The organism is Paraliobacillus sp. JSM ZJ581 (genome assembly GCF_044383835.1).
Lineage (GTDB): Bacteria > Bacillota > Bacilli > Bacillales > Amphibacillaceae > Paraliobacillus.
In genome coordinates, this window is record NZ_JBISEP010000004.1 from 1 (window position 1) to 57,671 (window position 57,671).

Annotated in this window: 58 protein-coding genes, 1 pseudogene and 1 other annotated feature (1 of these 60 running past the window's edge); of the genes and pseudogenes, 35 read left to right on the forward strand and 24 right to left on the reverse strand. The window is 34.1% G+C overall.

Features of this window, described 5'->3' with window-relative positions:
- Positions 1-114 precede the first annotated feature (114 nt).
- Both ACH6CY_RS03670 and lplA read left to right on the forward strand, forming a co-directional pair.
- Positions 115-855, forward strand: coding sequence for an MBL fold metallo-hydrolase (locus tag ACH6CY_RS03670; RefSeq protein WP_374065910.1), 741 nt, complete (start codon positions 115-117; stop codon positions 853-855).
- 96 nt (positions 856-951) lie between these two features.
- The gene (gene lplA, locus ACH6CY_RS03675; protein WP_374065911.1) at positions 952-1,947 is read left to right on the forward strand and encodes a lipoate--protein ligase; all 996 of its coding nucleotides are present in this window, start codon (positions 952-954) and stop codon (positions 1,945-1,947) included.
- A gap of 258 nt (positions 1,948-2,205) precedes the next feature.
- Here the strand turns inward: lplA and ACH6CY_RS03680 are convergent, their stop codons facing one another.
- On the reverse strand, positions 2,206-2,676 hold the full coding sequence (locus ACH6CY_RS03680; protein WP_374065912.1) for a DUF3939 domain-containing protein: 471 nt from the start codon (positions 2,674-2,676) through the stop codon (positions 2,206-2,208).
- Positions 2,677-2,867: 191 nt separating this feature from the next.
- Between ACH6CY_RS03680 and ACH6CY_RS03685 the strand changes: the two genes are divergently transcribed.
- Positions 2,868-3,410, forward strand: a complete 543-nt coding sequence (locus ACH6CY_RS03685; RefSeq protein ID WP_374065913.1) for a competence protein ComK — start codon at positions 2,868-2,870, stop codon at positions 3,408-3,410.
- 62 nt (positions 3,411-3,472) lie between these two features.
- On the opposite strand, the gene ACH6CY_RS03690 is transcribed toward ACH6CY_RS03685, so the two are convergent.
- Complete coding sequence (locus tag ACH6CY_RS03690) at positions 3,473-3,856, reverse strand: YhjD family protein (protein ID WP_374065914.1); 384 nt, start codon at positions 3,854-3,856, stop codon at positions 3,473-3,475.
- 636 nt (positions 3,857-4,492) lie between these two features.
- Here ACH6CY_RS03690 and ACH6CY_RS03695 point away from each other — a divergent pair.
- The 4 genes and pseudogenes from ACH6CY_RS03695 (at position 4,493) to addA (ending at position 13,125) form a co-directional block, all read left to right on the forward strand.
- Complete coding sequence (locus tag ACH6CY_RS03695) at positions 4,493-5,152, forward strand: TVP38/TMEM64 family protein (protein ID WP_374065915.1); 660 nt, start codon at positions 4,493-4,495, stop codon at positions 5,150-5,152.
- 333 nt (positions 5,153-5,485) lie between these two features.
- A pseudogene (locus tag ACH6CY_RS15685) lies at positions 5,486-5,612 on the forward strand (DNA/RNA non-specific endonuclease); the annotation flags it as partial.
- Positions 5,613-5,929: 317 nt separating this feature from the next.
- A complete protein-coding gene (gene addB, locus ACH6CY_RS03705; RefSeq protein ID WP_374065916.1) occupies positions 5,930-9,415 on the forward strand; it encodes a helicase-exonuclease AddAB subunit AddB in 3,486 nt (1,161 codons plus the stop codon).
- Positions 9,415-13,125 (forward strand): helicase-exonuclease AddAB subunit AddA, encoded by a 3,711-nt coding sequence (gene addA / locus ACH6CY_RS03710; RefSeq protein WP_374065917.1) that lies wholly within the window; start codon positions 9,415-9,417, stop codon positions 13,123-13,125. Before addB ends, addA begins: the two co-directional genes overlap by 1 nt.
- Before the next feature lie 243 nt (positions 13,126-13,368).
- On the opposite strand, the gene ACH6CY_RS03715 is transcribed toward addA, so the two are convergent.
- The 6 genes from ACH6CY_RS03715 to ACH6CY_RS03740 are packed head-to-tail and all read right to left on the reverse strand — an operon-like array spanning position 13,369 to position 15,271.
- Positions 13,369-13,587: a spore germination protein gene (locus tag ACH6CY_RS03715; RefSeq protein ID WP_374065918.1), complete on the reverse strand. Its 219-nt coding sequence runs from the start codon at positions 13,585-13,587 to the stop codon at positions 13,369-13,371.
- 41 nt (positions 13,588-13,628) lie between these two features.
- Positions 13,629-14,009 (reverse strand): spore germination protein GerPE, encoded by a 381-nt coding sequence (locus tag ACH6CY_RS03720; protein ID WP_374065919.1) that lies wholly within the window; start codon positions 14,007-14,009, stop codon positions 13,629-13,631.
- Entirely contained in the window at positions 13,987-14,202 is a 216-nt protein-coding gene (locus ACH6CY_RS03725) for a spore gernimation protein GerPD (protein WP_374065920.1), read from the reverse strand. The genes ACH6CY_RS03720 and ACH6CY_RS03725 overlap by 23 nt, the downstream gene beginning before the upstream one ends.
- Before the next feature lie 11 nt (positions 14,203-14,213).
- Positions 14,214-14,771 carry a spore germination protein GerPC gene (gene gerPC / locus ACH6CY_RS03730; RefSeq protein WP_374065921.1) on the reverse strand — a complete coding sequence of 186 codons (558 nt, stop codon included), beginning with the start codon at positions 14,769-14,771 and terminating at the stop codon, positions 14,214-14,216.
- 45 nt (positions 14,772-14,816) lie between these two features.
- Positions 14,817-15,029 (reverse strand): spore germination protein GerPB, encoded by a 213-nt coding sequence (locus tag ACH6CY_RS03735; RefSeq protein ID WP_374065922.1) that lies wholly within the window; start codon positions 15,027-15,029, stop codon positions 14,817-14,819.
- 23 nt (positions 15,030-15,052) lie between these two features.
- Positions 15,053-15,271, reverse strand: a complete 219-nt coding sequence (locus ACH6CY_RS03740) for a spore germination protein (RefSeq protein ID WP_374065923.1) — start codon at positions 15,269-15,271, stop codon at positions 15,053-15,055.
- A 451-nt stretch (positions 15,272-15,722) separates the two neighbouring features.
- Here ACH6CY_RS03740 and ACH6CY_RS03745 point away from each other — a divergent pair, with 451 nt between their 5' ends.
- Positions 15,723-16,100 carry a YisL family protein gene (locus tag ACH6CY_RS03745; protein WP_374065924.1) on the forward strand — a complete coding sequence of 126 codons (378 nt, stop codon included), beginning with the start codon at positions 15,723-15,725 and terminating at the stop codon, positions 16,098-16,100.
- A gap of 284 nt (positions 16,101-16,384) precedes the next feature.
- On the opposite strand, the gene ACH6CY_RS03750 is transcribed toward ACH6CY_RS03745, so the two are convergent.
- Together ACH6CY_RS03750 and ACH6CY_RS03755 are read right to left on the reverse strand one after the other, a co-directional pair.
- A complete protein-coding gene (locus tag ACH6CY_RS03750) occupies positions 16,385-17,770 on the reverse strand; it encodes an MATE family efflux transporter (RefSeq protein WP_374065925.1) in 1,386 nt (461 codons plus the stop codon).
- Positions 17,771-18,106: 336 nt separating this feature from the next.
- Positions 18,107-18,967, reverse strand: coding sequence for a DegV family protein (locus ACH6CY_RS03755; protein WP_374065926.1), 861 nt, complete (start codon positions 18,965-18,967; stop codon positions 18,107-18,109).
- A gap of 203 nt (positions 18,968-19,170) precedes the next feature.
- On the opposite strand from ACH6CY_RS03755, the gene ACH6CY_RS03760 reads away from it, so the two are divergent.
- Positions 19,171-20,019 carry a YitT family protein gene (locus ACH6CY_RS03760; protein WP_374065927.1) on the forward strand — a complete coding sequence of 283 codons (849 nt, stop codon included), beginning with the start codon at positions 19,171-19,173 and terminating at the stop codon, positions 20,017-20,019.
- A gap of 48 nt (positions 20,020-20,067) precedes the next feature.
- Here the strand turns inward: ACH6CY_RS03760 and ACH6CY_RS03765 are convergent, their stop codons facing one another.
- Entirely contained in the window at positions 20,068-20,331 is a 264-nt protein-coding gene (locus ACH6CY_RS03765) for a NifU N-terminal domain-containing protein (protein ID WP_374065928.1), read from the reverse strand.
- Positions 20,332-20,510: 179 nt separating this feature from the next.
- Here ACH6CY_RS03765 and ACH6CY_RS03770 point away from each other — a divergent pair, with 179 nt between their 5' ends.
- Positions 20,511-22,100 carry a GGDEF domain-containing response regulator gene (locus ACH6CY_RS03770; protein ID WP_374065929.1) on the forward strand — a complete coding sequence of 530 codons (1,590 nt, stop codon included), beginning with the start codon at positions 20,511-20,513 and terminating at the stop codon, positions 22,098-22,100.
- A gap of 81 nt (positions 22,101-22,181) precedes the next feature.
- Here the strand turns inward: ACH6CY_RS03770 and ACH6CY_RS03775 are convergent, their stop codons facing one another.
- From ACH6CY_RS03775 to ACH6CY_RS03785, 3 genes are all read right to left on the reverse strand, one after another.
- Positions 22,182-22,361 (reverse strand): DUF3813 family protein, encoded by a 180-nt coding sequence (locus ACH6CY_RS03775; RefSeq protein WP_374065931.1) that lies wholly within the window; start codon positions 22,359-22,361, stop codon positions 22,182-22,184.
- Between the two features lie 12 nt (positions 22,362-22,373).
- The gene (locus ACH6CY_RS03780) at positions 22,374-22,499 is read right to left on the reverse strand and encodes a competence protein (protein ID WP_374065932.1); all 126 of its coding nucleotides are present in this window, start codon (positions 22,497-22,499) and stop codon (positions 22,374-22,376) included.
- A 115-nt stretch (positions 22,500-22,614) separates the two neighbouring features.
- Positions 22,615-23,448 carry a Cof-type HAD-IIB family hydrolase gene (locus ACH6CY_RS03785; RefSeq protein ID WP_374065933.1) on the reverse strand — a complete coding sequence of 278 codons (834 nt, stop codon included), beginning with the start codon at positions 23,446-23,448 and terminating at the stop codon, positions 22,615-22,617.
- A gap of 156 nt (positions 23,449-23,604) precedes the next feature.
- Here ACH6CY_RS03785 and ACH6CY_RS03790 point away from each other — a divergent pair, with 156 nt between their 5' ends.
- Both ACH6CY_RS03790 and ACH6CY_RS03795 read left to right on the forward strand, forming a co-directional pair.
- Positions 23,605-24,369, forward strand: a complete 765-nt coding sequence (locus ACH6CY_RS03790) for an alpha/beta fold hydrolase (protein WP_374065934.1) — start codon at positions 23,605-23,607, stop codon at positions 24,367-24,369.
- Between the two features lie 80 nt (positions 24,370-24,449).
- Positions 24,450-24,761, forward strand: a complete 312-nt coding sequence (locus ACH6CY_RS03795; RefSeq protein WP_374065935.1) for a metal-sulfur cluster assembly factor — start codon at positions 24,450-24,452, stop codon at positions 24,759-24,761.
- Between the two features lie 99 nt (positions 24,762-24,860).
- On the opposite strand, the gene ACH6CY_RS03800 is transcribed toward ACH6CY_RS03795, so the two are convergent.
- Positions 24,861-25,562, reverse strand: a complete 702-nt coding sequence (locus tag ACH6CY_RS03800) for a Crp/Fnr family transcriptional regulator (RefSeq protein ID WP_374065936.1) — start codon at positions 25,560-25,562, stop codon at positions 24,861-24,863.
- A 50-nt stretch (positions 25,563-25,612) separates the two neighbouring features.
- A complete protein-coding gene (locus tag ACH6CY_RS03805) occupies positions 25,613-26,431 on the reverse strand; it encodes an undecaprenyl-diphosphate phosphatase (protein WP_374065937.1) in 819 nt (272 codons plus the stop codon).
- A gap of 125 nt (positions 26,432-26,556) precedes the next feature.
- Between ACH6CY_RS03805 and ACH6CY_RS03810 the strand changes: the two genes are divergently transcribed.
- Positions 26,557-26,877, forward strand: a complete 321-nt coding sequence (locus tag ACH6CY_RS03810; protein ID WP_374065938.1) for a hypothetical protein — start codon at positions 26,557-26,559, stop codon at positions 26,875-26,877.
- Between the two features lie 51 nt (positions 26,878-26,928).
- On the opposite strand, the gene ACH6CY_RS03815 is transcribed toward ACH6CY_RS03810, so the two are convergent.
- Positions 26,929-27,120, reverse strand: coding sequence for a DUF2929 family protein (locus ACH6CY_RS03815; RefSeq protein ID WP_374065940.1), 192 nt, complete (start codon positions 27,118-27,120; stop codon positions 26,929-26,931).
- 220 nt (positions 27,121-27,340) lie between these two features.
- On the opposite strand from ACH6CY_RS03815, the gene ACH6CY_RS03820 reads away from it, so the two are divergent.
- The 6 genes from ACH6CY_RS03820 to ACH6CY_RS03845 all read left to right on the forward strand — a co-directional run bounded on the left by ACH6CY_RS03820 (position 27,341) and on the right by ACH6CY_RS03845 (position 32,657).
- Positions 27,341-27,970: a Rossmann-fold NAD(P)-binding domain-containing protein gene (locus ACH6CY_RS03820; protein ID WP_374065941.1), complete on the forward strand. Its 630-nt coding sequence runs from the start codon at positions 27,341-27,343 to the stop codon at positions 27,968-27,970.
- Positions 27,971-28,067: 97 nt separating this feature from the next.
- A complete protein-coding gene (locus ACH6CY_RS03825) occupies positions 28,068-29,027 on the forward strand; it encodes a BMP family ABC transporter substrate-binding protein (RefSeq protein WP_374065942.1) in 960 nt (319 codons plus the stop codon).
- Between the two features lie 163 nt (positions 29,028-29,190).
- Entirely contained in the window at positions 29,191-30,126 is a 936-nt protein-coding gene (locus ACH6CY_RS03830) for a beta-ketoacyl-ACP synthase III (protein ID WP_374065943.1), read from the forward strand.
- A 68-nt stretch (positions 30,127-30,194) separates the two neighbouring features.
- Entirely contained in the window at positions 30,195-31,430 is a 1,236-nt protein-coding gene (gene fabF, locus ACH6CY_RS03835) for a beta-ketoacyl-ACP synthase II (RefSeq protein ID WP_374065944.1), read from the forward strand.
- 142 nt (positions 31,431-31,572) lie between these two features.
- Positions 31,573-31,782, forward strand: a complete 210-nt coding sequence (locus ACH6CY_RS03840) for a YuzI family membrane protein (protein ID WP_374065945.1) — start codon at positions 31,573-31,575, stop codon at positions 31,780-31,782.
- A 107-nt stretch (positions 31,783-31,889) separates the two neighbouring features.
- Positions 31,890-32,657, forward strand: coding sequence for a DUF3603 family protein (locus ACH6CY_RS03845; RefSeq protein ID WP_374065946.1), 768 nt, complete (start codon positions 31,890-31,892; stop codon positions 32,655-32,657).
- 42 nt (positions 32,658-32,699) lie between these two features.
- Here the strand turns inward: ACH6CY_RS03845 and trpS are convergent, their stop codons facing one another.
- Complete coding sequence (gene trpS / locus ACH6CY_RS03850; protein ID WP_374065947.1) at positions 32,700-33,695, reverse strand: tryptophan--tRNA ligase; 996 nt, start codon at positions 33,693-33,695, stop codon at positions 32,700-32,702.
- A gap of 91 nt (positions 33,696-33,786) precedes the next feature.
- Positions 33,787-33,992 (reverse strand) — a binding site (T-box leader).
- 46 nt (positions 33,993-34,038) lie between these two features.
- Entirely contained in the window at positions 34,039-34,413 is a 375-nt protein-coding gene (locus ACH6CY_RS03855) for a DUF3899 domain-containing protein (protein ID WP_374065948.1), read from the reverse strand.
- Positions 34,414-34,702: 289 nt separating this feature from the next.
- Here ACH6CY_RS03855 and ACH6CY_RS03860 point away from each other — a divergent pair, with 289 nt between their 5' ends.
- From ACH6CY_RS03860 to pepF, 11 genes are all read left to right on the forward strand, one after another.
- Complete coding sequence (locus ACH6CY_RS03860) at positions 34,703-36,370, forward strand: peptide ABC transporter substrate-binding protein (RefSeq protein WP_374065949.1); 1,668 nt, start codon at positions 34,703-34,705, stop codon at positions 36,368-36,370.
- Positions 36,371-36,523: 153 nt separating this feature from the next.
- A complete protein-coding gene (opp3b, locus tag ACH6CY_RS03865; RefSeq protein ID WP_374065950.1) occupies positions 36,524-37,453 on the forward strand; it encodes an oligopeptide ABC transporter permease in 930 nt (309 codons plus the stop codon).
- Complete coding sequence (gene opp3C, locus ACH6CY_RS03870) at positions 37,453-38,598, forward strand: oligopeptide ABC transporter permease (RefSeq protein ID WP_374065951.1); 1,146 nt, start codon at positions 37,453-37,455, stop codon at positions 38,596-38,598. Before opp3b ends, opp3C begins: the two co-directional genes overlap by 1 nt.
- A gap of 13 nt (positions 38,599-38,611) precedes the next feature.
- Positions 38,612-39,676 carry an ABC transporter ATP-binding protein gene (locus ACH6CY_RS03875; RefSeq protein WP_374065952.1) on the forward strand — a complete coding sequence of 355 codons (1,065 nt, stop codon included), beginning with the start codon at positions 38,612-38,614 and terminating at the stop codon, positions 39,674-39,676.
- Positions 39,673-40,605 (forward strand): ABC transporter ATP-binding protein, encoded by a 933-nt coding sequence (locus tag ACH6CY_RS03880; RefSeq protein ID WP_374065953.1) that lies wholly within the window; start codon positions 39,673-39,675, stop codon positions 40,603-40,605. Before ACH6CY_RS03875 ends, ACH6CY_RS03880 begins: the two co-directional genes overlap by 4 nt.
- 430 nt (positions 40,606-41,035) lie before the next feature.
- Positions 41,036-42,253: a putative glycoside hydrolase gene (locus ACH6CY_RS03885; protein ID WP_374065954.1), complete on the forward strand. Its 1,218-nt coding sequence runs from the start codon at positions 41,036-41,038 to the stop codon at positions 42,251-42,253.
- 196 nt (positions 42,254-42,449) lie between these two features.
- On the forward strand, positions 42,450-43,037 hold the full coding sequence (locus ACH6CY_RS03890) for a GNAT family N-acetyltransferase (RefSeq protein WP_374065955.1): 588 nt from the start codon (positions 42,450-42,452) through the stop codon (positions 43,035-43,037).
- A gap of 304 nt (positions 43,038-43,341) precedes the next feature.
- Positions 43,342-43,737, forward strand: coding sequence for a transcriptional regulator SpxA (spxA, locus tag ACH6CY_RS03895; protein WP_182200031.1), 396 nt, complete (start codon positions 43,342-43,344; stop codon positions 43,735-43,737).
- A gap of 249 nt (positions 43,738-43,986) precedes the next feature.
- Positions 43,987-44,679 carry an adaptor protein MecA gene (gene mecA, locus ACH6CY_RS03900; RefSeq protein ID WP_374065956.1) on the forward strand — a complete coding sequence of 231 codons (693 nt, stop codon included), beginning with the start codon at positions 43,987-43,989 and terminating at the stop codon, positions 44,677-44,679.
- A 118-nt stretch (positions 44,680-44,797) separates the two neighbouring features.
- Positions 44,798-45,955 (forward strand): competence protein CoiA, encoded by a 1,158-nt coding sequence (locus ACH6CY_RS03905; RefSeq protein WP_374065957.1) that lies wholly within the window; start codon positions 44,798-44,800, stop codon positions 45,953-45,955.
- A gap of 104 nt (positions 45,956-46,059) precedes the next feature.
- Positions 46,060-47,877 carry an oligoendopeptidase F gene (gene pepF / locus ACH6CY_RS03910; RefSeq protein ID WP_374065958.1) on the forward strand — a complete coding sequence of 606 codons (1,818 nt, stop codon included), beginning with the start codon at positions 46,060-46,062 and terminating at the stop codon, positions 47,875-47,877.
- Positions 47,878-47,916: 39 nt separating this feature from the next.
- On the opposite strand, the gene ACH6CY_RS03915 is transcribed toward pepF, so the two are convergent.
- The 3 genes from ACH6CY_RS03915 to ACH6CY_RS03925 form a co-directional block, all read right to left on the reverse strand.
- Complete coding sequence (locus ACH6CY_RS03915) at positions 47,917-48,090, reverse strand: hypothetical protein (protein WP_374065959.1); 174 nt, start codon at positions 48,088-48,090, stop codon at positions 47,917-47,919.
- A 301-nt stretch (positions 48,091-48,391) separates the two neighbouring features.
- A complete protein-coding gene (locus ACH6CY_RS03920) occupies positions 48,392-49,270 on the reverse strand; it encodes a ClpXP adapter SpxH family protein (RefSeq protein WP_374065960.1) in 879 nt (292 codons plus the stop codon).
- 217 nt (positions 49,271-49,487) lie between these two features.
- Positions 49,488-50,060 (reverse strand): CYTH domain-containing protein, encoded by a 573-nt coding sequence (locus tag ACH6CY_RS03925; protein WP_374065961.1) that lies wholly within the window; start codon positions 50,058-50,060, stop codon positions 49,488-49,490.
- A 181-nt stretch (positions 50,061-50,241) separates the two neighbouring features.
- Between ACH6CY_RS03925 and yjbM the strand changes: the two genes are divergently transcribed.
- From yjbM to ACH6CY_RS03940, 3 genes are read left to right on the forward strand one after another with little or no spacing between them, the layout of a single operon-like run.
- Positions 50,242-50,886 (forward strand): GTP diphosphokinase, encoded by a 645-nt coding sequence (yjbM, locus tag ACH6CY_RS03930; RefSeq protein ID WP_374065962.1) that lies wholly within the window; start codon positions 50,242-50,244, stop codon positions 50,884-50,886.
- 3 nt (positions 50,887-50,889) lie between these two features.
- Positions 50,890-51,690 (forward strand): NAD kinase, encoded by an 801-nt coding sequence (locus ACH6CY_RS03935; protein WP_374065963.1) that lies wholly within the window; start codon positions 50,890-50,892, stop codon positions 51,688-51,690.
- A 24-nt stretch (positions 51,691-51,714) separates the two neighbouring features.
- Positions 51,715-52,596, forward strand: coding sequence for an RluA family pseudouridine synthase (locus ACH6CY_RS03940; protein WP_374065964.1), 882 nt, complete (start codon positions 51,715-51,717; stop codon positions 52,594-52,596).
- A gap of 71 nt (positions 52,597-52,667) precedes the next feature.
- On the opposite strand, the gene prpE is transcribed toward ACH6CY_RS03940, so the two are convergent.
- Both prpE and ACH6CY_RS03950 read right to left on the reverse strand, forming a co-directional pair.
- Entirely contained in the window at positions 52,668-53,408 is a 741-nt protein-coding gene (prpE, locus tag ACH6CY_RS03945; protein ID WP_374065965.1) for a bis(5'-nucleosyl)-tetraphosphatase PrpE, read from the reverse strand.
- A gap of 24 nt (positions 53,409-53,432) precedes the next feature.
- Positions 53,433-54,596, reverse strand: a complete 1,164-nt coding sequence (locus tag ACH6CY_RS03950; protein WP_374065966.1) for an FtsW/RodA/SpoVE family cell cycle protein — start codon at positions 54,594-54,596, stop codon at positions 53,433-53,435.
- 226 nt (positions 54,597-54,822) lie between these two features.
- Between ACH6CY_RS03950 and mgtE the strand changes: the two genes are divergently transcribed.
- Positions 54,823-56,187, forward strand: coding sequence for a magnesium transporter (gene mgtE / locus ACH6CY_RS03955; protein WP_374065967.1), 1,365 nt, complete (start codon positions 54,823-54,825; stop codon positions 56,185-56,187).
- A 28-nt stretch (positions 56,188-56,215) separates the two neighbouring features.
- Positions 56,216-57,671 carry the 5' portion of a cation:proton antiporter domain-containing protein gene (locus ACH6CY_RS03960; protein WP_374065968.1) on the forward strand. Its footprint extends 395 nt past the window's final position, so 1,456 of the gene's 1,851 nt are visible here — the first part of the coding sequence; the start codon lies at positions 56,216-56,218; its stop codon lies off the right edge, out of view.

Genomic DNA, 57,671 nt, shown 5'->3' on the forward strand with positions numbered 1-57,671 from the left:
AAAACAGTAGAAAAGTGTTACATTAAAATTAGCGATAATGGTGTTTTATATGTGTCTCATATGGCTAGGTCAGTTCATTAATCGAGTAATTTTTTATTTGAATGGGGTGAAGTGGTGAAACTTACTGTTGTTGGTTTCTGGGGAGCATATCCTGAGATGAATAGTGCAACATCCTGTTATTTACTTGAAAAGGATGGGTATAAAATATTATTAGACTGTGGTAGTGGCGCATTAGCACAATTGCCGAAGTATACAGAAGTTATCGATTTACAGGCTGTGCTTGTTTCTCATTATCATCAAGATCATATTGCAGATATTGGTATGCTACAATATTATTTTCTTGTCCAAAATGCGATTCATCATACAAAAAAAATTTTACCGATATATGGGCATCGTGAAGATGAGCAGGCATTTGCTAAACTTAGCCACCAAGCAACACAAGGAAGGGCTTATGTTCCTGATGAACCAATGGAGATTGGTCCGTTTACTATTACTTTCTTAAAAACTAAACACCCTGTACCGTGCTATGGAATGCGTATTACGGATGGAGAATCTACTTTAGTTTATACTGCTGATTCAAGTTTCCAAAATGCTTTTATTCCTTTTGCAAAGGATGCTGATTTATTAATTACAGATTGTAGTTTTTATGAAGAGCAGAATGGCTCAGAATCTGGTCATATGACTAGTGTGGAATCTGCTATAATAGCAGAGAATGCAAACGTTAGTCATTTATTATTAAGTCATCACCCTCATTTTGGTGATAGAAAACAATTAAAAAAAGAAGCAGAGAAAGTGTATCGTGGCAAAATAGACTTAGCTGAATCAGGGTTTCAATGGTACACTTCCCCCTCTTAAAGTGTTGTTAACTAACCAAATTATTTAGAAATTGCCTTTCTTCGGTGTTTGTTTTACACTGGTATTAATATAATCTAAAGGAGGTTTATCGGATTAATGAAGTTTATTGATAATCAAGGGATAACCGATCCGCAAATCAATTTAGCGTTTGAGGAATATGTGCTAAAAAATTTTGGTGAAGAAGATACATATCTACTGTTTTATATTAATCAGCCTTGCATTATTGTTGGGAAAAACCAAAACACAATTGAAGAGATTAATACAAAATATGTAGAAGATCAAGGCATTAAAGTTGTGCGTCGTCTCTCTGGTGGTGGTGCTGTTTACCAAGATGAAGGAAATTTAAATTTTAGTTTTATTACTAAAGATGATGGTGATAGTTTTCATAATTTTGCAAAATTCACGCAACCAGTTGTTGAGGCACTTCAACAATTGGGAGTTCCTGCAGAACTGAAAGGACGTAACGATTTAGTAGCAAACGGAAGGAAAATTTCTGGAAATGCGCAGTTCACGACAAAAGGTCGCATGTTTAGTCATGGTACGTTAATGTATGATTCAGAAATTGAACATGTTGTCTCTGCACTAAATGTGAATGCGGAAAAAATTAAATCAAAAGGAATTAAGTCCATTCGCAGTCGTGTTGCTAATATCTCCGAATTTATGGAGCAAGAATTATCAATGGATGCGTTTAAAGAACATATGTTAAAGTATATTTTTAATGTAAAAGATGTAAATGATGTTCCTCAATATAAACTAACCAAAGAAGATTGGGAGAATATCCGACAATTATCTAAAGAGCGCTATCAACAATGGGACTGGAATTATGGAAAATCACCAGCTTTTGATATTCAGAAATCTCATAAATTTGATTCTGGCTTAGTGGATGTTCGATTAGATGTTTCAAAAGGTTTAATTAAAAACTGTAAAATTTATGGTGATTTTTTCGGCATTGGAGATGTTACTGTTATAGAAGAAAGCTTGATTGGAACAAAATATCAGCGTCAAGCGCTAGAAGAAGCATTAGCGAATATTGATGTACCACATTATTTAGGTAAAATTACAGAGGAACAATTAATCGATTTAATTTATTAATTGAAATCTTCACAAAAGAATAATTGATATTACTATTAGGAGTTGTCTTTTAGGCAACTCCGTTTTTATTAGATTTTAACTTGATTAAATTTTATGAAATGAATGGGGTACAGTAATCTACCAATGTTTTAGTGGATAGACTATCGATGAATAGACATTATACTTGTAAAAAATTTAAACATTCAAGCGTCTTTCCTGTTATATTTTTGGTTTGATCTCATAGGAGAAAGACGCTTATAAATTTACTTGAGCGATAAATTAAGTTCGTTGATTGGTAATTAGATATTCATCATTTGTAATATAAAATTCTTGATGAGGTCGATAATTTAATAAGCTTAGCTTTTCCAGCTTATGATAACTAACTCGCTTATAGGGATCACCATGTATAACGGGGAGTTCCTTTGTTTGTTGGATGTAGCTATCTACTGCACGTTGGACATTATCAAAGTCAATAGCCAGTTGTTTATCTTTCTCTTCAAAAATTTCATATGTCTCTTTTGACATATAATATGTTTTATTAGGTATACCTTTTAAGATAGGAGCGAGTAATTTATAATCAATCGTTAAATCATCTGTCACAATTACACTCAATGGAATTTCATTGGGCAGTTGCATACCATATTCATGAATTGCGCTTTTTAAGTCATCTAGGGAAACATCAATAGTAGGATATTCTTTTTTCTTCATTTCCTTTTTTGTTTTGCTTGTTTTTTTAAAAGGATTCCACATACATAGCGCCCCCTTTGCTTACTATAGTATATTCTATTCACAGTGTATCATAAAAATATTGACAAGATATAATTGTGACAATTTTAGGTACATTTCTTCATTTTAGTGCCATATTTTACAATTATATAGTATATTATATACATGTTTTGAATTTATTATAATTCAAAAAAATAAAATAAGGAGATGATGTTTTGGAAAAAGGAAAATTTAGAAAGGATTATGAGGTTAATCCTGTAACTGTAGCTATTATTGCGGAAAAAGTGGATGGTTACTACTTATCATATGTCCTTGAAAGTAATGGAACCACTGATTACGTAAAACAATCCCCTATCAGTCTAATTGATCTCGCCTGTAAATATTTTGGGAGTAGTTTAAAAGGAAGGCAAGAAGGCACTCGTATGATTTTGAATGTAAAGCATAAAGTGCCGATATCAATTGATCCATCAAGTGGTATGTATTTTTTTCCAACAACGTCCCCTCAACAGCCATTTTGTTCTTGGATTTCACACTCTTATGTATATACGATACGACGAACGCCTGGAAATGGAACAGAATTTGTGTTTAGAAATGGAAAATCGATTTTCTTAGATGTCTCTTATGGCTCTATGCTTAATCAACTTCAACGAACTGCTCAATTCCGTTATCTCCTAGAAGAAAGAATACACTTCAAAAAAACAAAAACACCTACTAACCACCCCAAAGAAAGCGAAGATGATTTGTTAAACCTTCATTAACGCAAGGATCCGACTTAGTATAATGAGATATGAATAGAGTCCTTGCATATAAGGGACTCTATTCATCTATATGGTTCTTTTACATGTGGTAAAGCTTGAGTCATTAACTCATAAATAATTTTCGTTACTTTTGTTCGAATCGCAGGGTTAAAATAATTTCTCTTTTCCTCTCTACCTTGGCAGATATACAAATATGAAGAGAAAGTATCTGTTTTCTCTAAACGAACTACTTGTAATTTTTGTTTAGTCATATATTTTTTTAATTGTTGTCGTTCAGCGATTGCACGTTCTTCCATTGTTTTTAATAAATTTGTATAGGGTTCCTTAATCTTTATATCTATTCCTTGCTCTAAAGATACTAAGTCGTTTTGGATAACGGTAATTGCCATTGATAAAAAGAGGAAGCGGGATCCGAGCGTATATTCAGAATTTGTTAAGTAACACATGTAATCCCCTCCTTGATAGTAAGACGCAGTTTTGAACGAACATTTGTTCTATTATACTGCATGATATGCTATTTGAAAATAATATATACTGAAATAGGTATAAAATATTTAAATTGATTAAAATACATAGGAAAAGATAGGCAAACAGAAAGGTTTACATTAAAATATAAAGTGTAATACTATTAATAAAAGCGAAAACACCCGTCTAACAACGTATGAACTGGACAACGCCGTAAGAGATAAAGGAAACACGACGAAAGAAAAGAGTCGATGTTGACTTATCGTACAGAGGTGAAGGAAGTTCACTAGTTGTTGGGTGTTTGAGCTAGATAATAAAAGCGAAAACACCCGTCTAACAACGTATGAACTGGACAATGCCGTAGGAGATAAAGGAAACACGACGAAAGAAAAGAGTCGATGTTGACTTATCGTACAGAGGTGAAGGAAGTTCACTAGTTGTTGGGTGTTTGAGCTAGATAATAAAAGCGAAAACACCCGTCTAACAACGTATGAACTGGACAATGCCGTAAGAGATAAAGGAAACACGACGAAAGAAAAGAGTCGATGTTGACTTATCGTATGTAGTTTAAGCATGTATAGAAGAAGTAGCTGATAAGGTGGAGGAGAAAATGCCGTATGTATGTATTAAGCAACAGTGTAATAACAATTAATGAAATACAACAATTGATTGAAGCAGATCAATACGACATGGTTTTAAAACAATTATTAAAAACGTACGAGAGCTTTGGGCCATTACCCGGATTATTACTTCCTTTCATTGAAGCATTCCTACCATTTTTACCGCTAGTTGTTTTTGTACTTACAAATGCCGCCGCGTATGGTTTGTGGAAAGGGTTTTTGTTGTCTTGGGCAGGAGCTAGTATTGGTGCGATAGCTGTATTTTCACTTATTAGAAAGCTTGGAAATAAGCGTTTTTTCCTTTGGATACGTCGCAATAAACAGGTAGAACGGGTAACAAATTGGTTGGAGCGCCATGGGTTTGGGCCGTTATTTATTCTAATGTGTTTTCCATTTTCACCGTCTGCGATTATTAATACAGTTGCCGGTCTATCTAAAGTCAATATCTATCAGTTCGGATTGGCTGTATTGTTAGGAAAGACAGTAATGATATTTTCCATTGCATATGTAGGAAGTAGTATTGCTTCTTTTGCCCAAAATCCAGTCAAAACAATTGTAGTAGGAATCAGTATTTCTCTATTTTGGATATTAGGTAAGATAATTGAAAAGTGGCTACGTAAAAGAGATAAAATAACACAAATAAAAGAAAAGAATTAATCAATTGATATGCTCTCCTTAAGGTAGACAGATTAAAAAGTGAAAATCTGTTTCTATATTAAGGGGAGTATTTTGTGTTTATAACATTTCTTGATACCAAAAAAACCTGATGCTATACCTGATCAATATAAGATACAAGAAGGAGGTGCGTTTTGGGGAATTGCAAATAATTTAGCTAGTATAAGCGTCAATGATTTAATTGTTGCTAATCCAGACGTAGATCCTAAAAAACTAAAAATAGGGCAAATGATTAATTTAGCAAAGACAAAGCATTCTTATAAAAAACCAAATCAATCGAAGAAACGACAGTCATCTTATAAATATCCACTTCCTAATGGTAATGGACAAGTAACAATTAAAAAAAGCGAAAGAAGCAGATTTCAGTATGCCGATAAGCGGTGATCCTTGGTTATACCCCTATATGCGAGATAATGATGGTGATGGGATGGTAGGTGAGTAAGCCTCTAGAACTTTGAGAAAAAATAACTGAACGTTGAATCGCTAGTCAGTTCAACGTTCAGTTTATACTACATTTTTATTGTTTGTACTCCAAAACTGAACTACTAACTGAAAGTAGGTGCTATTTCTCATGATACTATAAATGATACACTTTTAATCAAAATATCGTTTTATTCATTTTTTATCAAATGGCTAAAACGTTGTATTATGGGTGTTTTGTTGTATTTTCAATAGAGAAAATGTGTTGTTATAGCGTAATCATGTTAAAATGAAAGAAGCGAACAGACAATCGATTGAAGTATGTGAGGAGAGAAAAAAATGACTGTCCGTTTTTTAATAGGTAATGCAACCGTATCGAAAAGCAATCAATGTCTTACAGAAATAAAAGAAGAATTAAAACAAAATCCAAGAGGAAATGCAATTATTTATTTAGTACCGGATCAAATGACTTTCCAACAAGAATATGCATTATTACAAGACGATATACACGGAAGTATCCGAGCACAAGTACTTAGTTTTTCACGATTAGCATGGCGAGTTTTACAAGAGACTGGTGGTGCGACGAGACAATTTATCAGCTCAACTGGTGTACAAATGATGCTTCGTAAAATTATTGAAGAACGAGCAAGCGATTGGCAAATCTTCCAAAAATCTATTGAAAAACACGGTTTTATTGAGCAAATCGAATCGATAATTACTGAATTTAAACGTTATCGAGTCACACCCGAACTTCTTGCCATGCAATTAGAGGAGATGGAACGGTTTAAACATTTAACATCTAATGAAAAAGGGTTAAAACAGAAGTTGGAAGATTTATATTATATGTATAAAAGGCTAGTAAGTTTGTTAGAAGGTAAGTATATGGACCAGGAAGATCAACTTAATTTATTAATGGATAACATGTCACAAGCATCATTTTTACAAAATGCAATTATTTATGTTGACGGCTTCCATCGATTTACACCACAAGAACAAGAAGTAATTGGCGCGTTAATGAAACGAGCAAGACAGACTACGATTACACTTACTTTAGATCAAATACCACCAGAGCCAACAGAATCGTTTGATATTTTTTCCCAAACGAAAGAAACTTATCATACTTTGATCGGTTTAGCACACGAATTAGGATGTGAAACAAAAACAGAAGTTCTAGCTGAAAAGGAAGATAGTTTACACCCGGCGTTTAATCATTTGGAAAAATTCTTTGATACTAGACCAGCTCCAAGCTTTCAACATGATGCTCCAATTCAACTTGTACAAGCAGTGCATCCTCGAGCAGAAGTAGAGGGTGCAGCACAAGAAATTTTACGACTAGTAAGAGAAGAGGGGTATCGCTACCAAGATATTGCTGTACTAGTAAGAGAAACAGATGTCTACCATGACTTAATCGCAACGATTTTTAAAGATTATCGTATCCCTGTATTTATTGATGAGGAACGAACGATGCTACATCATCCATTAATTGAATTAATCCGTTCAGCTATCGATGTTGTTGGTGGCAATTGGCGTTATGACACCATTTTTCGCGTCTTAAAAACAGGACTAATACCAACAAGCAGCCAAACAGATCCTCTAGATATGGATGCTATTGATACATTGGAGAATTATGTACTTGAATATGGTATTCGCGGCAGAAAGCAATGGCTGAGTGATAATCCGTGGGTTTTTCAGCGTTTTAAAGGATTCGAACAAGCAGGACAAACAGATTATGAAAAAGAAAAACAAGAAAGAATCAATTGTTATCGAGATCAAGTTGTACAAGCACTTGCTCCGTTAGATACAAAATTGCGATCAGCAGAAACGATCGAGGAAAAAGCTACTGCATTATATGAATGGTTGGAACAGTTAGAAGTACCTGATCAATTAGAATATCTTCGTAATCAATTTGAACAGGAGGGTGCGTTGGAGGTTGCTAGAGAACAAGAACAAGTTTGGGATGCGGTGTTACAACTTTTAGATGAAATGGTTGAAATCACTGGTTCTGAAACGATTTCATTACAATTGTTTCAACAAAGTTTAGAAACGGGTTTAGATACATTAACCTTTGCACATGTTCCGCCAAGTATGGATCATGTAGTAGTAGGAACAATTGATCGATCTAGAATGACCGGAATAAAGGCTTCTTTATTATTAGGAGTCAATGAGGGAACCTGGCCAATGAAGCCGAAGATAGATAGTGTGTTATCCGAAGAAGATCGAATATTACTAGGGGCACATGGATTACAGTTAGCTGACGGAGAAAAACAACAACTGATTGATGATTGGTTTTATGTCTACTTAGCATTTACACTTGCGACTAATAAACTGTGGATAAGCTATCCGCTTAGTGATTCAGAAGGTAAAGCAAAAATAGCTTCACCATTAATTAAGCGTATATACGATTTATTTCCGAAAACAAAAGAAGAAATTATTTTATTGCAAGATCCAGAGGAGATGGAAGAGGCAGAGCGTTTTGTAACGACACCAAACAAAACGCGATCTGCTTTAACAGCACAGTTAGCGAAGTACCAAAGAAACTATCCAATTGATCCGATCTGGTGGAGTGTGTTTAATTGGTTTGTTCGTCATCAAGAAAAACATGGGAAAACATACGCTGTTTTACAAAGCTTGCTATATCAAAATAAACCAGTTAATTTAGAAAAAGATACAGTCAATAAGTTATATCCAAAACAAATAAAAGCAAGTATATCAAGGCTAGAAACGTATTATCGTTGTTCTTATCAACATTTTGCTCAATACAGTTTGGGGCTAACAGAACGACAAACGTATAAATTGGATGCACCTGATATTGGGCAATTATTTCACGAAGCCTTGAAGAAAATCACAGAATGGATTCAGTCAGAAGACAAAAGCTTTCACCATGTCTATCAAGAAGAAGCAGCTCATTATGCTAAACGAGCCGTCGAAAAATTAGCGCCAATTTTGCAACATCAAATTTTGCACAGTTCAAATCGATTTTACTATATGAAAACAAAGCTGGAGAGAATTATTGCAAGAGCAACATTTGTATTAAGTGAACAATCAAGAAAAAGTATTTTTTCTCCAGTTGGCTTAGAATTAGGATTCGGGTTATCTAACAGTCAATTAGCTCCATTACGCTTACCATTGCCAAATGGTTATGAGTTGCTATTAAGAGGGAGAATCGACCGAGTAGACCAAGCGAATGAAGCAGATGACTTGTATTTACGTATTGTTGATTATAAGTCAAGTGCAAAAGGTTTAAATCTAGTGGAAGTGTACTATGGCTTATCATTACAGATGTTAGCTTATTTAGATGTCATTCTAACAAATGCAGAAAAATGGTTAGGGCTCCAAGCTACGCCTGCCGGTGTACTTTACTTTCATGTGCATAATCCAATGCTATCAGAAAATAATGCGCTAAATGAACAAATCATTGATGAGAAAATATTTAAAAAATTTAAAATGCAAGGGTTATTATTAGAGGATGAATCCATTGTGAAAATGATGGATACGAGCTTGGATAGCGGGATGAGTGCAATGATTCCAGCTGGTCTTAAAAAAGATGGGAATTTCAGAAGTGGTTCCAATACGGCAACTTCTGAAACATTTGAATCATTGCAAGGTTATGTGCGCCAATTGATGATTGAGGCTGGTGTGGATATTAGTAATGGTGGCGTATCATTAAATCCATACCAACAAAAACAACAAGTAGCTTGTACGTATTGTCCGTTTCGATCTGTCTGTCAATTTGATACAACGTTACCAGAAAACGATTATCGTCGCTTAAAAGAATGGAAAGATGAAGAAATAATAGAAAAAATAAAGCGGAAGGAGGACCAATAATGCCGCAGTGGACGAAAGAGCAAGAACAAGCAATATATACAAGTGGTACAGATACGTTAGTAGCGGCTGCGGCTGGATCTGGTAAAACAGCAGTGTTAGTTGAAAGGATTATTCAGAAATTAATTGATAAGAAAAATCCAGTAGCTATCGATACTTTATTAGTTGTAACATTTACGAATGCTGCAGCACAAGAAATGCGTAATAGAGTTGCAGAAGCACTAGAATCAGCTTTAGAAGTTTCACCTCAATCAGTTCATTTAAAAAAACAATTAGCATTATTACAACAAGCATCCATTTCTACATTACATGCTTTTTGTATGGATTTAATTCGTCGAAATGCTTATCTGTTAGATATTGATCCTGGCTTTAGGATTGCTGATACAATCGAAGCGGATATGCTTAGACAAGAAGTAATAGACGATTTATTTGAATTATGGTATGGGAAAGAAACAAATGAACAGCAAGCTTTTTTCTCAGTGGTAGATAGTTTTTCTAGTGATCGTAGTGATGTAGAAGTAGAAGAATTAATCTTAAAACTGTATGATTTCGCTATGCAGAACCCATGGCCAGAAGAGTGGTTGGATCAAATTGTAGACATGTATGCAATCACATCAGAAACAGATGAAACGGCTATTCCATGGTTAACTATTTTAAAAGAAGATGTGCATAGACAGCTTAACGCCATGCAAAATGAGGCAATACAAGCTTTAGAAAAAACCAAAGAGAATGATGGACCTTACCATTATGCAGAAGCTATTGATAATGATTTAGTCATGATTCAAGAGGCAAAAGCAAAGTTAGAAATAAGTTGGGAAGATACCCGCGTTCATTTTGTTGAAGCTAAATTTAAAGCTTTATCAAGAAAAAAAGTGGAATGTAATGAGGAGACAAAAGAACAAGTTAAGTCAATACGAAATAAATATAAAAAACGTTGGAACGAGCTATCTGACAATTGGTTCTCTAGAAAATTAGCTGATTATTTAACAGATATGCAAGCACTATACCCATTGATGAAAGAATTGGTCACATTAGTAAAGGCTTTTAAAGCAAGCTATATAGCAGTAAAGAAAGAAAAAGCACTTGTTGATTTTTCAGACTTAGAGCATTATTGTTTGCAACTTTTACTAGCAGATGAAGCAACGTCAGATCAGATCATTCCTTCTAATGTCGCTAAAGCCATGCAAGCTAAATTTACAGAGGTTTTAGTGGATGAATATCAGGATACAAACCTGGTACAAGAGACGATTCTATCATTAGTAACAAAAAAAGATCCAGGTAACTTATTTATGGTAGGAGATGTAAAGCAAAGCATTTATCGTTTCCGTCATGCGGAACCATCGCTGTTTATTAATAAATACAAACAATTTGCTGATCCTACAAATGATGAAAAACGAATTGATTTAGCACGGAATTTCAGAAGTCGAAAAGAAGTATTAGCAGCTGCGAATTACATCTTTCGTCAACTACTAGACGAAGAAGTTGGTGAGATCGCTTATGATCAAGATGCGGAATTAATCTATGGTAATGTATCCTATGATCAAGTACCGCTAGAAAATCCAAATACGGAAGTAGTTATTATTAACCGTGATACAAAAGAAGTGGAATCAGAAACGGAAGAAGAGACACTTGAAGATTTAGAAAAAGCACAAATCGAAGCAAGAGCCTATGCGAAACGTATCCAAAGCTGGATCGGAAATAAAGGTCAACCTGCATTGCAAGTAATGGATAAGGCTACAGGCCAAAAACGATCGATACAATATCGGGATATCGTTATTTTAATGCGTTCGATGACATGGGCTCCCATGATTATGGAAGAATTGAAAAAACAAGGGATACCAGTTTATGCGGAGATTGCCAGTGGTTATTTAGAAGCAATTGAGATTAAAGTGATGATCAATTTATTAAGAGTGATTGATAACCCACAGCAAGACATTCCACTTGCAAGTGTATTACGTTCACCAATTGTAGGTTTAGATGAAAATGATTTAGCAGAAATCCGTTTAGCTAAAAAACGAGTAAGCTATTATGAGGCATTACTTGCTTATCAAGATATGGTATCCAATCCAATGAAACAAAACCAGCTTACTACTTTTTTAACACAATTGGAGGCATGGCGAACGCAAGCAAGACAAGGCCCACTTGCAGAGCTTATTTGGCAAGTTTATCGTGATACAGGATATTATGATTTTGTTGGTGGAATCCCTGGTGGTAGACAAAGACAAGCAAATCTTCGTGCTTTATATGATCGAGCCCGTGCTTATGAATCTACTTCATTTAGAGGACTATTTCGTTTCTTACGTTTAATTGATCGAATGGAGGAGAAAGGGGATGACCTTGGTGCAGCACGAGCATTAGGTGAATCAGAAGATGTGGTTCGAATCATGACTATTCACAAAAGTAAAGGACTTGAGTTCCCCGTAGTTATTTTGGGCGCCATGGATAAACAATTTAATCAACAAGATTTAAAGAAAAAGTATTTATTACACAAAGATCTCGGTTTTGGTAGTAAATATATTGACGCAGAAAAAAGAATTATGTACCCAACTCTTGTCTATCATGCGTTGAAGCAACAAATGAAACAAGAAAACTGGGCAGAGGAGATGCGAGTGTTATATGTTGCCCTTACCCGTGCAAAAGAGAAATTAGTCATGATTGGATCCGTTGCATCTTTAGAAAAAAAATTAGCAAAATGGCGAGAAGTTACCGATCATTTAGACTGGGTGTTACCTGCGCATTATCGTTTAGAAACAAATACTTATTTGGATTGGGTTGCTTCTAGTCTTATTCGTCATAAACATGCAACAGTATTGCGTGAGCAAGAATCAAGTCAAGTAGCTTCGGCTATTGTAGAAGATAGTTCTAAATGGAATATCCAACTAGAACATGCCAATGTATATCGTGTACAAACAATGGGATTAGAGCAAGAAAAAATGAGTATAGAACAAAAAATAAGTCAGTGGGACCCTATATCAAACACCGATCAAACATTAGATAAGAAAGTGCACGAACGCTTAACCTTTTCTTATCCATATAAACAAGCAGCAAGTTTCCGAGCGAAGCAGACAGTTACTGAATTGAAAAGACAGAGAGAAATAAAAGATATCTACAGCGATACACAGTTGATCAAAAATTTTAAAGCTCCTATCAAAAAACGACCCGCTTTTATGCAAAAAGAAAAAAAATTACGAGCGACGGAAATCGGTACAGCAATGCATACAGTTATGCAGCACCTTCCTTTTGTGAAAGAATGGAAGGAAAAAGAGGTCCTAGAAGCTGTTCAAGAGATGGTGACTAGAGAGATATTAACGCAAAATCAAGCAGATGCAATTGACCCACAAGCAATTGCTGCTTTCTTTAAAACAGATATAGCAGCACACATTTTACAAAGTGAAGAAATTTATCGAGAAGTTCCGTTTAGTCTAACCTTAAACGCAAAAGAAGTTTATTCTAACTGGACTTCAGATGAAGCGGAGCGCGTGTTTATCCAAGGGGTGATTGATTTAATTGTACCAGTATCAGATGGGTGGATAATAATCGATTATAAAACCGATCGAGTACAGGAAGGTACAGAAGAGAGTCTCTTAGCTGAGCGGTATCGTATACAATTAAATTTATATGCAAAAGCGTTAGCAGAGATATGGAAGAAACCAGTTGTCAAAAAATTTTTATATTTCTTTTCAAATAGTATGTTAATAGAAATAAATGAATAATATAAAAAGAGCTTAGGGCACAACTAGATAGTGGGCAGTAGAAAGCGGATAATAATACCTTGTTCAAGGATTATTATCCGTCTTTTTTTCTTTTAGGAGTTAGCTGAAGCCGTACCTGCGGAAAGCAAGTATATTTCCACAGCGGTGTTTAATCTGTTGCAATGAATTAATAGTTTGGATTTTCAAATGAGAAATAGTGTTATGTTTCAGCCTCTTTTTATGTAAAAGTGGGGGTAGCCCACTTTATGCATTGGCGCTCATTACTTGATCAACTGCATCTGGATCAAGTGTGTTTGTTGCATTTAAACCACTATTTGTATTAATAAAATCCCCCGTGTTGAAAGCACCTGAACCTGCTGATGTTTTTGATGAACTTTTTGGTGATAAATAAAAACTGTCTCCAAAATTAATTACTCCGCCACCAACTGAAACAATTTTAATCGGTCCGACTATCGCTGGCATATCATCCACCTTCTTTAATTCTTCTTCTTAGTTATCGTATGTTACTGTTCATTTAACTGTTCATCTGATTGCAAAATTCGAATATGCTTAAGTCTTGATTCAGCTTCGATTGTATTTACATTTCCAAGCTGAACAACTGAAGCGGCTGTTACCCCTGTTATATCAATTGCATTGACATGTACCATGTTATCATGATTAATTGTAATCTTTTGTATCGGTACTTTCGGTAAAGGAGGGAGTTTTTTGCTAAAAAGAGGATAGTTACTAAAAGCATATCCTTTGTCAGATTTTACGCCACCTTCTTTTTGAATTGCAATGACATTTACTTTCGGCTTTAAAATGGAAGCATCACCAATTTCAAAGATGCAAGAGTTAATCATATTATTCACTCGAGCTAATTTAATGGTCGATGTTCGAGACATGTGCTATACTTTCACCATCCTCACGGCTTAATGGAACAAGGGAACCAACTACATAGGATTCTGGAGGAGTATCGTAGTATGATTGTAATTGCATACAATCGTTATCTCCTACAAGGAAAATGGATGAAGAAGATATTGCTGTTATATCGATCCCTCCCACATGTAGCCCCCAATTATGCACTTCAAAATACATATGTTTCACTCCTACTGTTTAAAATATTCTCTCAATCCATAATCTATTTCTTCTTTAATTTTGTTAAAAATAAATTTTTCTCTGTTGTTTTTTTGTTGAATTTGTTGTTTATCTGCTTCTTTGTTATAAAAGGCTATACGTTCAGATAGCTGTTTACATATATCTTGAATAATAAGATTTTTCTTCGTTTCATCAATTGGTCGGTTTACATCTTTCGACATTTGATCAAGCAAAGTAGGTCCAACTTGATAAATATACTCCTCTAATTGAGAGAGTAAAGGGTGAGGTTGATTTAATCGCCTCTCTTGTTGCTTTAATGGAACAGAAAAATCTTCTACATTTGCAAGATCTTCAGGAGTAAAACCGATATGAAGTGTACCATCCATACGTTCAATTTTTAATTGATCAAAATGATATTCTAATTTTTCAATCGTAGTGTGGGAAGGGACGTTTTTTTGTTGTGATTCTAGTTCATTTATTCGAATTGATAAATCACGAATTAATTTATCTTGTTTTTTTATGTGTGCATGTAACTGTTCCATATAATGATGCCAAGTATCATTATTCATTTTATCCCTCCTGTAATACACATCACTCTTAATCGTAGTATCAACTTAACTAAAAGCTGCTAATGGAACTAATGGTGCTTCGGGTTTACCTTGTTGTAATTCAGCAGGAATAGCTAGTTCTTCATACTCTCCTGTATTATATAAGTCTGCTGAAGATTGGATAGAACCGGCACTTCCAATTTGTAAAACGGAAGAATTAGAAATGCTACCTATCTTTAGCATTTGAATCGTAATCGTTTGATGAACGGTCCATTGCATCGTTATCACTCCACCTCTAATTCCTAAAAACTTGTTACAATTTGATCAATGTTATCCTGATCGTTTATTTCCGTATTTGATTCATTTATATGAATGGAAAGCCCTTTACCTGTATTAAAAGAGCCCCCACCAGCGAATGTTTTCAAATCAGAATAAGGTTGCATGATATATACATCTCCAATATGAAAGATGCTCGAAGCCCCAATAGAATTAACTTTCACGGCTCCAACAATAGCAGGCATATTGCTTCCTCCTTTATTTTAGTTTATGAGTAAACATCCCATTTGTGCTTTTTTGGAGTAAAGTCAATTGTATTATTTCTTACTATTTATAGTTGGAAAGTTTCTAGCCTTTTTATCTCTGAGAAGTTATTCATGGCTATAATATATTAGTGTATAGAAAATGTTAACAAGAAAAGAAGCGAGTCATGTAATAAATCCTTTTTTCATTGTGTGATTAAACGTTTTATTTGCGAGGATTTAGGATATATAGTAGTAAATGATTTTAGAAATGATAGATAGGGATTTTTTCTGTAACATGCGTTATTTGAATGAACAATACATGGGTCGAGTGATAAAAATGGAAAAATACTCGATTTAGCGTTAAAATATATTGTGGTATGATAAGTAAATAAATTAAGAGATATACTTAGAAATGTGAAAAATGCTATAAAAACGATATAGGAGGAATAATATGATTCACTTACACATCACATCATGGGTATTAGCACTTATTTTGTTTATCATTTCTTATTACTATTATAAGGTGAATAAACAAAAAACAGCTAAAATAACACATATGGTTATTAGGTTATTGTACGTATTAATTCTTTACTCTGGTGGCGATTTATTAGTAGGCTATATTCAATCAGGTACATTCAATGCATTTGCAGCTGAGACAATAATTAAAGTTGTTGCAGGATTATGGGTGATTGTATGTATGGAATTATTACTTGTTCGCTTTGCTAAATCCAAACCGATAAAAGGATTTTTCGTTCAATTAACGGTAGCATTAGTTATCGTAATTGCATTAGGTTTTGGGCGTCTACCATGGGGTGTCCTCCCATTATAATAATTGTTTTGTCCATTTAATGAAAAACAACTCTTAATAAAAAAGCATATTGCTCATTATCGAGTGATATGCTTTTTTAGGTTTTAAAGCTATCTTTTATTTGTTCGTGTAGTGTACGAGTAAATTATTAAAACTAATGTATTTTTACAAAAATATACATCTGCTCATTATGATGAAACGACAATCCAAGATAGTGAGAGCATTTGTCTAATTAATGAATGGAGTCTCAACTACTAACATACTTAGATAGATGAATCATTAGTTAAAATAGAGCAAACAGCAGGTTAGTCTACTGTTTGCTCTTTATTGACATATACTTTTCGAACCCATACTTTTGACCGCCAACGCTTGAGCATAAATATTCCTCGAAGCCATTCATCAGCAATAAATCCAATCCATATACCGATAAGACCAAGCCCTAAAAAGATTCCAAAAAACCAAGCAAAAGTAACACTAACTCCCCACATGGATAAAATACCAACAAATACAGGGAATTTCACATCACCAGTTGCACGCAATGCATTAATGACTACTAAGTTAAACGCTCGACCGGGTTCTAAAATAATAGTGACAAGTAACAATAAAGCTCCTTCTTCAAGAATGGTTTGATTACTAGTGAAAATACCTAATAAAAAATCACTTAAAAAGTACACGATAATAGCAGCTAACGCACTTATAATAATTGCGATTTTTAGACTTTTTAATCCGCGTTTATAAGCGGAGTCGATATCACCAGCACCAATCATATGTCCGATTAAAATTTGAGAACCTTGGCCAATAGCGATTGAAAATAATAAAATAAACATCATAATATTTTGCACATATACTTTTGTAGTAATTGCTATCGTTCCTAATTGCGCAATAAAGTAAGTAATGACCATTTGGCTAGCATTATAAGATAATTGCTCACCAGCAGAAGGAACCCCTATGTTGAGTAAATCTAAAACATTTTGTTTATCATACCGATAAAATGATCGAAATGGGAGTGTTCCTTTGTTCCGTTTGATTAGTATAATCAATAAAGTGATAAATCCTAAAAATCGACTAAACATTGTAGAATATGCAACACCAATTACTCCTAACACAGGAAAACCAAATGGACCAAAGATAACAAAGAAATTACCAATAATATTCATAATATTCATAGCTATGGTGACGTACATCGTATCTTTCGTAAACCCGTAGCTCCGTAAAATAGCAGAAACAGTCATAATGAGTGCCTGAACAAAAATAAATCCACCTACAATATTCATATATGCGTCTGCTTCATTCATTAGTTCCTTAGGTAAGTCCATTAGACGTAATAGTGAGGTGCTGAAAAAAACAAGAAATATACTTAATAGTAGTGAAAATAATAAGTTGAGGCTAATGGATGTAACGGCTATCCTTCCAGCAATCAATGGACGATTAGCACCAAGATTTTGTGCAACTAGAATGGAGGCTCCAGCTGCTACGAAACCAAACATTACAACAACAACAGATAGAATCTGATTGGAAACCCCTACTGCTGCAACGGCATTATCTGAGTATTGACTAAGCATAAGTGTATCTGCATTTCCCATGAGCATATGAAGTAATATTTCAATAAAGATTGGCCAAGTTAGAGCAAATAATGTCATTTTTTTTGTTCTATTTACATCTGTCAATAAAGCTACTCCTTCCTTACTCATTTAGAGACTTGCTAACATGTTCACTTTTTTACAAGTTTAAAAAAAGTGAAGATATGGGTATTACTTTACGACTATTTTATTTAGATAGCAACATCTTTTTAGTAACTTTGACATGCAACTTATATTATGTAGCATAAATACAGTAAATTATAATCTTAAGATAACTAGGATGCAATTATTTTAATGAAAAAAGAACTATAAACCTTAAAATGCGGTTAATAGTTCGATTTTTATTATCTGTTACTTATTTTGTTTGTATCCCATAGTTATATGATAAAAGATTAAAAATAAGTTGTTTTGTAAAATGTAAGTATTTGTATATTATTAAAATAGTGATTATTCGTATGTGTCATTTAAGAAGAATAACGCAATTGTACCTGGCCCTGCATGTGCGCCAATACTTGAACCGATCATATTAATCTTAATGTCCTTAACTTCAAACTTTTCTCTGATCATCTCAGCTAATTGAGTTGCCGTCTCATATACGTCTCCATGACTAATGCCAATTCGCTGATTTTTCAAATCCTCTCCACGTTCTTCCATGATGTCTAACATGCGTTTCCAAACTTTTTTAGAACCGCGAATTTTTTCGAGTGGAATAAGCTTTCCGTCCTCTACATGAAGTAGTGGTTTGATTTTAAGTAATGTACCTACAAAAGCTGCGGACTTACTAACCCTGCCACCTCGATATAGATACTCTAAATCGTCAACAGTAAAAATATGCTCCATATGTGTAGCATGGTAGTTACTAACTTGTTTGATTTCTTCCATAGAGGCTCCTTGTTTAGCTAATTCAGCAGCTCGAATTACAACTAGTCCGTACCCTATTGAGGCACATTTTGTATCAATAATTGTTAATTCCCAATTAGGATAGTTTTCTTTCACCTCTTTTTCTGCGATTTTGGCTGACTGATAAGTACCTGACAATTCAGATGAAAAAGCAAGGTAAAGGCAAGGTGTATTTTTTTTTGCATAAAGTTCAAATAGAGTTTGAAAGGCAGAAGGAGAAACTTGTGAAGTCTTTGGAGATTCACCATCACGCATTGCATCATAAACTGTCTTAGCAGAAATCGTTTTTCCATCTTCATAATTGCTCTCTTTTAATTGTACAGTTAAAGGTATAGAATCGATTTGAAACGTTGTCAAATCTTCTTGTGATAAATCACATGCAGAATCTGCTAAAATTTGAATCGTCATTTTTTATCCCCCAATACATTCTTTTTATAAAAAGTTAAAGTGAAGTCATTGCATAAGTATTACTTCTAGTTTATAGTTAGCGAGGGTATTCGTCAAAGTAAAATAACTTCATCTTGTTATTTGATTAACGAACCAACAGTCTGGGTATGTTTAACATAAATGAGGAAATGTTATAGTTGTAATGCAAATTGGAGGTGTATGAAATGTTTTTATTTGAAGCAAAACGAATTGTGCTCGTTGTGATTGGAGCATTACTAAATGCGTTTGCACTGAACTTTTTTTTAATTGGTGCAAATGTATACGCTAGTGGTTTTACTGGAATGGCGCAACTATTATCAACTATATTTTCAGATTATTTAGGAATTGATTTTATTAGTACTGGGATTTGGCTATTATTATTAAATATTCCTGTTGCCATTCTAGGTTGGTTTAAAGTTGGGAAACACTTTACGATCTACAGTTTTTTGTCTGTTGCTATTACAACGATTTGTTTAGAAATATTACCAATCATTAGTTTTTCAGAAGATATTATGTTAAACGCAGTATTTGGAGGAGTTCTCGGTGGTGTTGGCATAGGTATTACTCTTAAATGGGGTGCTTCTACTGGTGGGTCTGACATTGTGGCAATGGTTTTATCACGCATGAAAGATCGCCCGATAGGTAGCTACTTGATGATTATTAATGGAATAATCATTGTATTAGCAGGTTATTTAAATAAGCCAGAGAATGCGTTGTACACTTTGCTTGCATTATACGTTTCAACACGTGTAATTGACGCATTACATACTCGTCATGAAAAAGTAACTGCAATGATTGTCACGAAAAAAGCGGATGAATTACAACAAGCGATACACGAGACGATGATCAGAGGTATTACTATATTACCTGCAAGAGGAGCATATACGAAAGAAGATAAAGCAATGCTCGTATTAGTAATTACAAGGTACGAACTATATGATTTAGAACGAATTATACATGAAGTTGATCCGAATGCTTTCACTAATGTTGTGCAAACAACAGGAATTTTTGGTTTCTTCAGAAAAAATGATTAAAAAATGTACGAGGCAATTTTACCTCGTACATTTTTTTACTTTATCAAGCTAGTATCCATATTCATTAATGATTGCTTCTACTTCAGGAATGATCTGATCCCAATCAGCATCAATTAATTTATTAACAGTAATAAAGTGTTGAAACCCAAATACATTGTCAACACCCTCTAATTTCATTAAATCATTCATGATAGCATGCTCACTTGTTTGACCAGGCATGACGGCAATACTATTATTCCCTTCAAATATCATTGAATTCGTACTGAATTTCATGGCATTTGGGTTAGGTGTAGATTCGACTAAAACACTCATGTTATTTCCTCCTAGAACTAAATTATTCTTTTGTTTAGTTTAGCAAAATTATCTTTAATATTAAAGTGTAAAAGCATTGATAAACGATCCAACTTGTTTTACGCTTATAAAAGTATACAATCAAATGGATGGAAAAGATATAAAGATCAATGCGAATGAGAATTTGGAGTGAACGCTTTATGGATACATGCAAGCAAATGTTTATTGAACGTCACAAAAAAATAATAAATGCATTGCAGCAACAAGCAACGATTTCAAGCAACGATTTATATGAAATGTTAGAAAATATAAAAAACACAGCTAGTTATGTAGACTTAGAAGTATTAACACACATGTCCTCTTACTTGTTAAATCAGTTGATCTCAAATGAGAAAACACACTGGACAAATGTAGAGTGCCATCATTTTATTCAACCGCTTATGGCTGTATTTTACGAAAAAGAAAGAAAATTAGAAAATCGAAAAAGAGTATTATTAATTGATAATAATGAGAATACATTGAATCAAATAAAAGAAGCATTAGAAGATAAAAACTATGAAGTCTTGCTAGCTACAAATAAAAATAGAGCAGTTCAATTTTTTTATGATTTCCACCCTGATATCCTTATACTTCATCTATGTAATGATGAGCAAATGGTATTTCAGATTATTCATCGCTTAAAAAAGCGTGCAAGCGAATCTGGGACAATTATGATGGTAGTTGGTAAAGGCGAAGATGAGAACTTGAAAATTAGAGCATACGATGCAGATGTTACAGATTTTATTGGGAAACCAATACAGTATAATTTGTTACAACATATTTTAGAAAATCGTATCCGTCAACAGGAGTTTTTTAGAGAAAGCGTATTAATTGACGAGTTAACACAAGCATATAATCGTACGTTTTTAAATAATATTTGGAAAGGGTTAATGAAAAAATACAAGAAATGGGATAAAGTATTTTGTATTGCAATTTTAGACTTGGATTTTTTTAAACAAATCAATGATCAATATGGTCATGGAGTAGGGGATGACGTATTAAAGCATTTTTCTTCCTTTATTTTACATAATAAACAAAAACAAGATTATTTTATCCGTTATGGTGGGGAAGAATTTATTCTTATTATTAATGAACTAGATCAATCAGCTGCAGCCACATATATGCAACAACTGTTAAATAAATTACTGAAGGCACCATATAGACTAAATGATATACATTTACCTATCAGTTTTACAGCTGGTGTTTCAGAGATGGACATGCAAATTGAACAAGTAGAAACATTAATTGAACAAGCTGATCGTGCACTATACTATGGTAAAGAAAACGGTCGTAAACAAATTGTGAAATATAATGTTTTATTAAATCAAGATCAAAAACGAGAGCAAAAAGAAACGTTGAAAATAGCAATCGTTGACGATGATCGTTTTATTCAACGAATGTTGGAGGATAAGATGGCCAAGTTAGAGATCGCCCCATATCATATAGTAGTTAAAAGCTTTTCGGATGGAGAAAGCTTTATTACCTCTGATTGGTATAAAGGAAGAGATAAAAAAATACTATTGTTGGATGGTATTTTACCAAATATGGATGGACTAGATATATTGAAGAAACTTAGAGAAATTGTAAGTGAACAGGAACTTGGGATCATTATGTTAACAGGTAGACAAAAAAATAGTGATATGGTTCGAGCACTAGAGCTTGGTGCCGATGATTATATCACTAAGCCATTTAGCTTAGAACAGTTAGAAGCACGTATCAAACGATTAGTACAGCGACTATTTAATAAATAACAAAAAGCGGTTATGTCATAGAAACCGCTTTTTATTATCGTTAAAAGGAGTAACTTACTTTTTTAAAATTTATTGTAATTCTTAATGATCTCTTAATTGTTGCTCTAACTTCTGAAGTTCTTGTTGTTCTTCAGGTGTAGCCTTTGAGTAAGCTGATTGAATTGCAGTAGTTGCCGCCTGCTTATCTTGATCGGACATCGAATGTCCGTTTGTTAAACGCTGAATGGTTTGTTTAGCTTGTTGCATAAGACGATTTTCCATGACGTGCCCCTCCTATAAATTATTTTTGTTTTGCTCTAAATCTGCCAGTCGTTCTCTGTACGGAAAACGTTCGTCATGTTTCTTCACTGCATCAGCACCTTGTGCGGTAAAACGTTTGGATTTACTTTTTTTCGTCATGCTTAACCCTCCTACAGTAATTAAACACGCAGATGTCATTACAAACAAAAAACTTGTAATTCAAAATGAATTACAAGTTTAATTTGAGCAAAATATAGCTGTTTTATACAATAATCTACACAGTTTCAATTGATAATTTTAAGTATTTTTCTAAAAATAATCCGATGCCATTCTCTTCATTACTGTCAGTAACGTGATTAGAGATTTGTTTTAACTCATCAATCGCATTACCCATTGCGACACCAACACCAGCATACTCAATCATTTCTAAATCATTATCTTCATCACCAAAGGCAATGATATTCTCTTGGGAAATATGATAATAATGCGCAATTCGTTGTAAACCTACTGCCTTATTCATTCCTTTTCTCACTATCTCAATGACGTTCCATGGTGCCCCCCATTTACGATGTTCAATAACCGTTGCGTGGTCATGATCTAATTTTTTTCTCAAAGAAGCAATGTAGGAGTCATTTGGATGAATTAACAGTGATGTAGGATCTACTTTTAGTTGATTTTTTAATGAACCGATTGTAATTGGACTTTCTTCTTTGTCTGTATGCAAAATTGCCATTAATTCTTCATCATATCGATCAAGATAAACATCATCAGAAACCTCAGCCATAATATTTTTCACATTAAGGTCATAGCATGTTTGAATAATTTCTTTAGCTGTTCGTACAGGAAGTGGGCTATGCAGTGATTTCCATTTTGTGTCAGTGGGGTGGTGAATAAGAGCACCATTAAAATTGACCATCGGTGTGTCTAATCCTAACTCATGATAGTAGTCAATACTTGCTCGATGTGGTCTTCCTGTTGCTATTACAACAATATGTCCTTCTTTTTTTGCTTGTAGGACGGTTTGTTTTGTTCGTTCACTGATGAATTTTTTATCAGTTAGTAATGTGCCATCTAAATCTAAAGCAATTAGATGCCGATTATTTGTCATATAAAATCACCTCTTATTAGTAAGTATAGTGTAATGAAGAAAAGGTTAACTGTAAAGGAATTAATCTTTTTGTGATTAATTTTTTGCATCTATTGTTTTTAGAATATATGATATTAGTATAATGTCATTCTTAAAATGAGAAAGGATCCTAATCAGATGATACATATTAATAAAATTTATTGGAATCAGATACCGATTTTAATGGTAGAGGAAGCAGCTCATATAAACAAAGCTCTACCAGTGTTAACTTTTATTCATGGCTTTACTAGTGCGAAAGAGCACAATCTACCGTTGGCATATTTATTAGCAGAGAAAGGTTATCGTGTTATTTTACCTGATTGTCATCTTCATGGCGAAAGAGAAGGAGATATTTCAAAAGAAAAAAGGCAATTGAATTTCTTTGAAATCATTAAACAGAATGTAATGGAAATTAAACAAATTAAACAAAAATTAGATGAAAAGGATCTCATTGATAATGGAAGGTTTGGACTTGCGGGGACAAGCATGGGTGGAATGACAACGGCAGCTGCTTTAACACAGTATCCTTGGATTCAATCCGCAGCTATTCTTATGGGAACACCCAAATTAACAACATATATGGAAGAGCTAATTAATGTGTTGGATAAACAAGGGGTGAAAGGATTTATTTCTAATGATGAAATAAATGCTATTATAGAAGAGGCAAGAAGAATTGATTTATCTTTACAACCTGAAGTGTTAGCTGAAAGACCGCTTTTTTTCTGGCACGGTGAAAAAGATGAGATTGTCCCTTTTGACCAGTCGTATAGCTTCCATGAATCGATCGTATCATTGTATAAAAACCCTGAAAATATTCGCTTTTTACGAGAAGTTGAAAGAGGGCATAAAGTAAGTCGCTTCGCAACACTTGAGATGGTGAATTGGTTTGAATTACAATTATAAAAATATGGTGTAGATCATTTAATTTTTAAAGATTTATGTTTATAATATATAATAAGTATGTTAGCAGGAGGTATAAAAAGATGAGTGAAGCATTGCAAGAAAATTTGATGGGTGCTTTGGAAAATGTAATTGATCCGGAACTTGGAATAGATATCGTTAATTTGGGGCTTGTCTATGGTGTTGATTTAGAAGAAGATGGAACGGCTGTTGTAACGATGACATTAACAGCAATGGGGTGCCCATTAGCTGGACATATTGAAGAAGATGTAAAACGTTGCTTAGAAGATATTCCAGAAGTAACCAGTACGCAAGTAAATATTGTTTGGAGCCCGCCTTGGAGTAAAGATCGTATGTCAAGATATGCAAAAATTGCATTAGGTATCCCTGATTAAAATATTGATCAAAGTAAAGGTAACAAAAAACGAACTGGAAAGAAATCCAGTTCGTTTTTCAATTTTTCATAACTTAATTTGTGTCCTTGTTGCATCATTTCAATCGATTGTACATAAGATAATTGGACAATTTTCGCAATTAATTTCTTTCTTTAAATAATCTAAATCAAATATTGTGATTTTTCCTTTTTCTATGTTGATTATTTTATTTCTTCTTAGCTCATTTAACAAGCGATTCACACTTTCACGTGAAGTGCCACAGAAGTTAGCTAACTCTTGATTCGTTAAGCTAATATTGATTAGGATACCATCGTTTTTTTTAATTCCATAGCTGTTAGTTAATCGTATCAGGGTAGAGTATAAAGCACCTTTTTTACCATGAAGAACAAGATCACGAAATTTTGTTTGATCTCTCCGATAATTCAAATTCATTATTTTTAAAAATTCCATTGTTAATTTTGGGTCAGCTAATAATTTTTCTTCTAGTGTCTGTTTTTTTATAACACCAACTTCGCCATCTTCCATCACTTTCGCATTGAGAATGTATTTAGCATGCTCTTCTTCCATAGCTAGTTCGCCAACAATATCATTTTTAGCACAAATACGTAAGGTAAGCTCACGTCCATCAGGTGAAATCTTTCCAATTTGTATTCTTCCAGAATAGATAATATATAACTCAGATACTTCTTCTCCTTGTTGAAATAAGAATGTGTTCTTTTTTATAGGCATGCGATGGTCAACTACTGATAAAATAGATGAAAGTTCTGTAGAGATACCTTTAAGCTGTATGTTTTCCCTCATTGATATCAGCTCCTAGCGAATTAGGTTTATTATCCTTAGTTTAAAACTGTTTATAATAAAAGCAAAGCAAAGAAACCGACGATAAAACAATAGAAGGCAAAGTATTTTAGATTTCCTTTAGCCATAATGTTCATAAACCAACGGAGTGCATAGTATGTAGCAATGATTGCTGTAATAAATGCTAACAGATAAGGAATCCACATTGTTTTGAGTTCGGGTGTAAGTAAATCATCAAGCGATAGAACCATGGTTCCTAAACTAATAGGGATATACAATAAGAATGAGAATCGTAAAGCTGTTTCTTGTTTCATACCTAATAACATAGCAGCTACAATGGTAGCACCAGAACGGCTAATACCAGGGATTAGTGCAACAGATTGTGCTAAACCAATAATGATTGCATCTTTTAATGTTAATGCACCATCATTTTTACGACCTCGAATATTTCTGATGATCCATAGAGCAATACCAGTGATAATTAAGGTGATACCAATCATCTTGTTAACACTAAAAAATGCACCAATATGGTCTTCGAAAAGTAAACCGATTACACCAGCAGGAATGGTTGCTACAACGAGATACAAGATAAAATTAAAATCATTTTTTGCTTGTTTCTCTCTACTGACTATGTATTGGAAACCATTTTGAATTAATCGAATAATATCATTTCGGTAAATAATTAGAACGGCTATTAACGATCCAAAGTTAACTAATATTTCAAACGATAAATTATCTAATTTTAAGTTAAATAAATTTTGAACAATAACTAAGTGCCCACTGGATGAGATGGGAATAGGTTCTGTAAATCCTTGAATAAATCCAAAAAAGATATATTTCAATAACAATACGAGTGAATCTGAATATTCCATAATAACTCCCCTAAACAATTATTTTAGTTAAACGTGTTTAACTACTGTTGTCTTTAGATCTGTGTGTTTGTCACACTAATTATTGAGATTGCATAAGTTAAGAATGAAGGAAAGGAGAGGGTTAAATGAAACAACCACAACACCATTCATTCCATATGTATGATTTATGTAAAAATCATATACATCATTATGTGCTAATAGAAACATCAGATGGTACAACCATCGATGGGATTATAACAGATGTTGATGAACAAAATGTGTACCTTGCAATACCGAATACGATGCCTGTATCACCGGATATGGATAATAATCGACAATATTACTCACCTTACGGCTATGGAGGTTATCCGTATGGATATGGTCCGTATCCAGGTTATGGTCGCTTTAGAAGATTAGTACTTCCGTTGGCTGCTTTAACAGCATTAAGCGTACTTCCTTGGTATTGATGTTAAAAACACCCCCTTACCAATAGATGTGGAAAGGGGGTATCTACCTAACTATTCGACTGTTTCGTTTGTATCATTTTTTGTAATAATACCATCTCCAACTATTGAGACTATAACAGTAAATCCTACTGTTAAAGCAAGGACTGGTCCTAAACTAAATGGTTCTCCAGCCATGCTTAATAATAAATAGCCTACAGCTGAGCTAATTGCAAATGACCAAATTAATAAGCCAAGGTAACGCATGGTTCTCACCTCTATTAGAACATTCTTTATATATCGTACCAAATAATAGTGTGAAAATAAAGTGAATCTTTTTTGAAACATTAATTCTATGCTTTGCATACATGAATTAATTTATGAATGTGAAAAATGAGTAACTATGTTGTTGAATCATATAACTCCTTATGTGATAGGGAAGTGGTAATGAACGAAAACCACACAAATTAAAGAAAGGGAGACTATTATGTATGTGGTCGTCAACGCATTTCATTGGATTGGTTATCATATCATTGAGCACCTTTTATCAAAAGGAGAAAAGGTTGTAGGTGTAGATACATTAGATTCTGATTTAAAAACACACTTGCTATTGTCGGTAGGTAGAAATGCAAATTTTACATTTCGGGAAGATATTGAGGATGTATTAGAAGAAGTTATACACCAGGAACAAACAAATGTTTTGCTTATCGATCATTCATACCAAACGTGTGATTATTTAGTGAAGAATTTTCCTTGTTATTTTATTCATACGAAAGAAATTACGAAAAAATCAGAGTCAATGACGTATATTCATGCACCAATGATATACGGTGAATGGATGCCAAGGGATAAAAGTTGGTTCTATTGGAATGATAAAACAATTCTATTGGGCTCAGAATTGTTTCATGAGAAAGGTGTATCTATTCAAATTTTTGTTTTAGTTGTTATGTTAATTATGAAGGCAAGATTAAAGCCAACTTCGATTCAATTAGAATCTGCTGACAAAGAAACAATGAACTGCAATAAATCAATCATATATATAATAGAAAAAAGGAATATGGATCATAAATTAGAGAAGCTAGAAGAACATTTTCAACAATATCATGAATTATATTAACAATGTAATGTTTTTTTAACTATGTTTTACGTTTACTGTTTCAAAAGGAAAAGGTAAAATAAAATAGAAATCATATATGAATAAGGGTGTGCATGTATTGAGAAACATCATTATTTTTTTTTATTTTATTAGTTTATTTTTTCTTATCGTTTCTTTAGCTGGTTGTAATACTGGTGGAAAGATCAATAAAGTAGGGATGCTTGTTGAACATTCTATTAATGATCAGACATGGGGAGAAAAAGGATATCAAGGTTTACTACAAATTAAAGACAAGTACAATGTAGATGTTTATTTTAAAGAAGAAGTAAAAAACCAGTCTGAAGTAAATAAAGCTGTAAATGAATTTACTATGCAAGGTGTTAATCTAATTTTTGGTCATAGTAGCATTTACGGTAAATATTTCAATAGTATAAAAGAAAGTTATCCTGAAATACATTTTGTTTATTTTGATGGTGCTTATGAAGGTGATAACTTAACGAGCCTACATTTCAATTCCAATGCAATGGGTTTTTTTGCGGGCATGGTAGCTGGGAAAATGACAGAAACAAATCAAGTAGGGATCATTGGTGCATATGAATGGCAACCAGAAATTGAAGGATTTTATGAAGGCGTCAATTATCAAAATCCAGATGCGAATATTTCATTGAACTTCGTTAATGACTGGGACAATACGGAACGTGCTTTGTCGATATTTTCTACTATGAACAAAAATGAAGTCGACGTATTTTATCCAGCCGGGGATTCGTTTAGTAAAGAAATTATTGATCGAGTGCGGGAATCTCAGAAGTATGCAATTGGTTTTGTAACAGACCAATCTGATTTAGGAAATGAAACGGTGCTAACTAGTACGGTTCAGTATGTGGACAAGCTATATATACAAGCAGCAGAACAATTTGATAAAGGGAAATTAGCTGGTGGAATATTCACCTATGATTTTGAGGATGATGTCATCTCACTTGGCACTTTTAGCCCTAAAGTACCCAAAGTGTTTAAACAAAAGATAGAAAATGAAATTGAGCAATATGTAAAAACAGGCTTACTACCGAACGAAAGGTAAACTGATTTTATCAGTGCTTTCGTTCTTTCTTTTGTATATTATATTTCGTATAAACAAATCGTTCAATACTTGCTAAAATATTAAAATTAAATTATATTAGTACCAAGTCTTAATATATGATGTAAAAAAATATATTGAATTCCTAGTGAGAGGGTTGAAGCATATGAGCGCAGGTATAACTGGCGTAGGTAAATATGTTCCAGAAAGAATACTAACAAATCAAGATTTAGAAAAGATAGTGGACACAAACGATGAGTGGATTCGTACAAGAACAGGGATAGAAGAACGTCGCATTGCAGATGATGACGTAGATACAGCTGATATGGCTTATCAAGCGTCCAAACAAGCTATAGAGAACGCAGAAATAAAACCAGAAGAAATTGATCTTATTTTAGTAGCAACTGTTACACCAGACAAATCATTCCCTACCGTATCTTGTATGCTGCAAGAACGTTTAGGTGCAACAAAAGCTGCTGCGATGGATATTAGTGCAGCTTGTGCTGGTTTTATGTATGGAGTAATAACAGCGAAGCAATTTATTGATACTGGTGTTTATAAACACGTGTTAGTTGTAGGTGCGGAGAAACTATCCAAAATTACTGACTGGAAAGACCGTAATACGTGTGTGTTATTTGGCGATGGAGCTGGAGCGGCTGTCATAGGTAAGGTAAGTGGTGACCGTGGCATTAAGTCATTTGAATTAGGAGCTGATGGTGCTGGAGGTAAGTACCTGCAACAAAAAGATAATTATATTCAAATGAACGGTAGAGAAGTTTTTAAATTTGCTGTGAGACAAATGCCTGAGTCATCATTAAATGTAGTCAAGCAAGCAGGATTAAGTAAAGAAGATGTTGACTACTTAGTTCCACATCAAGCGAATATTCGAATCATGGAAGCGGCAAGGAACAAACTAGATATACCGGTAGATAAAATGGCAACTTCTGTTAAAAAATACGGAAATACGTCATCGGCTTCGATTCCAATCGCATTAGCTGAAGCGGTTGAGAGTGGAGATGTGAAAGATGATGATTTTGTTGTACTAGTAGGATTTGGTGGTGGTTTGACTTGGGGTGCTGTTGGTTTAAAATGGGGTAAATAAATGATAAAATCTATCTTAATGTATTGACTAAAAATAAATTGCTAGATTATATATAGGAGGAAATAGGCATGACCAAGAAACGAGTGGTAGTAACAGGCATGGGGACTGTGAGCCCATTAGGTAATACAATTGATCAATTATGGTCTAATTTAATTGAAGGAAAGTCGGGTATTGATTATTTTACTAAAGTTAATAAAGATGATTTCCCTGCCAAAGTTGCGGCAGAAGTGAAAGATTGGGATCCGACTCAGTATATTGATAAAAAAGAAGCCAAAAGAATGGATCTATTTACGCAATATGCAGTGGCTGCAGCGAAAATGGCTGTAGAAGATGCAAAATTAGATATTAATGACGAAAATGCGTCACGAGTAGGTGTTTGGGTAGGTTCTGGTATTGGAGGCATGGCAACTTACGAAGAGCAGTTCAAGAAATTCAATGAAAAAGGTTATCGCCGTGTAAGCCCATTCTTTGTACCGATGTTAATACCTGATATGGCTGCTGGTCAAATTTCAATTCAATTAGGAGCAAAAGGAATTAATTCTTGTACGGTAACAGCATGTGCTACAGGGACAAATTCAATTGGCGATGCTTTTAAAGTAATCGAACGAGGCGATGCAGATTATATGATTGCTGGCGGTGCTGAAGCGCCAATAACGAATATGGCAGTGGCTGGATTCTCAACTGCTAAAGCATTATCCTTTAATGATAATCCAAAAACAGCAAGTCGCCCGTTTGATAAAAATCGTGATGGTTTTGTTATGGGAGAAGGAGCAGGCATTTTAGTATTAGAATCATTAGAAGCAGCCGAAGCGAGAGGGGCAACGATTTATGCAGAAATTGTTGGATATGGTTCAGCGGCAGATGCTTATCATATTACAGCACCCTCACCAGATGGAGAAGGTGCTGCAAGGTCTATGCGCCAAGCGATAGAAGATGCTGCAATTGATGTAACTGCAATAAATTATATCAATGCACATGGAACAAGCACACCAATGAATGATTCATTTGAGACTAAATCAGTAAAAACTGTATTTGGTGAACATGCATATGATCTTGACATATCGTCTACTAAGTCGATGACAGGTCACTTGTTAGGTGCAGCTGGAGCAGTAGAAGCTATTGCATGTATTAAATCAATAACTGATAGCATGATTCCACCTACAATAAATTATGAAACAAAAGATCCTGAATGTGATTTAAATTATGTACCAAACAAAGCCAAAAGTTTAAGTATCTCTTATGCTTTAAGTAATTCTTTAGGCTTTGGTGGACACAACGCAACATTAATTTTCAAAAAATATTAATAGAAATCGGAAGGGCTGTCTAGCTATAGGCAGCTTTTTTTATATTTCTAAATGGATTTCATAATTACTCTGCTATTGGTATTCTTTTTTGTCTGATTCATACAATTTAAATATAGGACAAGCTAAAAAAAGGGGAATGGTGATGATTTATTTATGCATGTTTTTAATTGGCTTTGGATTCACGGTAGCAGGAAGTGTCACCATGGTTTTATATCTCAATCTGATTCCAGCAGGATTAACATGGCTAGAGTATTTTAAGTTTATTTTATCAAGAAATGAATGTTATTTGTTATTATTAGGAATTCTAATTATTTCTGTCACAATCCCAAAGTTAGCGCATATAGTAAAATGAATAAAAAATCTTGAGTTGGCCATACTGAATGCTAAATGAAATGCAATTCTTTTAATCAAATAGTATAAATTGAATGTAGTTTGATGAATGGAAGTGAGGTATTACATATGCAATATTTACATGATGTATGGGTGAATTGGTTTGAAGGAGAGGAGAATGGTTACAATGTTTGCGAATTCCATGAATGGCGTAAGTATGATGGAATTGAGATATTGGACCAGGTACCTGTAACTTATGTTGACTCTAGGCTGTTTCAACAAACTGAAAATGACTTAACCGACCTTCCAGAAAGCTTGTTAAGACAAATAAAAAATGCCACGTATCTTCGTAAAAATCAAGATAGAATTCCTATTGAATATGCCACGATTGTAACAGATGGTGAGTCAGCTTTAGCGATTGATACGATGGGATATAAAATCCCAATTAGGAAGAGTCGTTTAATCCCTAGACAAGAAAGATTAGTATTTGAAACAGTTAAATCATGTAAAAAATATCAATTTGTATTAGAAAAAGAAACATTACAGAAAAGTCATCACATTTTATCTTTGCCTCCAGAAGTAATGGTAGGATTAACTCGAAGGGAACGACACTTAAAACAATTGTTAATGATGGTACTTGATCAACTAAAACAAACAGAAAATACGCAAGAGATACAATATTGGTTAACAGAATGGTTACCAAATGACTATCGATCGATTAGAAAGTTGACGTTTTCTAAAGCGTGGAATCAGCTTTATTCGGCACTGGTGAAGAGCTGGTCTCCTCAACATGAACATATCTGCAAAAAAATGGTGAAAGGCCAACCTTTTTTTGAACAACTATGGGAACTTGAAAAAGAAACTAGTCACAACCATAGGTATAAGAGAATATTGTGAAAAGTCATTCCCAGCTAAAAGGGGAATGACTTTTTTAAGTTATTATTTTTTCTTCTTCACACGACCCAAACCCATTGCTTTTTTTGCTTTTGCTAAAGTTTTATTCGCTTTAACGGCAGCTTTGTCTGCACCATGATCTAGAATGTCATCTAATTCTGGTGATTGAATTAATTCATTGTGACGTTTCTGAATAGGTGCTAATAAATCAATTAATACATCAGCCGTTTCCTGTTTAAATACACCGTACCCAACATGCTCATATTTATTTTCTAACGATTCTATACTTTCACCAGTACAGCTTGCATGAATTGTCAATAAGTTACTTATTCCTGGTTTATTTTCTTTATCAAATCGAACAATTCCTTCTGAATCTGTTACTGCACTTTTTATTTTCTTTTCAATTTGTTTTGGCTCATCAAGTATAAATATAGAGGCTTTTTGGTTTTCATCGGACTTGCTCATTTTTCGTGTTGGTTCTTGTAATGACATAATTCGAGCGCCGACTTTTGGAACGCTAATTTCCGGAATAGTAAAAATATCATTGTACTTATTATTGAATCGTTGTGCCAATGTTTTGGTTAATTCTAAATGCTGTTTTTGATCTTCACCTACAGGTACAACATCTGTATTGTAAAGTAGGATATCCGCAGTCATAAGAGGTGGATAGGTTAACAGTGCGGAAGATACAGTTTCTTTACCTGAAGATTTATCTTTAAACTGCGTCATTCGTTCTAATTCACCAATATAACTAATTGTTTGCATGATCCAGCCTAATTGTGTGTGTGCAGGTACTTCTGATTGAATAAATAGTGTGGATTGATTTGGATCAATCCCAACAGCTAAGTACAGTGCCGCAAGTGAACGGATATTGTTTCGTAACTTTAATCGATCTTGTGGTACGGTAATCGCATGCTCATCTACAATGCAAAAATAACAGTTATGATCAGCTTGAAGATCGACAAAATGTTTTAAAGCTCCTAAATAATTTCCAAGTGTCAAAGAGCCACTAGGTTGAATGCCAGAAAAAATTGTTTTCATTATTCTCATCCTTTAATGTTTGTTTTGTTACTAATCAAAGCAGTGAACAAACTAAATTTTGTTCTTAGAAAATAAAAAAACATACTCCATAGAAAGGGACGATACAATCGTGGTGCCACCCTTTTTACCTCAGGAATATGAGATCACTCAAAACAGTTAACGCCTGATTTACGGTTGTTATCAAACAACGATGACTCCTAAGTTCCACGTTCATTATTCCTTAGTGCCTGTTCTCAGCTATCCAGACTCTCTGTTTAACTAGCGGGAATAAATCCTAAACTTAATCAACATCAATATTTCAATATTAATTATTAATTATAATGAAATCATCAAGAACATGCAACTACAAGTAATAAAAAGCTAATAGAATGAGTATGGTAAAAGTAAGGCAAATTGCTTGAAAGCGAAACAATGGAATGAATTTAGTATCAATTCGTTTTGAAGGTAAAGGTTTTTCTTCCCATTCAACCGTGCTGTTTTTTCTAAAAATACTGCCACCTGCTTTTCTAAAACCATATGTCACCCCATCAAAGAATCCACCTTTAATAGTAATAAACATTAACCAGAGTAATAGGTATAAAATATCGAAATAAAATAGTATGTTAATTAAATATAATAATGCAACATTTTTATGAACGATGACAGCTATCACAATTGTTAAAAAAAAGTTTATTAGGAGGATAATAAATTGTGTTTTACATTTTACTAAAGCTGGCAAATGCTCACATCCCTTTGTATTGATACTAAAAAGTAGTATAGCATAAAGCGAATCATTAAGGATAGAATAGTACACATTAAATAATCTAAGAAACAAACGTGAAAAAGTAGTTCTAAAAGACTATTAAGTAAATTATATCTAATTTTTAATAGTCCTTTTTACCTGTTTATCATAAGCTTGTATAAAAAAATAATGCAAAATTGTTAGAAAACTTGTATAATTCATTTTGTGGATATTATCATCTGCGAAATATTTAGAAAATTAAAACTTAGGGGAGGTCATTGTTACAATGAGAAAGTCAAATTGGTTATTGCTAGTTTTCGGACTAGTGCTAACAGTATTTCTTGCTGCTTGTAGTGGTGATGATACATCATCAGATAGTGGCAAGGATGAAGCAGATAGCGCGCCAGAACAAGTATTAAACATAACGGAAGCTTCACAAATTCCTACAATGGACTCAGCACAAGCTACTGATGAAGTTGGATTTCAGTTTTTAGGTTCAACAATGGATGGACTTTATCGTTTAGATGAAGATGCACAACCGGTACCAGCAATCGCAGCTGGTGAGCCTGAAATTAGTGAAGACGGAACGGAGTGGACCATTCAATTACGTGATGATGCTGTTTGGTCAAACGATGAGCCTGTAACAGCAAATGATTTCGTATTCGCTTGGAGACGCGCTGTAGATCCAGCTACTGGTTCTGAATATGGACCATTTATGATGAACGGTGTACTTAAAAATGCAGAAGCAATTAGTAAGGGAGAAGTTGAAGTAGATAAACTAGGTGTAGAAGCGGTGAGTGACACAGAGTTAAAAATCACGCTTGAAAAACCAATTCCTTATTTCCATAGTCTATTAACTTTCGGAACATATTTGCCACTTAATGAAGCCTTTGTTACTGAAAAAGGTGAGGATTATGCATTAAATTCCGATAATGTTCTGTATAATGGTCCGTTTACATTGACAGAGTGGAATCCAACAGGTGAAAATCCTGAACAATGGACACTTGTGAAAAATGAAAAATATTGGGATGCTGAATCCGTTAAATTAGAAAAAATTAATGTTAGTGTTGTAAAGGAAACAAGTACAAGAGTTAACTTGTATAACACAGGCGAAATAGATCGTGCTAATTTATCAGCTGAGTATGTGGAAAAATATGCAGGAACAGAAGATTATAAAACATTTTCTGAGCCATCGTTGTTCTATTTAAAGCTTAACCAAGCAAATGAAGCGCTAGCGAATAAAAATATTCGTAAAGCGATTGCAATGTCAATTAATAAACAAGATCTAGTTGATGTTATCTTAGCTAATGGTTCTATTCCATCTAATGGTGCAGTTCCAAAAGATTTCACAGCTCATCCGGAAACAGAGGAAGACTTCCGGGAGATAAACGGTGATCTAATTACGGAAGATAAAGAAGCTGCAAAAGAACTTTGGGCAAAAGGATTAGAAGAACTTGGTGTAGATTCTGTAGAGTTAGGTTACCTTGGTGGTGACAGTGATGTTGCACTAGAGATGGATGCTTATGTTAAAGACCAATTAGAAGAAAACTTAGAAGGGCTTACAGTAGAAGTTGTTTCTGTACCTTTTGAAGAGCGTATTTCACGTAATGAAAAAGGTGAATATGACATTCAAGCCTCTGGTTGGGGTCCTGACTATATCGATCCAAATACATGGTTAGAAATGTGGACATCTACTTCACCATATATGACAAATAATTATAATAATGAAGAGTATGATTCCTTAATTGCTGAAGCTAATAATGAGCTTTTAACAGATACAACGAAACGTTATGAAAACTTATTAAAAGCTGAAAAAGTATTGATGGAAGATGCTGGAATTGCTCCGTTGTATCAACGTTCTCGTGCATATTTATGGAGACCGTCTGTAAAAGGTGTTAATGTCAACCCAATGGGTGCTCACTTCACGTATAAACACGCGTACATTGAAGAGTAGATAGAAGCAAATTGGGACCAAGATTTAATCTTGGTAGGAGAGTGTACTGCCTTAGTAGGCATATGCTCTCTTTTTCCATTTGCGTGTAATTTTAGAATTGTTTGAACATTTATGTCGAATGTTGAAACTTTGATGAACAGGAGGGTTATTATTATGGCTAAATATATTTTAAAACGTATTGTATATATGCTTATCACGTTATTTATCATTGCCACATTTTCATTTATCCTCATGAAAATGCTTCCCGGATCTCCTCTAACAGCTGAAGAAAAAGTGACAGAAGCTCAGCGAGAAATTATATTGGAAAAATACGGATTGAATGATCCGATTCCAGTCCAATATGTTAGGTATCTTGGAAATTTAGCGAAAGGCGATTTAGGTGTTTCATTTCAGATGAAAAACCAATCTGTAACAGATATACTTATGAGTAGAGCTCCTATTTCTGCAGAATTAGGTTTTTGGGCTTTAGTAGTTGGGACAACATTAGGAATGCTACTAGGTTTAATAGCTGCAATCAGGCAAAACTCTTGGATGGATTATAGTTCTAATGTTATTTCTGTCATCGGTATCTCTATTCCATCATTTATTTTTGCGGGGTTGTTGCAGTATTATATTGGTGTAAAGTTAGGTTTACTTCCAATTGCATTTTGGGGTACGCCGCAGCAAGCAATTATGCCTGTCATCGCGTTAGCTATTTTTCCAATGGCGATTTCTGCACGTTTTTTACGTACGGAAATGATTGAAGTATTAGGCTCTGATTATATTGTAACTGCAAAAGCAAAAGGTGTATCAAAATTCGCTATTATTTTTAAGCATGGATTGCGAAATGCGTTAATTCCATTAATTACTGTAATGGGACCAATGGCAGTTAGTTTAATGACAGGTACATTAGTTATTGAGAAAATATTCTCTATTCCTGGAATTGGGGAGCAATTTGTTAATTCTGTAACAACGAATGACTTTTCAATTATAATGGGAACAACGCTATTCTTTGCCTTTTTATTCATTGTAATTATTCTAATTATCGATATCCTATATGGCATTATTGATCCAAGGATTCGACTAGCGGGAGGGAAAGATTAATGGATAAAGACAATCTAAAAAAGGATCTGTTTGTTCCAGCGCAAAAAGACGAAGAAAAAAGTGAACAAATAAATAGGCCAAGTCTTTCCTTCTGGCAAGATGCGTGGATTCGCCTACGTAAAAATGGTGGAGCAATATTTGGTATGGTTGTATTGGTTGTTTTAACGTCGCTTGCAATCTTTGCACCAATGTTAACAAGCCATGGATTGGATGACCAGGACTTAGGATTATCACGTATGCCTCCAAAAGTACAAGGGTTAGAAAACTTTCAGTGGCTAGGATTGGATGGGAAGAAAGCAGAAACATTTGAAGCTGAATCAGTAGATGCTGCAAAAGAATTAGCACTTTCTCGTTTTTCACAAGAAGATTTTTCATATATCGAATTTGATGTAAAAGCTGAGGGCGATGGTTCTGATAATTCAGCAAAAATAAAGGCGTACTATGATCCATATGCAGATAAACAAGTGGAAGAATATTTCTGGTTTGGAACGGACACATTAGGACGTGATCTATTTACGCGTGTGTGGATTGGTACACGTATATCATTGTTAATCGCTTTAATTGCAGCGCTTATTGATATGCTAGTTGGTGTTGCATATGGTGGTATTTCAGGTTATTTCGGTGGACGAGTAGATAATATCATGCAACGTATTATTGAAATATTAGTAGGTATTCCTAACTTAGTTGTTGTTATTCTGATGATTATGATACTGGATCCAGGTATAACGGCTATTATTATCGCGTTGACCATTACCGGTTGGACTGGTATGGCAAGAATTGTTCGAGGGCAAGTATTAAAATTAAAAAATCAAGAGTTTGTGCTTGCTTCACAAACACTTGGCTCATCACATACTAGAATTTTAACGAAACATCTAATTCCGAATACAATTGGAATGATTATCATCAATACGATGTTTACCATTCCAAATGCAATATTTTTTGAAGCCTTTTTAAGTTTTATTGGATTAGGATTACAAGCACCTGATGCATCGTTAGGTACATTAATTAATGATGGATTCAAAGCTTTACAAATTAATCCACATATTATGATATTCCCGGCAATTGTTATGTCGTTAATTATGATCGGGTTTAATATTCTAGCAGATGGACTTCGTGATGCATTAGATCCGAAAATGCGCGAATAGGGGGTAAAATGAGATGGAAAACATATTAGAAGTAAATAATTTACATGTTTCCTTTGATACGTATGGAGGAGAAGTGAAAGCTGTTCGCGGTGTATCTTTTAATTTAAAAAAAGGTGAAACACTAGCAATTGTAGGTGAATCTGGTTCTGGTAAGTCCGTAACAACTAGAGCTTTAGCACGTCTTATTCCATCCCCTCCAGGACGTATTAAAGAAGGAGAAATATTGTTTGATGGTAAAGATTTAGCTAAATTAAGTGACAAGCAAATGCAACATGTCAGAGGAAAAGATATTTCGACTATCTTTCAAGATCCAATGACATCATTAAATCCAACAATGAAAATAGGCACTCAAATTATGGAAGGTTTAATTAAACACCAAAAAATGAGTAAATCTCAAGCAAAAGAACGTACGATTGAATTATTAGAACTGGTAGGTCTTCCAAATCCAAGTGAGCGTGTGAATCAATATCCTCACCAATTCTCTGGTGGTCAACGCCAACGTATTGTTATCGCCATCGCATTGGCATGTAACCCTAAAATACTAATTGCTGATGAACCGACGACAGCTTTAGACGTTACGATTCAAGCACAAATCTTGGAATTAATGAAAGATATTCAGAAGAAAACAGAAAGCTCGATTATATTTATTACGCATGACCTTGGTGTAGTAGCTAACGTAGCAGACCGTGTAGCTGTTATGTATGCTGGTAAAATTGTTGAAATCGGAACAGCGGATGAAATTTTTTATAATCCAAAACATCCATATACATGGGGGCTAATTGGTTCTATGCCAACATTGGATAGTACAGAAGAAAGCTTAGTAGCTATCCCTGGATCACCACCAGATATGCTTAATCCACCAAAAGGAGATGCATTTGCGCCTCGTAATGATTTTGCATTAGAGATTGACAAAGAAATGGAACCACCTATGTTCAAGGTATCTGATACACATTACGCTGCTACATGGTTATTGCATGAATACGCACCACATGTTGAGCCACCAGAAGCGGTAAAACGTCGCATGAAGGGTTTCGCAAACACAGGTGCTGCTTCAAGTGGGGAAGGTGATCAAGCATGAGCCAGGAAAAGTTATTAGAAGTAAAAAATCTAAAACAGCATTTTAAAACAGGTAGACATAGTGTTGTTAAAGCTGTAGATGGTATTTCCTTTGATATTTATAAAGGTGAAACATTTGGCTTAGTAGGTGAATCTGGTTGTGGTAAATCAACTACTGGACGTAGTATCATTCGCCTTTACAATGCAACTGATGGTCAGGTAACTTTTGGTGGTGAAGATGTACACGGGAAAAAATCAAAAGCTAAATTGAAAGAATTTAATCAAAAGATGCAAATGATTTTTCAAGACCCGTATGCTTCATTAAACCCACGAATGACTGTAATGGACATTATTGCAGAAGGATTAGATATACACGGACTAGTTAAAAATCAACAGGAACGTAGAGCGCGTGTACATGATTTATTAGAACGCGTTGGACTAAATAAAGAACATGCTAATCGTTATCCACATGAGTTTAGTGGTGGGCAACGTCAACGTATTGGTATTGCTCGTGCGTTAGCAGTAGACCCTGAGTTTATTATTGCAGATGAACCAATTTCTGCTTTAGATGTGTCGATTCAAGCACAAGTAGTAAACTTATTAAAAGATTTGCAAAAAGAGCATGGTTATACTTATTTATTTATTGCACATGATCTGTCTATGGTGAAATATATTAGTGATCGAATTGGAGTAATGTATTTTGGGAAAATGGTTGAATTAGCAGATAGTGAAGAACTATATAAAAATCCGCTTCATCCATATACAAAGTCATTACTATCAGCTATTCCATTACCAGATCCGGATTATGAACGAAATCGTGTACGTACAGAATATTCCCCAGCTGATCATGATACAAGTGAAGAGCCTGAATTCAGAGAGGTTCGTCCGAATCACTGGGTATTGTGCACAACAAAAGAATTTGACTCGTATAAAAAAGAGTTGCAAAATTAAAAAGAACAAAAGCTTTCCATAATTTATGGGAGGTTTTTGTTCTTTTTTAATATGTTAAAAAAAGGTTCTATACTAAATGTGGTGGTGCCCCTTGATCTATCAAGCCTTCAATTAGAAAAGTAAATACAATCAAGAGCTACTTACAATCGTGTGATACGAGTCTTGTTCAAATCGTAGTGATGAAGTTAACTGAGGCCGTGCCTGCGGAAAGCGAGCTTATTTTCCCTGCGGTTCAGGTACAAGCATTATTGATAATATATATAAATGTAATAAAAGAGATGGTAAAGAGAAAACCACACCACCACATTTGACAGAGAACTTAAAAAAATTGAAAAATCAGAATTACAAAAGAGCGTATGAATTTAGTGCTATCTCCTATATAATATTAATTGTGAAATAAGTTTTATTAAGAGTAGGGGAGTTTGATTACATGAGTAAAAAGCAACTTAAGATTACAGTCATAATAGGAATTATATTGGCTGCAGCAATGCTTCCATTATCTGTTTCAGCCAATACAAATCAAGAGAAACTCATAGCTAAAGAGCATAGTGGCAATAAAATTAAATTAAGCACATATGATGAAAATCAGCAATTTGCTCGCTTTATATATGATTCAGGCTTAACATTCACTTATCCAGACGCTGTGCGTGGTCTTTATGTTACAGGGCATTCAGCAGGAGGTAGTCGATTTGACAAATTAATCAGTTTAATTAACAACTCAGATTTGAATACGATGGTTATTGACATTAAAGATGATCATGGAAATTTAACTTTCAAACCAGATAAAGACTCTCCTTATTATGATATTGCTAAAAGTTATATTAAAAACCCAAGAAAAATGCTTGAAGTGCTAGAAGAGAATGAAATCTATCCAATAGCTAGAATTGTAGTTTTTAAAGATTCTGTATTAGCTAAAAAACGACCAGATTTATCGTTTACTGAAAACGGAAAAGTATGGGCGAACGGCAGAAATGAATCCTTTGTTAGTCCTTTTCAAAAAGAAGTATGGGAATATAATGTAGAGATAGCTAAAATGGCAGTAGAATTAGGATTTCAAGATATCCAATTTGATTACGTAAGGTTCCCTGAAGGATTTGAAAAAAGAGATAAGGAATTGGATTATACGCTAGGTGACTATGAAGAATCAGATAGCAATGATATTAAAAAACGTGTTCAAGCTGTTACTGATTTCGTGAGTTATGCGAAGGACGAATTGCATACTTATGGTGTTGACGTTTCAGTTGATATATTTGGGTATGCAGCAACGATAGAAGAGACACCAGGAATCGGACAAAACTTTTCAAAAATTGCTTCTAATGTAGATGTGATTTCTTCTATGATCTATCCGAGTCATTGGACACCGTATTTTGGGATTGACTTTCCAGATAAAGAACCATATAAATTGGTAGCAGCATATAGTAAATTAGAAAATAAGGTATTGGGAGCTCTTGAACATTCACCTATTTCTCGACCTTGGATACAAGATTTTGAAGCACCTTGGTTATACAGTGGTGCAACGCAACAATATGGTGTAAAGGAAGTTGAAGCACAAATTCGAGCATTAAATGAAAATAACATTCATGAATTTTTATTATGGAATGCTGGCAATATGTATACAGAAGGTGTAGATTATACGCCTTTGAATTAAAAAAAATCTCCCTTTTCAGCGAGAAAGGGAGGTTTTTTAACTATAAATGAATAAAATTGTGTTAAAGCAATAATATAAAGGTATATAAGAATAGAGCCATCTTTAAGCTATTTAACAAATATAAATGCATTCGTTATACTATTATAGGCAGATGATTTTGTTATTTACTTATAAAAAAACTAAAGGGAGCAAAACCATGAATTGGTATGAAAAGTTAAATGAGTATTTCCCAATTGAAGAGATGAAATCTCAAGAGCATATGGAAATGCTTTTAAAAGAGAAAAGTGATGTTTACTACAAAGATGAAGGATCATATCACGTAATGATGTATGCGGAATTTGATACGTTTCTGTTTATTGATTATCTTTATGTTTCAGCCAAATCCAGAGGGCAAGGGTTAGGTCACCAATTACTAGAACGGTTAAAACAAAAACAAAAACCGATTATTCTTGAAGTAGAGCCAATTGATTATAAAGATACCGACACTCAGAAGCGTTTACGTTTTTATCAAAGAGAAGGTTTTACCCACGCTCAATCGATTGGGTTTAGTCGTCGTTCATTAGCAACTAATGAGGAAAGCCAATTGGAAATCCTATATTGGTCACCAAGTTCCGAAGATGAAGAAACAATCTATAAGCAAATGCGTAAAATTTATGAAGATATTCATACGTATAAAGATGAAGAGGTGTATGGTCAAGCATATCAATCTACTGAGGAAGTATTGTCATATGATAAAAAGCGTGACACAGATGATATATTTGGTGCATTAAAAGAGAATGCTTAACAGAAAGAAACCATGTTGATTGATAACATGGTTTCTTATATGTATTTTTTACTAGCTAATTGGTGTATTCATAAATGATAAAAAAAATAAGAAAATGATAAAAAAAGGTTTAGCTTATACTTGTATGTGGAATAGAATAAATGTGTTACACGAGATTAATTGTGTAATTTCTAAGTAAAATCGATAGGCTATATATCGAAAGATTGACAATTGTAGTATACTTATAAATAGGTTATTTAAAGTGATTTTAATTTAATAATCTTTAAATTAAGGATAAAATAAATATATTGAGGAGTGAAGTAACATGGTAACACTTTATACCTCACCAAGCTGTACATCTTGTCGGAAAGCAAAAGCGTGGTTGGAAACTCATGATATTCCCTTCGTTGAAAGAAATATTTTCTCCGATACACTGACTTTGGATGAGATTAAAGAAATTTTTAGAATGACAGAAGATGGAACAGAAGAAATTATCTCAACAAGATCAAAGGTTTTTCAAAAATTAAGTGTTGATTTTGACCAAATGCCTTTAAAAGATTTGTTTGATTTAATTAAAGATAACCCTGCTATTCTAAGACGTCCAATCATTATTGATGAAAAACGTCTACAAGTTGGTTATAATGAAGATGAGATTAGAAGATTTTTACCAAGGAAAGTACGTACATTATACTTACGTGAAGCACAACGTATGGTTAACTAATAAGAAGACGCAGATCTATTCGATGGTCTGCGTTTTTCTATGAATGACTGATTAAACTCGTTAAGTCATTTTTTAATTAAAATTTATTTTTTAGGCATTTCTATTTTCAATTACATCTGATTTATCATAAAATAGAATAAGGCTATCCAATCATCGTAAAATGATTAAATACTATTTCATACGGGTAAGGTATAATAGGTGAAGTTATCCCTTCCACCTAATATATTTTAGAAGGGAGAGGTAAAAGGTATGGAAATAGAAAGAATAAATGAAAATACGGTTAAATTTTATATTTCGTATATGGATATTGAAAATAGGGGATTTGATCGCGAGGAAATTTGGTATAATCGAGAAAGAAGCGAACAACTTTTTTGGCAAGTAATGGATGAAGTGAATTATACAGAAGAAGAGTTTACTATAGATGGTCCTTTATGGATTCAAGTTCAAGCTTTAGATAAAGGTTTGGAAATTGTTGTGACAAAAGCTAAATTGTCTAGTGATGGCCAAAATTTAGAATTACCTACTGAAGCTGGTAGTACACTGGATTTACCAATTGATGAGAAAATTGAATCATTACTTGATGAGAAGTTTGGCAGTGAATCGGAGCAAGAACAAGAAGAAGATATGCTTCACCCAATTGATGAGGATTTAATTTCCATTATTCAGTTTGAAGAATTTGAAGATGTGATACAGTTAAGTCATCAATCAATTGAAATTGAGGGAGTTAAAGATACCCTTTATTTTTACCAAGGAAAATATATATTGCTTCTTCAATTTGATGACTTGTATTTAGATGAGGAACAGCAAGCAAACATAGAAAGTCAATTATTAGAATATGGTCAAGAAACAAGCAAAACAGTACATTTGCTTGAAGAGTATGGAAAGGTAATTTTTGATCAAGATGTCTTTCAAAAAATTCGCAATTATTTTCCAGAAAAATGATACTTTGATTAAGTATGGAGTTGTCAACGAAGACAACTTCTTTTTTTGTTTCATATTCTCAGAAGGAATTTATTCTTTTCCGTCGAATAGATTAGCATGAAGCAAAGGATGTGAAGCAATGCTCAAAGCAATATCAGAAGATGGAAAGATGACAGTTCTTCCATTATTGTCAAAGGAGATGGTAATTAAATTAAGATCAACGCAAATGTTTTTTTGTCCAAATTGTAAAGAAAAAGTTATTATTCGAGTAGGTGACAAGCGAATTGTTCATTTTGCTCACCAACGAAAGAGTCAATGTGCATTTTCAACAGGAGAGGGGGAATACCATGAACAAGGAAAAATAGATCTCTATCATTGGCTTAAGGGTCAAGGCTATTATGTGGAGCTTGAAACATACTTACCTCAGATTAAGCAACGTCCAGACCTTCTTTTATTCCACAATAACAAAAAAGTTGCTATTGAGTATCAATGTGCAACTATTTCCACAAAACAATTTATCACTCGAACAGTTGGTTATCAAAAAATAGGCATTATACCGATTTGGATTTTAGGTGGAAAACGAATGAAACGTCTCGATAAGCAGCAACTTTATATTACACCAACCGATCAGCATTTTATTCATCATTTCAATGACAGATTAGCTGATTCTTATTTTTATTATTGTGCAAACACAAAAGAGATTGCTATCAATCAAAATGGTTGGTTAAGTGGGAGACGAACAGTGCTTGGGAATTTATCCATACAACCTATCTCATCACTAAAATTTGTTGATATTTTTAAAAAAATCACGAAAGATAATAAAGAACAAATCAGATTGTGGCTACAAGAAAAAAGAAGATTTCGTTTATATAACCAACCTTATCCAAGTGGTGATGAAAGACAATGGCGGCAATGGTTATACCTGCACCGTTATCACCCTTCAACGTTACCAGCTATTATTCATTTACCAATTGCTAGTCAATGGAAAATGACTGTTCCACCGTGGAATTGGCAAAGTAGAGTATGTTTTGATTTACTTATGAAAAAAAGACGTGTTACATTAAGCGATTGTCAACAGTTTTGTAGGAATTATATAACCCCAGATTTTAATTTTCCCCTTGTTTACACCAAACATCAGCCAATTCGTGAGTATTTAACACTATTATCCGATTTTCATTATATTCAAGAAGTGTCAGATCTAACGTTTGAGTTGCAAACGGAGCTAAAATCATATAAATCTTTGGATCAGGCGTTAGAACATGATAAATTAATAATGAGCCATTTTACTACATTGTAAAGATACGTAGGCACATGAAAACCAATTAATAAGTTATAATAATATGTAAAAGGTTTACTAGTTTAATGTTTATCTTTTTTAGAAATAGAAGTGGAGGTTAGATTATGTCAAATGACAATCGAAAGTTACAAACAAGGGATCAGGTTGCCGTGGAAAAAACATGGCGATTGGAAGATATTTTCTCAACAGATGAAGCGTGGGGAGAGGAATTAAAAGCATTAAAAAATGACATTCAAAAGTTTTATGCTTATCAGGGAAAGCTTGCCGATCAAGCTTTGAATTTATTTGAATTGCTTGTATTACAGGATGCAGTCTCTGAACGAATAGGTAAATTGTATACGTATGCGCATATGCGCTATGATCAAGATACAACTAATTCATTCTATCAAGCGTTAAATGCAAAAGCAGAAAACCTATTAACGCAGGCAGCAAGTGCAATGAGCTTTATTGTGCCAGAAATTCTGAGAATAGAAGAAACTAAATTGGAGCAGTTTTTCAATGATATACCTGAATTAGGGCATTATCGCCAGGCGTTAGCGGAAATTACCCGTAGACGTGATCATGTATTGTCAGAGAAAGAAGAATCCTTGTTAGCGGAAGTTTCTGAAGTAACGGATAATGCTTCGCAGACGTTTGGTATGTTAAACAATGCCGATCTTACTTTCCCCATGATTAAAGATGAGAAGGGAAATGAGATAGAATTAACACATGGTCGTTATATTAATTTTCTAGAATCAGATGATCAATCGGTGCGCGAAAACGCATTTAAAGCAATGTATCATACGTATGGAAGTTTTATCAACACATTTGCTTCCACGCTATCTGGTTCAATCAAGAAACATAATTTTAATGCTAAAGTTAGAAAATATCAGTCCGCTCGTGAAGCTGCATTAGACACTAATAAAATTCCAGAAAAAGTGTATGATAATTTAGTCGAAACAATTAATGAACGGTTGGATCTTCTTCACCGCTATGTTGCTTTACGCAAAAGAGTGTTGAAGTTAGATGCATTGCATATGTATGATTTGTATACACCGTTAGTTAAAGATATTTCTATGACATATACTTATGAAGAAGCACAAACGCATATCTTAAAAGGCTTGGAGCCACTAGGAGAAGAGTATGTAACAAGGTTGAAAGAAGGATTTGATAACCGATGGATTGATGTGGAAGAGAACAAAGGGAAGCGGAGTGGTGCATATTCTTCTGGTACCTATGGCACGAATCCCTATATCTTGATGAACTGGCAAGATAACCTAAACAATTTATTTACACTAGCTCATGAATTAGGACACTCTTTACACAGTTATTACACAAGAGAAAATCAAGCTTTCCGTTATGGAGATTATTCGATCTTTGTTGCCGAAGTTGCTTCAACGTGTAATGAGGCATTATTAAATGAATATTTGTTAAAGCAAACAACTAATAAAAAAGAAAAATTATTTTTACTTAATCACTTCCTTGAAGGATTTAGGGGAACTGTTTTTCGTCAAACAATGTTTGCCGAGTTTGAACATCTTATTCACAAGCAAGCACAAGACGGAGAAGCTTTAACACCAGATAAGCTGACAGAAGAATATGCTGCATTAAACAAAAAATATTTTGGTGATGATATTATAATTGATGAAGAAATTGGGTTGGAATGGGCAAGGATTCCTCATTTTTACTATAATTACTATGTATACCAGTATGCGACAGGATATGCTGCTGCGCAATCACTTGCTTCACAAATTTTAACAGAGAAACAACCAGCAGTTGATCGTTATTTAGGTTTTCTAAAAGCAGGAAGTAGTGATTATCCAATTGAAGTCTTAAAACAAGCTGGAGTAGATATGACTGAAAAAACACCAATTATGCAGGCGTTGCATGTATTTGAAGAAAAACTTAATGAGATGGAAAAGTTATTGGATAATCTTGAATAACAAAGTACAAACGTAGTTGTCCAAAAAGACAGCTACGTTTTAACGCCCACGGTAAGTATGGCGATGAACAAAAGCAAATAAGGTTAAATAGATACAAACAAATAAAAGTGGTAAAGTGATTACTTTAGAAACAAGCTCCATTAACCCGAATAAGTTAATTATAAATGCAATACATGTTAAAAAGAGAAAAATCCATGGTGAATAATGACGCAAATGGATAACCTCCAATGACTGATTACTTTTAATTAGTTCATTTTATGTGTGATTTAATGAAGATAGAACTTTGACAGTTTTGTGAAACTACATCACAAACCATTGCACTACGTAGAATTACTTGGTATATTCAATATGTGAGATGTTTAACAAACAAAACCCCTTTGTTTGACCTGAAACTTTCTCCCATCCCCCCTTGTCTATAAATAGACTAGGTGTAGAGAGTATACTTTTTGTATACTCTCTTTTTTTAGTGAAAGATTAAAAATAGAGGAAACTGATAAAACAGTATCCTCTATTTTCAGTTTCTATACTCCCAAAATGAACCATGTTTCACAGGGATTTCATGCACTATTTGTTTAAGCTGTAACTTCTTTAATTCCTTTATTGCTTGAGCTATTGACCAATCATACACTACGGCAACCTCTTTTGTAGCAACGAAACCAAAATGAGCAATAAAATCTTCTAAAGAAGGTCGCTTAACAGGATTCACTTCTTTTTCTAGCATTTGCTTCAAGACCTTCACATAAATTTCATATGGATAAACACCAGAAAGTTTTAATCCATCATCATCAATAGCTTGATTGAAAAAAACCATTGAAGGTGTGTAATCTATTTCCATCTCTTTCACTAATTTAAGGTCACACTGCAATGCTTTTTTGGCTGAAGTAGAGTACACATCTTTTTTGAATTCAACTATATCCAAATTTGCTTCGTAAGCACATATAATTAAATTATGTTCTGTAGAGATATCACGCTTATTCAAAAAAGCACATTCTTGAATTTTTCTTAAATATCTTTTTCCTGCCTTTTTTCCTTGTAATTCTGCAGCCTTAATTGCTAGTGGAAGAATGGACGGATAGTTGATCGGATGCTCCATCCATAAATCACCATCACAACACATTCCAGTTAAGCTACTTGTTTTTTCCCATTGTTTCTTTAAGTGTTCTTTATTTGTTCTTTCTTGATTAAAAGTGGATAGCGGACTACTCATTATTGGACGGATAGTAAAGAATCGCCCATATTCAAGCATTAATTTTTTTAACAATGGTTCCAACGACCAACATTCTGGACAAAGCGGATCAATAAATAAATAAATTTCAATTGGTTTTTTAAGAAAATCAAAGTAGCCAAGCTGTGCCGTAGCATGATTTGATGGCCCAGGTGGATTCCAGCTCACATCGATTCTCCTTTCTCATTTTCAAGTGTATTCATCATAGGATGTGTTATTTTTTGATCATCTTTTAAGGTGCCCATGTCTCCTAATAACTATAAAGGGTGAGTCTAACATACTTATTTTATATTTTTTGCTAATCTCCATCATAAATTATTCTAACAGGCTTACTTGAAATTGGGCAACTTATCTGTTTGTGAATGATTAGATACAGCATAAATTATTATAATAATGCCGTGTAAAAGCGTTCAATTTTGTTGGGTGTGTGTTTCATGGAAATACCTAAACTTTTTGTTAATTCTTTCATTAATTTTTTGCTAGTAAGCATAGATGTTGATTCAATTTCTAATTCATAATCAGTATGGCCATTGAATTTACTAAAGTCGATCATAACTTGCCCATTTTTATACGGTACTTCTAAGCGATGTGTTGTTAAGGAACCCATGTATTGTAATGAATTACTATCGATGTTTTGCCCCACTAACTGTTTGTTTACATTTGGTTTTACAATGATACGATTAGTTATCGACTGTATTGCTTCTAATTGTGTTAAGTGATCATGCGTTTCTAATAACCCATCATGATGGGGTTGTTTTAAGGTCAACACCCACTGGCTGTTCTTTTCACGAATGCGCAATGCAGAACCATACTGCTTCAAAAGAAAATCAGGCGTTTCAAAATAATAGTTCACTTGTTTCTCTGCTAAATCTGTAGCTAAGTTAAAATAGTTAATAAGAATATGATACTCTTGCTTTGTTAATAAATTTTTACTTTCCATTTCTATTTCCTGAGTCAATCGATTCAACTCCTATACGTTAGTCCGATTTGCTATTTATTAGTATAGATGAAGTCTTGAGCAAATGTCGAATAAAAGTACGTTGAAACAAGTTCGTGAAGTTATTATAATGCTTTTGAGCAAACATATGATACAATGATTGTAAAATAAGAACTTTTTTGATTTGGAGGCGGTGTCCGGTTTGAATTGGGAAACATTTCTTGCACCTTATATACAAGTAGTTGAAGAATTAAAGGTAAAGCTAAAGGGGATAAGAGCACAGTACGAATATGAATCTAAACACTCTCCAATTGAATTTGTGACCGCTAGAGTGAAGCCTATATCAAGTATTATTGGTAAGGCAAATCGAAAAAATATATCTCTTGATACAATAGAAATTGATATGCAAGATATCGCTGGTGTTCGTGTAGTTTGTCAATTTGTTGATGATATATACACGATTGTTGAGATGTTACGATCAAGAAATGATTTTGAGATTATAGAAGAAAAGGATTACATAGCGCACAAGAAGGAAAGTGGTTATCGGTCCTATCACATTATTATCCGTTATCCCGTCGCTACGATCAAAGGGGAAAAACAGATCATTGCAGAAATCCAAATACGGACGTTAGCTATGAATTTTTGGGCAACAAATGAACACTCATTAAATTATAAATATGAAGGTCAAATTCCTTCGCATATTCAATATAAGCTAAAACGAGCGGCAGAAGCGGCTTTTCAATTAGATGAAGAAATGTCTATGATTAAAGATGAAGTCCAAGAAGCGCAACGTATTTTCAATCAATATAAACTCACACATAAGCATAAAGGAGGAGGCCGTTCATAACTCATGAAGTTTTCTATTACATCAAAAGGTGATCATAAGTCTGAAAGTATTAAAGCATTAATATATCAATATTTAGCTGATTTTGATTTAGAATATGATGAAAAGGAACCAGACTTAGCCATATCAGTTGGTGGAGATGGAACTTTCCTAAAGTCGTTTCATCATTACAGCCATCGTTTGAGCAAAACGGCTTTTATTGGTGTGCACACCGGTCATTTAGGTTTTTATGCTGATTGGGTTCCAGAAGAAATTGAGAAATTAGTAATCGATATTGCGAAAAGTCCATATCAAGTGGTGGAATATCCTTTGTTGGCTATGACTATTCATACAAAGGATAATAAATCCCAGCGGTATTTAGCCTTGAATGAATCATCCATTAAAAAGGTAGAAGGTTCTGTTGTATTGGATGTGAATATAAAAGGGGAGCACTTCGAACGCTTTCGTGGGGATGGGTTGTGCATTTCGACGCCTTCTGGTAGTACAGCATACAATAAAGCATTGGGTGGGGCGATTATTCACCCTTCCTTAGCCTCTGTACAAATTACAGAAATGTCATCCATTAATAATCGAGTATATCGAACGATTGGTTCACCATTAATATTACCGAAACATCACATCTGTGAGTTTAAACCAGTTGAGGAAAATCAAAGTTTTTTATTAACGATCGATCATATTACGAAGAGTGTAGTAGATATTAAGTCGATTGAATATCAAGTTGCAGAAGAAAAAATTCGGTTTGCAAGGTTTCGATCCTTTCCATTTTGGAAGCGGGTTCGAGATTCTTTTATATCTGATGAACGATAAGAAAGACGAAAAGGTGAAGAAATATTGAAATGGCAAGTGACAAAAGAAGAAAGTGGGTTAATGCTAAGAGAGTACCTAAAAGAAAAGAAGGGGTTTTCTCGACGGATAGTTAAAGCAATTAAATTTCAATCAGGGAGCTTGTTAGTAAATGATGTAGCTGCTACTGTCCGAAAAGTATTACAAGCAGGGGATACGGTGGAGGTTATTTTTCCTAAGGAACATCGTGCTGCTTCGATGGAAGCGGAGCCAGTAAGGTTAGATATCGTTTATGAAGACAATGATATATTGTTGATTAACAAAATGGCAGGGATGGCAACCATACCATCGATCCATCATACAAAAGGAACGCTGGCAAATGGTATATTATATCATTATGAAAAAAACAAATTGGATTTTACTGTTCATATCGTCACTCGATTAGATCGAGATACTTCAGGTTTATTATTAGTAGCTAAACATCGACTGAGCCATTCGATCCTTGCAAAAGATCAACAGCAAGGCAAGATAGAGCGACGATATCAAGCAATCGTGTCTGGGCATTTATTAGAAAAACAAGCAACGATTGAAGCACCTATAGCTAGAAATCCAAATTCGATTATAGAGAGAATGGTAGACCCTTCTGGAAAACAATCGATTACCCATTATCAAGTGTTGGAAGAGACTGCTACTGACTCGCTAGTGCAAATCACATTAGAAACAGGTAGAACACATCAAATTCGTGTTCATTTTTCCCATCTTGGCCATCCGTTAGTAGGTGATGAGTTGTATGGTGGTAAAACTGACATGATACCACGCCAAGCCTTACATTGTGTATCATTATCATTTATCCATCCTATAACGAAAGAGAAACATATGTTTACTTCCAACTTACCAGCAGATATGCAAAAAATACTCCCGGCGAAATGAGCAATAGGTTTTCGCTGGGAGTATTTATTATTAAAATTCAGCCTCTATCTATAATCTGAACAGTTAATTCTTTAATCAAAATAACTAAACTTTTCCTCTATAAAAGGCTGTTTAGAGGAAACACTGACCGTTGTCTCTTCTGGTAAACGAAAAGCTGTTAGTTTATTTCCGAATACACACCCTGTATCAATGTTAATCGTTTTATGCACGATACGAGGCTTTTTGACGGGGGTGTGACCATATACAATCCAATGGTCTCCATGATAATCTTGAGCCCAGTCTCGCCTTACCGGTCGTCCGTCCTCATGTGTCTCACCCGTAATGTCACCATAAAAAACAAAAGTGGATACTTTCTTATCTCGGCGACCAATTAGATCTTCTCGAATACCTGCATGCGCCACGATTGCTTGATAATCTGGAAGCATTAAATATAATGGTGCATCTTCATATAATGCCATAAACTTATGCTTTATTTCATTTTGTTTAGACGTAGATAGACTCTTATATTCTGCAACGGTTGTTTCTAGTCCGTGCTTTACTTTAACGTTATTTCCTCGTAAATATCGATACAGCTTGTTACAATGATTACCTGGTAGATATGTTGCAAGTTTTTTTTGTACGACCATTTCGTAAACTAGTTCAATCATTTTAAGGGAATATGGACCTCGATCAGTAATATCACCTAAAAATATAGATTTTCGTCCATCTGGATGAATAGGAACAGTGGAGTCGATTGAATAGCCAAGTTCTTTAAATAAATCAAGTAATTCTTCATAACAGCCATGTACATCACCAATAATATCTATACTCATATAGAAACCTCCGCGTTGTTGAAATTATGAATCAAACATATATACTTTGGTTCGATAATGAATATTTAATACAATTCCAATTGCAATTAAATAGGTTAAGGTTGAACTACCACCATAGCCAATAAAAGGCAGAGGAAGACCAGTAATTGGGAGTAAATTAATGGACATTCCAATGTTTTGAAAGATTTGATACGTAAACATTCCTACCATTCCAGTTACAAGATAACTACCAAATGGATCGTTACTTTGTAATCCAATATGAATTAAGCGGTATATTAGCAAGAAAAAAAGGATCAATAAAGCACTGGAACCGATAAAACCAAATTGTTCGGCAATCGCTGAAAAAATAAAGTCTGTTTCTCTTTCAGGTATGTGGGATACTTCGAACTCCCCAATTCCTTTTCCTGAGAGTTGTCCAGAACCAATTGATCGCATGGCGCGAATTAATTGGTAAGAATCACCTTGTGTATTGTTAGAAGGGTCTAACCAAGCATTAAACCTTCGCTCAACGTGTTCGAAACCGTAATCTTCTGCAAGTTGATCTATTTTTTCTGGGAATGTTACAAACAAAAATAACAATAAACCAAAAATAATGGCTGCAGTTCCGATTAAAGAAAAAATAATCCGCCATTGAATCCCAGAGACAAGTATCATACATATGATAATGGCAGCTAATACTAATACCCCTCCTAAATCAGGTTGAAAGGCAATTAACCCCATTGGAGGAAGTGAAACAAAAGCTATTTTTGCCAATAACCATAGATCAGTTTTTGTGGTAACCATTTTAAATTTTTCTTTATGCATTACGATAAGATGAGCCAAAGCAATAATTAAGATTACTTTCATAAATTCTGCTGGTTGTAAGGAGACAGGACCAATTTTAAACCAACCCCATGCTCCCCCGGCTCTATGTGCTATTCCAGGAGGAAAATGAAAATGTAGCATTATTAGCATGAGCATTCCAAATCCATATAGAAACCACGCCACTTGGTGTAATCGATCATAGTCGAAAAACATAATGGTTACGATAGCAATACTACCAACAACATACCAAACTAATTGTTTAATATGGAAAGCCTCATTTATATATGCTTCTAACGTATATAAAGTAAACACACTAGTTATTCCTAACAAAATGACAATTGAAATTAACGTATAATCTATTTTAGGCGAAGTATTCTTTTCCATCTTTGATCAAACTCTTTTCTTTTATAATAATAATTCAAACTCTATTGCTTAGTTTACCTTAAATTGATTTATTTTTTAAGTATTGTTTTTTATAATTAACTACTTGTATGATAAAAAAATGCAATAAACTTTCCGAATGTTATCTATTCGTTATATCTTTTTAATTGACAAATTACCTGTGGGCGATTAATATAGTACGGTCTAGGCGATGAAGGAGGGAGTTTTAATGGAGCACTTAGAGAAGAAAGAAAGAGAGCAATTATGGAACAAAATTCAAGATGCGCTTGTTCATGAACAAATTGATCAATTTCGTGCTGAATTTTTAGAAATACATCCATATGATCAAGCAAAGATATTCGAAGAACAAACAGAAGACATTCGTTTTCTGATCTATACCTATTTATCGCCTAAAGAAGTTGCAGATGTAATGGAACATGTGGATGAAGAATTAACGGAACAATTTATTATTGAGATGAATCCAACGTTTGCTGCACAAACACTAGCAGAGATGGCTACGGATGACGCCGTTGATATATTAAATGAATTAGACAAGAACAAAGTCGCAAGCTTTTTAACTATGATGGAAAAGGATGCAGCAGAAGAAATTAAAGCACTCCTTCATTATGAGGAAAAAACTGCGGGTAGTATTATGACAACAGAGTTTGTTGTCATAAATACAGAGCAAACAGTCAAGCAAGCGATGCGTCATTTAAGAAAAGAAGCGCCTGAAGCAGAAACGATTTACTATATTTATGTCGTCGATACAGATAAGCGTCTGGTTGGTGTAATCTCTTTACGTGACTTAATTATAGCAGAAGGTGATTGGTTAATTTCTGATGTAATGAGTGAACGAGTTGTGTCGGTTCCGGTCGGTGAAGATCAAGAAGATATAGCACAAATGATGCGTGACTACGATTTTCTAGCTTTACCAGTTGTGGATTTTCAAAATCATTTACTCGGGATTATAACAGTTGATGATATTATGGATGTTATGGATCAAGAAGCAAATGATGATTATTCCAAACTGGCAGGGGTTTCTGATATGGAGCGCTCTGGTGATAATGCATTTGTTTCAGCTCGAAAAAGATTACCGTGGCTTATTATACTTTTGTTCTTGGGCTTATTTACAGCAAGTATTATTGGAAGGTTTGAAGAGACTTTAGATAAGGTTGCAATTCTTGCTATATTTATACCTTTAATTGCAGGAATGGCAGGTAATACAGGGACACAAGCATTAGCTGTAGCGGTGCGCGGAATAGCTACAGGTGAAATTGAAAAACAAGGGAAATGGAAAATTATTACGCGAGAAGCAATGACTGGTTTAATTACCGGTGTCACTTGCGGTGTTGTTATCACTATCGTCGTGTATGTATGGCAAGGTTCGGTATTTCTTGGCATGTTAGTAGGTATATCTATTGCAGCAACACTGATTGTTGCAACAATTGCGGGTGCGTTAGTTCCCTTAGTAATGGATCGTTTTAATATTGATCCGGCTGTTGCATCAGGACCATTTATTACAACAATTAATGATATCATATCCGTTATGATTTATTTTGGTTTAGCAACAGCATTTATGAATTTACTATTATAATTAAGAAGAAAAGGGGAGGTTGACCGCATTGGAGGCACATCCTGAATCAGTTAGTTCGCTTGTCATAGTAATTATCGCTGCTTTTTTAACACCGATTCTTATGCATCGGTTGCGTTTAAATGTAATTCCGGTCGTTGTTGCCGAAATTATTGTAGGGTTAATTATTGGACAGAGTGGATTTAACATTGTAGAAGAAAGTAATTGGTTAGAAACATTATCCACACTTGGTTTTATATTTTTAATGTTTTTGAGTGGACTTGAAATAGATTTTTCTTTATTTTCTAAGAAAAAGAAAAAACAAAATGATGTTAACGAAACGAGCATGAATCCAGTTGTCGTTGCAACCATTGTATTTAGTGGTATTCTTTTATTGTCATATGGATTGTCATATCTATTTGTTGTTATTGGATTTATTAATAATGTTTTCTTAATGACATTAATTATTTCAACAATTTCACTAGGTGTTGTTGTACCAACATTAAAGGAATCGCAAGCAATGAAAAGCCCAGTAGGCCAAACGATTCTATTGATTGCAGTTATTGCCGATTTAGTAACAATGATTCTATTAGCAGTTTTTGTCTCTATTTATGGAGATGGATCAGGAAACATGTGGTTGTTGCTTATTCTATTTGCTGTAGGAATTGTTTTATACTTCGTTGGGAGGCATTTCAAGAATCAGTCCTTTCTTGAAGCAATGTCTAAAGGGACGATTCAAATCGGAACTAGAGCTATATTTACGCTAATTATCTTTTTAGTGGCGTTATCTGAGTCTGTTGGAGCTGAAAATATTCTAGGTGCTTTCATTGCAGGGGCACTGGTATCATTACTCGCACCAAATCAAGACTTAGTTCAAAAATTAGATAGTTTTGGCTATGGATTTTTAATACCTATCTTTTTTGTCATGATCGGTGTAGAGATCAATATTTGGACATTATTTAGTGATCCGATGGTATTAATCTTAATCCCATTATTATTAATTGCCTTATTACTTTCAAAACTAATACCAGTTCTTGTTTTGAAGAAATGGTATGATACTCGTACGGTTGTTGCGGCAGGCATGATTTTAACTTCCACATTATCGTTGGTCATTGCTGCTGCTGCAATTGGTGAAAGAATCGGAGTAATTGATAGTCAAATGGAAAGTGCACTAATACTTGTTGCCGTGTTAACCTGTATTATTACACCCCCTATTTTCAAAAAATTATATGTACCTGAAGAAGAAGTGATCCCTAAACAAATTGTAACGTTTATTGGATCTAACCAAGCTACACTACCTGTTGTTCGTGAAATGGACCAAGATTTATTTGAATCACATTTATACCATACTCGTATAGATAAAATAGATGAGAAAATTAATAAATCTGTATTTGATATTAGAGAAGTAGAGTCATATGATATTGATGAATTACAGCAATTGGGTGTATTTGATTCTGATATTCTTGTTGTTTCAACTGGTAATGAAGAGGTTAACAAAGACATCGCTT

Excerpts from the sequence above, each read along its gene's own strand:
- lplA (WP_374065911.1), top strand. The coding sequence starts at position 952 with ATGAAGTTTATTGATAATCAAGGGATAACCGATCCGCAAATCAATTTA.
- ACH6CY_RS03680 (WP_374065912.1), bottom strand. The coding sequence starts at position 2,676 with ATGTGGAATCCTTTTAAAAAAACAAGCAAAACAAAAAAGGAAATGAAG.
- ACH6CY_RS03690 (WP_374065914.1), bottom strand. The coding sequence starts at position 3,856 with ATGTGTTACTTAACAAATTCTGAATATACGCTCGGATCCCGCTTCCTC.
- ACH6CY_RS03695 (WP_374065915.1), top strand. The coding sequence starts at position 4,493 with ATGTATGTATTAAGCAACAGTGTAATAACAATTAATGAAATACAACAA.
- addB (WP_374065916.1), top strand. The coding sequence starts at position 5,930 with ATGACTGTCCGTTTTTTAATAGGTAATGCAACCGTATCGAAAAGCAAT.
- addA (WP_374065917.1), top strand. The coding sequence starts at position 9,415 with ATGCCGCAGTGGACGAAAGAGCAAGAACAAGCAATATATACAAGTGGT.
- ACH6CY_RS03715 (WP_374065918.1), bottom strand. The coding sequence starts at position 13,587 with ATGCCAGCGATAGTCGGACCGATTAAAATTGTTTCAGTTGGTGGCGGA.
- ACH6CY_RS03720 (WP_374065919.1), bottom strand. The coding sequence starts at position 14,009 with ATGTCTCGAACATCGACCATTAAATTAGCTCGAGTGAATAATATGATT.
- ACH6CY_RS03725 (WP_374065920.1), bottom strand. The coding sequence starts at position 14,202 with ATGTATTTTGAAGTGCATAATTGGGGGCTACATGTGGGAGGGATCGAT.
- gerPC (WP_374065921.1), bottom strand. The coding sequence starts at position 14,771 with ATGAATAATGATACTTGGCATCATTATATGGAACAGTTACATGCACAC.
- ACH6CY_RS03735 (WP_374065922.1), bottom strand. The coding sequence starts at position 15,029 with ATGCAATGGACCGTTCATCAAACGATTACGATTCAAATGCTAAAGATA.
- ACH6CY_RS03740 (WP_374065923.1), bottom strand. The coding sequence starts at position 15,271 with ATGCCTGCTATTGTTGGAGCCGTGAAAGTTAATTCTATTGGGGCTTCG.
- ACH6CY_RS03745 (WP_374065924.1), top strand. The coding sequence starts at position 15,723 with ATGATTCACTTACACATCACATCATGGGTATTAGCACTTATTTTGTTT.
- ACH6CY_RS03750 (WP_374065925.1), bottom strand. The coding sequence starts at position 17,770 with ATGAGTAAGGAAGGAGTAGCTTTATTGACAGATGTAAATAGAACAAAA.
- ACH6CY_RS03755 (WP_374065926.1), bottom strand. The coding sequence starts at position 18,967 with ATGACGATTCAAATTTTAGCAGATTCTGCATGTGATTTATCACAAGAA.
- ACH6CY_RS03760 (WP_374065927.1), top strand. The coding sequence starts at position 19,171 with ATGTTTTTATTTGAAGCAAAACGAATTGTGCTCGTTGTGATTGGAGCA.
- ACH6CY_RS03765 (WP_374065928.1), bottom strand. The coding sequence starts at position 20,331 with ATGAGTGTTTTAGTCGAATCTACACCTAACCCAAATGCCATGAAATTC.
- ACH6CY_RS03770 (WP_374065929.1), top strand. The coding sequence starts at position 20,511 with ATGGATACATGCAAGCAAATGTTTATTGAACGTCACAAAAAAATAATA.
- ACH6CY_RS03775 (WP_374065931.1), bottom strand. The coding sequence starts at position 22,361 with ATGGAAAATCGTCTTATGCAACAAGCTAAACAAACCATTCAGCGTTTA.
- ACH6CY_RS03780 (WP_374065932.1), bottom strand. The coding sequence starts at position 22,499 with ATGACGAAAAAAAGTAAATCCAAACGTTTTACCGCACAAGGTGCTGAT.
- ACH6CY_RS03785 (WP_374065933.1), bottom strand. The coding sequence starts at position 23,448 with ATGACAAATAATCGGCATCTAATTGCTTTAGATTTAGATGGCACATTA.
- ACH6CY_RS03790 (WP_374065934.1), top strand. The coding sequence starts at position 23,605 with ATGATACATATTAATAAAATTTATTGGAATCAGATACCGATTTTAATG.
- ACH6CY_RS03795 (WP_374065935.1), top strand. The coding sequence starts at position 24,450 with ATGAGTGAAGCATTGCAAGAAAATTTGATGGGTGCTTTGGAAAATGTA.
- ACH6CY_RS03800 (WP_374065936.1), bottom strand. The coding sequence starts at position 25,562 with ATGAGGGAAAACATACAGCTTAAAGGTATCTCTACAGAACTTTCATCT.
- ACH6CY_RS03805 (WP_374065937.1), bottom strand. The coding sequence starts at position 26,431 with ATGGAATATTCAGATTCACTCGTATTGTTATTGAAATATATCTTTTTT.
- ACH6CY_RS03810 (WP_374065938.1), top strand. The coding sequence starts at position 26,557 with ATGAAACAACCACAACACCATTCATTCCATATGTATGATTTATGTAAA.
- ACH6CY_RS03815 (WP_374065940.1), bottom strand. The coding sequence starts at position 27,120 with ATGCGTTACCTTGGCTTATTAATTTGGTCATTTGCAATTAGCTCAGCT.
- ACH6CY_RS03820 (WP_374065941.1), top strand. The coding sequence starts at position 27,341 with ATGTATGTGGTCGTCAACGCATTTCATTGGATTGGTTATCATATCATT.
- ACH6CY_RS03830 (WP_374065943.1), top strand. The coding sequence starts at position 29,191 with ATGAGCGCAGGTATAACTGGCGTAGGTAAATATGTTCCAGAAAGAATA.
- fabF (WP_374065944.1), top strand. The coding sequence starts at position 30,195 with ATGACCAAGAAACGAGTGGTAGTAACAGGCATGGGGACTGTGAGCCCA.
- ACH6CY_RS03840 (WP_374065945.1), top strand. The coding sequence starts at position 31,573 with ATGATTTATTTATGCATGTTTTTAATTGGCTTTGGATTCACGGTAGCA.
- ACH6CY_RS03845 (WP_374065946.1), top strand. The coding sequence starts at position 31,890 with ATGCAATATTTACATGATGTATGGGTGAATTGGTTTGAAGGAGAGGAG.
- trpS (WP_374065947.1), bottom strand. The coding sequence starts at position 33,695 with ATGAAAACAATTTTTTCTGGCATTCAACCTAGTGGCTCTTTGACACTT.
- ACH6CY_RS03860 (WP_374065949.1), top strand. The coding sequence starts at position 34,703 with ATGAGAAAGTCAAATTGGTTATTGCTAGTTTTCGGACTAGTGCTAACA.
- opp3b (WP_374065950.1), top strand. The coding sequence starts at position 36,524 with ATGGCTAAATATATTTTAAAACGTATTGTATATATGCTTATCACGTTA.
- opp3C (WP_374065951.1), top strand. The coding sequence starts at position 37,453 with ATGGATAAAGACAATCTAAAAAAGGATCTGTTTGTTCCAGCGCAAAAA.
- ACH6CY_RS03875 (WP_374065952.1), top strand. The coding sequence starts at position 38,612 with ATGGAAAACATATTAGAAGTAAATAATTTACATGTTTCCTTTGATACG.
- ACH6CY_RS03880 (WP_374065953.1), top strand. The coding sequence starts at position 39,673 with ATGAGCCAGGAAAAGTTATTAGAAGTAAAAAATCTAAAACAGCATTTT.
- ACH6CY_RS03885 (WP_374065954.1), top strand. The coding sequence starts at position 41,036 with ATGAGTAAAAAGCAACTTAAGATTACAGTCATAATAGGAATTATATTG.
- ACH6CY_RS03890 (WP_374065955.1), top strand. The coding sequence starts at position 42,450 with ATGAATTGGTATGAAAAGTTAAATGAGTATTTCCCAATTGAAGAGATG.
- spxA (WP_182200031.1), top strand. The coding sequence starts at position 43,342 with ATGGTAACACTTTATACCTCACCAAGCTGTACATCTTGTCGGAAAGCA.
- mecA (WP_374065956.1), top strand. The coding sequence starts at position 43,987 with ATGGAAATAGAAAGAATAAATGAAAATACGGTTAAATTTTATATTTCG.
- ACH6CY_RS03905 (WP_374065957.1), top strand. The coding sequence starts at position 44,798 with ATGCTCAAAGCAATATCAGAAGATGGAAAGATGACAGTTCTTCCATTA.
- pepF (WP_374065958.1), top strand. The coding sequence starts at position 46,060 with ATGTCAAATGACAATCGAAAGTTACAAACAAGGGATCAGGTTGCCGTG.
- ACH6CY_RS03935 (WP_374065963.1), top strand. The coding sequence starts at position 50,890 with ATGAAGTTTTCTATTACATCAAAAGGTGATCATAAGTCTGAAAGTATT.
- prpE (WP_374065965.1), bottom strand. The coding sequence starts at position 53,408 with ATGAGTATAGATATTATTGGTGATGTACATGGCTGTTATGAAGAATTA.
- ACH6CY_RS03950 (WP_374065966.1), bottom strand. The coding sequence starts at position 54,596 with ATGGAAAAGAATACTTCGCCTAAAATAGATTATACGTTAATTTCAATT.
- mgtE (WP_374065967.1), top strand. The coding sequence starts at position 54,823 with ATGGAGCACTTAGAGAAGAAAGAAAGAGAGCAATTATGGAACAAAATT.